We start from the raw sequence: 57671 nt of genomic DNA, 5'->3' as shown, positions 1-57671 counted from the left end.
AATGACCGAAACAGTCGCTTCTCAGCTTAATTTAGCTCGTCAGCTGATTCGCCATCATACCATCCAACCCTATTATCAACCTAAAGTAGACCTAAATACCCATCGTGTAGTGGGATTTGAAGCTTTATTAAGATGGCATACAACCTCAGCTCAAAGAGGCTACCCTGCACAAATTGCGGAAGCTTTTAAAGATTATAATTTAGCGAGTAAGATCGGTGAAACGATGCAACATCAAGTTTTACGTGATATCGCCAAATGGATAACTCTTGGTATTACCCCTCTTCCTGTTTCACTAAATGCTGCACCAGTTGAGTTCTTAAGAGATAATTATGCTGAGAGACTTTTGAAAAAGATTAATCAATTTCAAATTCCGACGCACTATATTGAAGTGGAAGTCACCGAACACATGCTAGGCGATCGAGGCTCGGAATATGTGATCCGTGCACTTAATAAATTAAAACAGCATGGGGTACGTATTGCACTTGACGACTTTGGAACTGGTTTCTCATCGCTGACCCATATTCGCGATTACCCGATTGACAGTTTAAAAGTAGATTGCAGCTTTATCCAAAAGATGCAACATGACCCATCAATTTATGCGATTGTCCAAGCAATTGGTTTACTCGCTCCAAATTTATCACTCGGGCTTATCGCTGAAGGAATTGAAACTCCAGAACAAGAAGAGCTACTTCGACAATTTGGATATAGTATAGGCCAAGGGTTCTTGTTTGAATCTGCTATAGATGCTACTCAGGTTATTTCCATACTTAAACAAAATCAGCCTTACTTAGAAAGTCATTACAATCTTTGAAAATAAGATGTTTAATAAACCTTTTAGTTTTTATTCATACTAAAAATAAACAATAATTTTAAAAAAACTGTTCATAATATAAGCATAAAGATAATAATTTCGGTGTTCCCGCACCATACATTGTCACAAGACAATAAGGAGCAATATATGAGTTATCACCATATCTTGGTTCCAGTCGATGGTTCTCCTACTTCACTTATTGCCGTCAATCATGCAACAGCAATTGCTAAAGCCTTTGGCAGTAAAGTGACTCTAGTATATGCGCTTACTATAGATCCTTTCATTTCTGTAGAATTCATTGATAGTACAGAATTAGCACAGGATTATTTTAATAAAGCTAGAGCATCGATTCAGAGCATTTTAGACCAAGCTAAAGAACAATTTAGCCAACATGGAATTTCTGTTGAAACAAAAATTGTTGAGGGTCAAACAATCCACACAGAAATTATTAAAGCAGCTAATGAGCTAAAAGCAGATTTATTAGTGATTGGTTCGCATGGGCGAAAAGGGTTTAAAAAGTTCTTCTTAGGAAGTGTGACTCAAGCCCTTTTAGGAGAAATTCATTTACCGGTATTAGTCGTAACTGAATAGTTTTCTAAAGCTAAAAAACCGATCTTTAATAGATCGGTTTTTTAATGGCCTTGATTACTTAGCCTTATATGTAAACTTAATGAGAGATCCTGGATTTTCTAATGTATTTGTTACTGAGCCATCATCTTTTTGGACATTCCCGGCAGTATCAGTTAATACATATAAAACGTTCCCATCTGGACTTGCAATCACATCACGATAACGGTTGTTGCTCTTAAACATCGGTACAGCGTCATCATAAGTAGTGCTATAAGTTGGATCTAACTTAATACGGAAAATGACACCGCGTTTTAAAGATGGAACCAATAATGTATTTTCCCAACCAGTAATTGCTTTTTTTCCGCCCTTATAGACATAGGCAGATGACGGCGCAACTGTTGGCCAACAAATATAGGTCATCTCTCCACAAGTTGGATCGTTATAGTTGTAGGTATCTTGAACGGTATATAAAGTTTTTAATGGTGGGACAAAGTTTTTACCAGTCCATTCAGATTCTTTCGTCACAGGAACCCCTGCGGCTACTTTTACTCCATTCTGAGCTAAATCCTTAATTGACTTATTGGCTGCTGCTGAATAGTTTGCATAAGCATAGCCACTATCATCTTTATAACCTGCTACATTCGGCCAACCATAGTTGCCACCTTTGACAATGAGATTAATTTCATCGTCAGAGTTTGGGCCTTGTTCAGACTGCAACAATTTACCATTTGGAGTGAATACTAAGCCCTGCGGATTACGATGTCCGAGCGTATAAATATGGCTAACCACCCCATTAAAACTTGGATTATCCTTTGGAATACTTCCATCAAGATTTAAGCGTAGTACTTTACCCATATAGGTGTGATAGTCTTTGCCATTCAGTTCTTGTTGAGTTGGCGTATGTTGTGCTTGGTTTGGCAAGAACAAATAAGCAAGTTGATTACGCCCTTGGTCACCAATCGTATAATAAATCTTTTGATCTGGCCCAATGACAAGACGACCTGACTGATGGTCTTTTGATGAAGGCAATCCTGCTAATAAATCGACTGGCTTCTCGAGCGTATCTATTGACTTGTTATAGGTATATCGACGAATAATCGTTTGATTCGGTAATTCTTTATCTGTAGATTTCGGATTTTTAAATGTACCTGAAATATAAATATAAGAATTATTTTTAAAATCTGGATGAAAAGCAAAGCCTAATAAACCGTTTTGACCATCAGCATCATTGACAATCTCTGGTACCTGAAAAACTGTTTTTACACTCCCCGACTCTGGATTCACTCTTAAAATCTTGCCTGTTGCTCGCTCAGTTAACCAAATTTGATTATCTGGTCCCCACAACAAAGCATGCGGCTTATTTAAATTAGACAGAATAACTTTTTTGTCAAAGTTTTCTGTTTTCGCTTTAGCGAATTGAGATGGAGTAAGAGGAACATCAGCAAATGCTGAATTGAGTGTAACTACCTGAGCGGCGCCTAATAAAGCAATTTTTGCCAGTAAATGTTTATTCATGTGTCCACCTTATAAATTGTCAAAATTTTCCGAGAATTTTTAAACCTTTAGCAACTGGTTTGTACGAGTTCTCTATATGATTTGTATTATGATGAATAACGAATCTATTAAAATCTAAATTTCTGAAAGGCTCTGTTGCATAAAAGTAGCTATTAAAACTGAATAAACTCTCTTTAAGATGAGCAACTTAACTATACGATTTATCTATTCTATTCATTTTATATCTGAAACTTTTTTGAAATGGCCATGAGTTAAATAAATATTTATTAACGAAGTAATTGATAGTTAAAAATTAATACTCAAAGAGACAATTCTAATTATAAAAATATACATCACTAAAGACTAAAAGTTAGAAGCTGTAATTGAGAGCTATTTTTACAACGAAGGTGTCTTATGTGTGCAAACTTTAAACCTATTAAGAAAATACATGCCAATCAGTTAGATTTATTCGAACCAACCTTTGAATATAAGATGGATATTTTCCCAAGTGATGATTGCCCACTCATTTTATCGAATGAAAATGAGCTTGAGTGGAGAAAAGCTAAATTTGGAATGCTTCCTCCTTATGCCAAAGAAATCGCATTCAAATATGCAACTTATAATGCCAGAACAGAGACAGTACAACAAAAGCGCTCTTTTAAACATGCTTGGTTAAATGACCAGTTTGCGCTTATTCCTGTTGAAGCTATTTATGAACCTAAATATATCAATGGGAAAGCACATTGGTATGGTATTTTCCGTCAAGATGGGCAACCTTTTACCCTTGCTGCAATCTATGAGGAAACACTTATTGAAGAACAGAAAGTTAGGTCAATGTCGCTATTAACAATTAATGCTGATCATCACCCTTCTATGAAACAATTTCACAAACCTGATGATGAAAAACGTTCGGTTATTGTGATACCTGATAATCTTAGAAATGATTGGCTCAACTGTACTCATTCTGAAGCCAAAGATTTTTTCTTAGATATGCCTGCGAATGAATTTGCCTCAATGCCAAAAGCTGAAATGAAAAATTATGATTAAATCGGTTTAGTCGACTTAGGTTAGTCAGCCTTAAAAACTTATGCTATTCTTCGGGCACTTTTAAATGCCTCAAATCTCTATACCTATGACACTTACGCCACCTTAAGTTTATTTACCCTTATCTATTGTAAATAACTCATCACTGTTTAGTGATGTGGTGTAGTCGCTTGTGTTGGTATATCACATCACTAGCCTTTTCAAAATTTAGAACTTAGGCTATTTCTCATGTTATCGAATGTCCGAGAACAATGGTTCTCTAATGTCCGCGCAGATATTCTTTCCGGTCTTGTTGTGGGTCTTGCTTTAATTCCAGAAGCAATTGCATTTTCAATTATTGCGGGTGTAGACCCCAAAGTCGGTTTATATGCATCCTTTTGTATTGCCGTTATTATTTCTTTCGTAGGCGGTCGTCCCGCTATGATTTCGGCGGCTACAGGCGCAATGGCTTTGGTTATGACAACGCTTGTAAAGGATCATGGTCTTCAATACTTATTTGCAGCAACAGTATTAACTGGCGTTATACAGATTTTGGCAGGATATTTCAAACTCGCTAAACTCATGCGTTTTGTTTCTAAATCGGTGGTTATTGGATTCGTTAATGCCCTCGCTATTCTCATCTTTATGGCTCAATTACCAGAATTGGTAAATGTGACATGGCATGTCTACTTACTAGTAGCAATTGGTTTAGGAATTATTTACCTTTTCCCCTATATTCCAAAAATTGGAAAGTTCTTTCCCTCACCTCTTATTTGTATTGTAGTGGTCACATTACTCGCTATTTTTTTAGGGTTTGATGTTCGAACGGTTGGTGATATGGGTTCATTACCAGACACTTTGCCGATATTTCTAATTCCGAATATTCCTTTTAATTTAGAAACCCTCCTTATTATTCTTCCATATTCTTTAGCCCTTGCCGCAGTTGGTCTACTTGAATCAATGATGACTGCAACAATCGTTGATGAAATGACAGATACATCTAGTGATAAATTTCAAGAATGTAAAGGTCAAGGCATTGCAAATATAGCTTCAGGTTTTATGGGAGGTATGGCGGGTTGTGCCATGATTGGTCAATCAATGATTAATGTAAAATCGGGTGGTCGCACACGCTTATCCACTTTTTGTGCAGGTATATTCTTACTTATTCTCGTTGTATTTTTAAGTGACTGGTTAAAGGTTATTCCCATGGCCGCTCTGGTTGCCGTCATGATTATGGTATCAATTAGTACTTTTGAGTGGAGTTCACTGACTCAATTTAAAAATAATCCTAAAAGTAGTAATGTCGTTATGATCGCAACCGTTATTGTAGTAGTTGCTACCCATAACTTAGCGTTAGGTGTATTAACTGGGGTATTACTTTCAGCACTTTTCTTAGCAAATAAACTTGAAAATGATATTCGTATAGAAACTTCATTCGAAAATCAAGCTCGTCTATATGAATTAAGAGGCCAAATATTTTTCAGTTCATCTGAAAAATTTATGCAAGGTTTTAACTTTAAAGAAGATGTTAAAGAAATCATTATTGATCTCACCCATTCTCATATTTGGGATGTGACTTCAGTTGCCATGTTAGATTCAGTTGTGAATAAATTTCAAAAGAACGGTGTGAAGGTAACGGTTCGCGGTCTAAATGAAGCCAGCTCAATCATGATTGATAAATACGGTACTCATGCAAAAATCTAAAAAAGGTCCTTCGGGACCTTTTCTAATTTAAATAACTGCTTTTACTGAGGAGATTTATATAGCAACCGATTTGGGCTACCTGAAGGATTTTTTACCACATTATTACTTGCTTGGTTTAAAAGATTAGTTGAGATTGTCTGAGGTGTTGCAGTAGGCGTACTTTGCAACATTTCAGCTACGACACCGACAACATGTGGAGTTGCCATTGAAGTTCCATTCAAAACTTTAGTTGCTGTATTACTCCCAATCCAAGAAGAGTTAATCTGGCTTCCAGGTGCAAAAATGTCAACACAACTTCCATAATTCGAATAACTAGCTCGAGTATCTGTACTATCTGTAGCAGCAACAGTAATTGCCTTACTTACTCTGGCAGGAGAAGAACTACATGCATCTGTATTCGAGTTTCCTGCAGCCACAACCATTACATAACCATTATTAAATAAATTTTCTACTGCACTATCCAAAGATGCGTTTGCTTCACCACCTAAAGACATATTCACTACAGCTGGCTTTTTACCATTTTTTAATATCCAATCTAGCCCCGCAATCACATTACTCGAAGCACCAGAACCATCACATCCTAAAATCCGAATAGGCACTAAGCTTACATTCTTGGCAACCCCATAGGTACTACCACCAACTGTTCCTGCCACATGTGTACCATGACCATGACAGTCACTTGTACCATTTCCATCAGATATCGCGGTATAGCCACTTAATACCCGTCCAGAGAACTGTTGATGTGTAGACAATATTCCTGTATCAACAATATAAGCGGTTGTGCCTGAACCTGTTTGTAAGTACGAATAGGCTGAATCTAGAGGTAAGTTTCTTTGGTCAATACGATCTAGTCCCCAATCTGGGTTACTTTGCGTAGTCGCATCAATTTTCATGACTGTGTCATTTTCAACAGAAACGACTTTCGGATTTTTTTTCATTGCTTCAACAAAAGCAGGACCGGCAACATCGGGTAAATAAATTGCAAATCCTTTAAGTACAGCATCATAGGTCTGTAATACCTTCCCACCATGTTGTTTAGCAATACCTTGTGCAAACTCGTTAGAAGAACCCACATCCTTATTAAGAATAATAATATATTGATTTTTAATAATACCTTTTGCTTCAGACGAGCTTAGTACAGAATTTGTTGTAGCTGGTGCAGCATAGGTTAAATGGCTCAGCGCTATTGCTAAAAGAAAAGTCGAAACTTGGCAAAACTTCATAGAAAATCTCCATATTTTTTACTTTAGACATCATTGTTATGATCAGTACAGTCTTTATATTTAGGGATTAACATCTTTAGAAAGGAATTTTTATTATATTCTCCATATATTATGACCACGTCATGTTTTCATAAAACTTGGACCTATACAATGCTATTATCTTTTTTCATTTAAAATTGAGAACCAATTCAAATAAACCGATAAATCAAATATTTTAGAATAAATAACTACCTTACTTTATTTATAATTTAGTTTAGGTGGGATGTATAATGTAAAAATATATAATCATTAAAAATAATATAAATGTGGAAATAATGAGATATGTTCCAGTTGTATTAAAGCTTTTTAAAAATTTCCAGATATCCATAAATAAAAATATAAAACAGTAAGTTATGAAAATTCTTGCAAATTCTAATATAGCCTACAACTAAAAGAGATTTACAATTTTTTAAACTATATGTGTTCAGTATCAAATATGTAAAGATATATTGCAAAAATATGTGATAATTAAGGAAATGTGCAGGCTTTTAAATGGCCATAATTAATAAATACCAAAATCAATATATTCTATAGTTTTTTTAATTTTAGTTCTGGCAGCTCAATCTTACAACCAGCTAAATGATGCCTACAATTAACGCTATATTCGATAAAGCCATCTTTAATAAAGTAATTACAATATTCATTTATACTTATGATGGGATCAAATGTCGGTTTTTCCAAGTTACCATTAAAAAACCATTGGTTGCCGTTAGAGAAAGGATAATGTACAGGAATATAATGAAGATATCCGCAAGCAGGACACATATGTTTATACATGCCTCCTTCGAAATACTGTACTTTCATTAACACTCCTTTAAAAATAAAAAAGCCAACTCATAAGAGCCGACTAAACCAATTATTTACAGATTCTATATATTATTAAATTATGTACTATAGCCTTCTCTCTTTTATTTTTCTGTTTTTAATTTATCTAACCTATATGGCAAATTCATGAACTTCCGAGTGTAATCTCACACTTTATTAGTTTGGTAAAATATATTTTATATAATCCATTAATTAAATGATAATTCCAATTAAATAATGAAAAGCAAATTCTAATTTGTTTCTTATTTAGCAGAGGGCTATGTGATTAACTCATATTAATCATTAAATAGATATTATCGCCATAACCAAGAATAAAATTCGATTTATCTAATTGTTTTTAAAAATCAAATAAAAAAGTCCGCATCTTGGGAAGCTACGGACTTGAAACTCAACTAAACAACAGCTAAACATTTTGCCGCTTAGTGAGAAAGCACTATCTTTTTAATCTAATTAAGTTCTATAGTCAGGTCAATAAGGATACTTAATTTTTATAAAAATTAGGTTGAGTTGTGATTTATCTCACATTTTATCTTCTAATAAGTTTAATCTGTTTTTCTTTACTCAATTACATTCTATTTCAAACACTTAAATTAAAATATTATTAAAGTAATGATTTAAAATAGAATAATGGTTAATTTTAGGAATAAGCTTGAAAGAAACAAAATCCTGATCTTGCCTTTTCTTCATTTCAAAATAATTTTGGCTTTGCCATTTCAACTCGTCAAGTTCGAGTTCACCACAGAAAATTGAACATGGAGTAGTAATTCGTTTTGACTGATGAACAGGGCTGTATTTTAAGATATCTTCGCTTGAAAGATTGAGAGCATGATTTAAATGTGTACTTTGTATAGGTTCCAGATCATAAATTCCACTTAACAAAACCATCTCAGATATGAGTGGATGGCCTAATGACAAAGCAGCCAGATGCGCCCCTGCCGAATGCCCAACCAAAACTACCTCATTAGTTTTCCAGTCTTGCTCTCGAATAAAATCGAGAGCTTGATTAACTTGAGAAGCAATATCTGAAATTTTGCTTTGTGGGGCCAGATCATATTCTAAAAGAATACACTGTGCACCCTTGGCTAGAACATACGGTACGATGAATGCAAAATCTGATTTATCACACCATTGCCAATATCCACCATGAATAAAAATAACAGTCTTTTTGGCTTGTTCTAATGGGAAAAAATCTAAAGTTGACCGTGAGTGCGTACCATATTGGATATCTGCAATATGGGTAAATTTTTGATAGCTCAACAAGCTTGTTCTTTTAAATTCTGCCAGTATTTCATGTTCATTCGCTACGGTTCTAGAATTATCATATGGTCGCATAGGTCTCTCACTTCAACGATTCTTCATGAGCATTTAAAGCAAGCTTGGCTGATGAACGTTTTAAATAATAGAAAAATGTAAGAACAACAACTAATGGGACTCCAAACTGTAAAGTTGACTTGAATTCATTGGTAAACCACGTTGTGATCGTAATACTTAAAATTGCGATTAATCCTAAAAGGGAGATTAACTGACTCGCTGGAACCTTAAATTTTAACTGTTCTCCTTTTCGTGCCATATTCCTTCTAAAAAACATATGGGTAACAAAAATACTGCCCCAAGTGAACAACGCACCAAACATAGATAAAGCAATCATGATCGGGAAAGCCGAAGCTGGGTTAATCGTATAAACAATACTCGCAATACCAATACCAACAGCTGACAATAACAACGCATTAATTGGTACGCCATTATGACTAATACGGCCAAATAGTTTTGGCGCATCTCCTGCTCGTGACAAGCTAAATAGCATACGTGTTGAGATATACAACATACTATTCATGGCTGATAAGGCCGCGACAATTACAATAAAATTTAAAATACTGTCTGCATATGGAATCCCTACAATTTTCATCACCATCACAAAAGGGCTGGTTGCGTCAGCTCCAATTAAAGTTGTCCAAGGAACAAGGGCCACAATGAGAAATAAAGACAGCAAATAAAATAGGATTAAGCGAATTGCCGTACTTTTAAAAGCTTTCTTAACAGCTCTTTCCGGATCTTTAGCCTCACCTGCTGCAACAGCGATCATTTCAATACTTAAATAACTAAATATTGAAATAATTACCCCAATCCAAACTCCACTAAAACCATGAGGAAAAAAGCCACCATGTTCGGTTAAATTAGAGAGAACCTGTTCTGTTCCTCCATGACTTTGAGTCAAAATACCAATTGCTAAAAGAATAAATACAATAATTGCAAAGACTTTTATGGTCGAAAACCAATATTCAACCAATCCAAAAGCTTTAACACTATATGCATTAACCACAAGTAAGGTTAGCGAAAAAAACGCAATCCAGACCCAAGAACCTACATGAGGAAACCATAATTTCATATAGTCAGCAACTGCTGTAATTTCTGTACCGACCGCTAATACAATACATGCCCAATAACAATAACGGACTAAAAACCCAGCAAGCGGACTTACATAATGCTCAGCATATGCCCCAAATGAGCCTGACGTAGGGTGCTGGACTGTCATCTCAGCCAAACAAGCCATAATAGCAAATGCGATTAAGCCTCCAATGGCATAACTCACAATGACGGCTGGGCCAGCAAAGCTAATTGCGAACTTGCTTCCCATGAACAGCCCTGTACCAATCGCTCCACCAATTGCAATCATTCCCATCTGTTTTGCGGATAATTTTTTATGTAAACCCGCTTCTCGATTTTGTATTTCATCAAAACTGCTCATAGGCCCTCCTAGCCATTTTTCTAATGTTGATCTCTAACGATCAGGTCACTTCACTACGCACCAGATAACGTTCATTTTTCCATTCACTATTCAGCATAATTTGCTTAAGTTGTTGTACGGCATTCCAAATATCTTCAAATCCTAGATATAAAGGTGTAATTCCAAAACGTAATACTTCCGGCTCTCGATAATCCCCAATTACCCCACGAGCAATGAGAGCTTGAATAATTTCATAACCGAACTCATGTCTATAACTGACATGACTACCACGATATTTATGGTTTAAAGGGGTAATCAGTTCAAAACCAAACTGTGCACATTCTTGTTGAACAAGTTGAATAAACAAATCAGTTAATTTGAGTGATTTCTCACGTATTTGTTGCATATCAGCTTGTAAGAAAATATCGATACCACATTCAATTAGACTCATAGAAATGATGGGTTGAGTTCCGCACAAGTAACGGCGAATACTGTTAGCTGGTTCATATTGCTGAGCCATATCAAATGGTTTTTTGTGGCTCCACCAGCCTGAGAGAGGTTGCCAGAACTGATCACGATGCTTTCGATTTACCCATAACAACGCTGGAGAACCTGGGCCACCATTTAAATATTTATAAGTACAACCAATCGCAAAGTCACTATTGCTCTGATTAAGATCCATAGACACCGCACCAACTGAGTGACATAAATCCCAAATAATCAAAGCATCTTTAGCGTGAATTTGTTGATTAATAGATTCCATATCATAGAAATATCCAGTCCGATAATTCACATGAGAAAGAACAACTACCGCTACATCTTTTTCTAAAACACGAGATAAATCATCTGCACCATCAATTAACTCAACTTGATAGCCCTGATGAATCAAATCGATAAAGCCTTCAATAATATAAATATCGGTTGGGAAAGCATCTTTTTCTGCAACAATAATTTTACGTTCCGGAAATTTTTCAGCTTGAATTTTTACCGCTGCTGATAAAACTTTGAATAAATTTAATGTTGTGGAATCTGAAATAACAACTTCCCCTTTTTCAGCACCGATAAGCTGCGCGACTTTATCTCCAAGTCTAGTCGGTAAGCCCCACCAATCTGCTTTATTCCAACTATTAATAAGGTCCTCACCCCACTCTTTAGCAATAATATGCTGAGCAACCTCTAATGATTTTTTTGGTCTTGCACCCAAAGAATTACCATCTAAATAAATGACATTTTCTGGTAGTGTAAATTCATCTTTAAACTTTTTGAGTTCATCTTCCTGATCCCAATAGAGGCATTGTTCGTGAGTAATCATTTGTTATTTCACCTATTTTCAACATTTCCTTTGTAGTTGAATTTTATCATGCCAATTCTTTCGATTTATTCGACAATATTTGATTAAAAGTTGCTATTTTCGTATAAAATTCGAATTAAAATTAAAAAACATGGATGAAATTCGAAAATGAATGTAGATGCAATCGATCTTAAAATTTTGAAGTATTTACAAGATAATGCGAGGTTAAGTAACCAAGAACTGGCCGATCTCGTTAACCTTTCGGCTTCAGCTTGTCATCGGCGAGTTAAAATTTTAGAAAGCAATGGTATAATTGAAAAATATCAAGCGAAAGTTAACTATGAAAAACTAGGTATAAAAATTGAGGCAATTGTCGAAATAAAGCTTGCCCAACTCACAGAAAATGATCACAACTTCTTTTTAAGTCAGATCAAAAATTTTGATGAAGTCATTAATGCATATATTATTACTGGCGAATCTAATTATGTTTTACACGTTGCGACCAAAGATTTGAGTTCTTTTTCTCATTTCGTCATTAATACCTTAAATAAAATAAAAGGTGTAGTGAGCATCAATTCCAAGATCATTTTACAGAAGATTGTGCAAAAGCCACTTTGACCCATCATTTTTAATTATAGAGCCATCTCATGATCGAAACTCAGCGTTTAATTTTAAGACAGTGGAAAGAAAGTGATGTTGAGCCTTTTATAACAATGGGCTTAGATCAACATGTTATGCAATTTTTCCCAAATCTATTAACACCCCAAGAAAGCCATAATTTAATCCAAAAAATTTCATCTCTCATTGATAAAAATGGTTGGGGCTTCTGGGCAGTAGAATTAAAAGAAACTCATCAATTTATCGGGTTTATTGGTTTACATAGCCAACCTGAACAATTTGACTTTTCCCCATGTGTGGAAATTGGGTGGCGACTTGCAAAAGACTTCTGGAAACAAGGTTATGCAACTGAAGGAGCAAAAGCGGCTTTAGACTATGGTTTTAATGTACTGAATTTAGATAAGATCGTTTCATTTACCGCTAACATAAATACACCCTCTCAAGCCGTCATGGAAAGACTTGGAATGCACAAAGTTAAAAACTTTGATCATCCCAAGGTTCCTCTCCATCACCAACTAAAAGCACATGTGTTATATGAAATTACAAGCTCTTCATTTATTTTTTGATTAAAGTCAAAATTTTAAATTATTAATAAAAATTTTCTTAATCATCGAAATCATAGCCAACAGATGTAGAGCACTCCCAATACTCATGGATTTTACTTGCGATATCATCTTTTCCCATGGTAGTGAGTACATAAAAGAGTTTAGCCTCTTTATTTTTTCTTAGTATTAAGAGGTTGTAGTAATCATACTCAGGCCCATTAAGACCTAATGTTGGCTGTGATTCACAGTGCTTTTCTGCTTTGTAATGCCATTCAAGCTTATAAGTATCAAGGCCATCAGCAGCATTGATTACAATACCGTCATTGGCTCCGCCAATAAATCCAATTTTCATTGCTTTCTCTAAATTCTTATTAGGGTTAATTTTAAATATATCTTTAAACAAGTATCCTTCAATTTATAAAATGTATGTCAATACGTATCCTATGTAAGCAAAATTAACCATAAATATAGATAGCCTTTTAAGATTTCTTAATTATAAACTTTGCCTGTCTATTTTTACTTCAAACACAGTAAAAGTTATCCACTAAAAAGCACTTATTATTGTTTCCTGTTTTGCAAAATTACACGCTATAATTTTCAAATCATTTATCCTCCCTACCCATCACATTAATCAAAACACCTTTTGAAACAATTAATGGGTGGAGTTTTAAATTAATTTTATATCTCGAAGTTTCTTTAATTAATGATTTTAAAAAGGATATATGGTAGATGTGTCTTAAAAAATTTTCTTTAAATGATTTTGGAGATATTTAGATATGTCTAAAATCGTAATGTTTGACATGGATGGTACGCTATTAGATCTCGCTTTTGATGATTTCATCTGGAATGAATGTCTTCCTAAGCGACATGCAGAGATACATCAACTTCCAATCGACCAGAGCCAAAAAACACTATATCAGTTTTATCAATTACATAGACATACGCTTGTTTGGTATTCATCAGCTTATTGGACCAAAACTGTAGGCGTTGATGTACTCAAATTACAGCAAGAATTTCAGACAAAAATTCAAGCTCGGTCTGGTTGTATTGAGCTTCTACAGGAACTGAAAAAGCAAGGATATAGTTGTTGGTTAGTTACAAATGCCGATCGTGCAAGCTTACAGTTAAAGCTCGATAATGTTGCAATTAAACACTTCTTTGACGTAATCGTATCGAGTGAACAAATTGGTTATGCAAAAGAAGATATTCATTTTTGGCAAGAGCTCCAAAAATTACACCCTTTTGACCCAGACGTAACCATTTTTATTGATGATACAGCTCCTGTACTAAAAACAGCTGAAAAATTTGGTATCAAGCACTTGTTTACTATCTTGCAGCCCTCAACTCTAAAGGATGTAAGAAAGCATGAAGATTTAGAATATAAAGCGCTAGATCGACTTACAGAATTGCTGTCTATATTGAATCAAATTGATAGAAAGGATAATGATGTCAAAATCGCTTGAAAACGATGCTGTAGAGACCATGCGTATCGACAAATGGTTATGGGCTGCTCGTTTTTTTAAAACTCGTTCAATTGCTAAAGCAGCAATCGAAGGAGGGAAAGTACATCACAATAATGAGCGTGTAAAAGTTTCCAAAGAAATTCGTGTTGGAATGGAACTTATTATTCAACAAGGTTTTGATAAAAAAACCGTTGTCGTAAAAGCGCTTGCGAACACACGTGGTCCAGCACCAGTTGCCCAGCAACTTTATGAAGAAACAGAAGTAAGTATCGCTAGACGGGAGTTGATTGCATCCCAACGAAAATTGCATAATCTTGCTCGACCTGATCATAGACCGAGTAAAAAGGATCGTAGACAGATTAATCGGTTTAAACAGGACAATGATCAGCACTGGTCGTATGGTGATGAATAAAAACGTCGAGTTGTGTCGCACACACACAGACAACACATAGAAGCTATAGAAAAAATCTGTCACTATTAGCCCTGTGAAACAAGTTGAGATTCAATGCATCCACTTGGGTTAAACGTGATGAACTTAGAGTATTGAGGTTTTTGAGATGGATGAGAATAAAAGCAAAGCATTACAAGCCGCGCTAAGTCAAATTGAGAAGCAATTTGGCAAAAATACGGTGATGCGTCTCGGTGACAACACTGTTCAAGCAGTTGAAGCTGTATCTACAGGTTCTTTGACTTTAGATATTGCATTGGGGATTGGCGGTTTACCGAAAGGTCGTATCGTTGAGATTTATGGTCCAGAATCTTCTGGTAAAACCACAATGACTCTCCAAGCGATTGCACAATGTCAAAAAGCTGGTGGTACTTGTGCATTTATCGATGCAGAACACGCATTAGATCCACAATATGCACGTAAGCTGGGCGTGGACATTGATAATCTACTTGTATCGCAACCAGATAACGGTGAACAAGCACTCGAGATTGCAGACATGCTAGTTCGCTCTGGTGCAATTGATTTAATCGTTGTCGACTCAGTTGCTGCTCTTACTCCTAAAGCAGAAATTGAAGGCGAAATGGGTGACTCCCACATGGGCTTACAAGCTCGCTTAATGAGTCAGGCATTACGTAAAATTACGGGTAACGCTAAACGCTCGAACTGTATGGTTATTTTCATTAACCAGATCCGTATGAAAATTGGTGTAATGTTTGGTAGCCCTGAGACTACGACTGGTGGTAACGCATTGAAGTTCTATGCTTCTGTACGTTTAGATATCCGCCGTATTGGTCAAGTCAAAGAAGGTGATGAAATCATCGGTTCTGAAACTCGAGTTAAAGTTGTTAAAAACAAAATGGCTCCTCCATTTAAAGAAGCTATTTTCCAAATCTTGTACGGTAAAGGTACAAACCAGCTTGGCGAACTTGTAGATTTAGCTGTACAACAAGATATCGTGCAAAAAGCAGGCGCTTGGTATTCATATCAAGGCAATAAAATTGGCCAAGGTAAAAACAATGTTATCCGCCACTTTGAAGAGAACCCTCAAATGGCTGGAGAAATTGAAAAGATTATCCGTGAACAACTGCTAACTACGGGTACTAATGGTGCTGTACAAGTGGAAGATGAAGAAGAAGATCTTTTATTAGAGTCTTAATTACCGCTTATAAGTCTTAAAACGCCCTTCGGGGCGTTTTTTACAAGGAAATATTAAATATGTTCAAAAGAACAGAAGAACAGCCCCAACAACGCGCTTTGCTTACAGGGCAACGTTTGCGCTCATATGCTTTTGCATTATTGACTCGTCGAGATTATTCGAAAGCAGAACTGATCGAGAAATTGAATCGTTACGCACAAAACCCTGAAGAGGTTAAGCAACTTGTTGAAGAGTTATCTGAGCAAAATTATCAAAGTGACCAACGTGTTGCAGAACTAACATTAGCTAGCCAAATTCGTAAAGGTAAAGGGCCAAAACGCATTAAACAAGCTTTAAAAACTAAACAAATCGAAAATGATTTAATTGCAGATGAAATTCATAATATTGATTGGGTGGAACAGGCTTATCAACTTAAAGTGAAAAAGTTTGGTGAAGAAGTAGAAAAAGATCCTAAACTTAAAGCAAAACAGATGAGGTTTTTACAATATAGAGGATTTGATTTAGATGTAATTATGAAGGCAATCCAACGGAGATCGGATTAGAGGATGGTGGCAACCCCACTAGCAAAACTTCGGCACATCATAGATCTGCTACCGTTGCTACCTTCCGGTCCTGGCGGGGTTCACAGAGTACAATTGCGAAGCCACCAGCGGGGCTACCATTGCAAAACAGAGTATAGAGATTTTTAAAAGAGTTGCAAGCCTTCTTCTCAATTTTAAGCAAGTTTATGTTTCAATTGATTAATTCATCGTCAAAAACATATAAATTCCTAGAATCTCTTATCTTATATTCTTTCTTGATACTTATTTTGAATAAAATATGCTTGAAGATTGTAAACTATTCTTGCATTTATATTGTTAGCTGTTTTAATTGCAATGATCAATTAAAACCTTAGATAGCTAATGTGAATAGTTTACATATTCCCTTCTCAAGTTAGCTTTTACATAAAATTATGGACCTATACTCATGCGATTGATGAAGCATTCTTTATTATTTATTGCCTTAATGAGCACTACTTCTCTCTATGCCAATATTCCAATTGAATCGCGCGGTTTAAGTCAAAGTGGTGGTAGTTCAACTAACACTTCATCGAATAACGCTTCAGTCCCTAGTAATTTAAATTGGGAATTGATGCAAAAAAACCAACAATTAGAAAATGATATACGCACCTTACGCGGACAGTTAGAAGAACAATCGAATGATATTGAACAACTGAAAAAAGATTTATCTAATCGCTATACTGATTTAGATCAGCGTTTGGAATTACTAAATCAAAAAGTAGATCCAGAAAGTGTAGCACCAGACAATACAGCAAATAGTGATGCTACAGCTACCGGAAGCTCAGAAGCTCCTCCTACCGACAATAAAGCAGCTAGTACTACAACTGCTGCAAGTCAAGTTACTTCCCCCTCACAAACGCAAGTAACACAACCAGCTTCATCGCCTGCTATGCAAAATCAATCGAACCCTGTAGAACTTGAAAAAGCAGCTTATACTGTCGCTTTAGATGCCTACAAACAAGGTGGAGCGAAAAAAGCGATTGCTCCAATGCAAAACTTTATCAAAAATCATCCTAATAGCGTTTATACAGGGAATGCCTATTTTTGGTTAGCCGAGTTTAATTTAGCAACTGATCCGGTAAATTATAATGAGGCTAAAAAGAACTATAATGTAGTCGCTACGCAATACCCAAATTCTAGTAAAGCTCCTCGCGCGCTTTATCAACTCTACAGTATTGCCAAAGATGTTGATAAAAATACTGTATCAGCAAACCAATATAAAGCTAAAATTTTAAGTCAGTATCCAAAATCTGAAGAAGCCAAATTTTTTAACAAATAAAAGTTTTTAAGAAAAAAAGACACCGCAGATTGCGGTGTCTTTTTTTGAATATCTCGGCTTAACGCACAATACCACGTTCTGATTGCTCAACAGAGTCAATTAATAATTGAGCTTCTGGAACATTCGGAAGAATATCATTTTTAATCTGCTCAACAGCTTGAACAGAAGTCAGGCCTGATTTAAAAATCAATTTATAAGCTTCTCTAAGGCCTTGAATTGTATCCTTAGACCAACCCTTTCGACGCATACCTTCTATATTAATACCAAACGCATGTGCTGGATTACCAGATGCCATAACATAAGCTGGCACATCTTTTAAAATTAAAGATGCTCCACCAACCATACTGTAAGAATCGATTTTACAGAATTGATGAATTCCCGAATTACCACCAATAATGACATGATCACCAATATGGACGTGTCCAGCAACACCAACATTATTTGCGAAAATATTATGATTACCAACAATACAGTCATGTGCAATATGCGTATTAACCATCAATAAGTTATGACTACCTATTTTAGTTAAAGCATTATCTTGTACAGTTCCTCTATGTAAACTGCAATGCTCACGAATTAAATTATGATCTCCAATCTCTAACCAAGTTTCTTCACCTTGATATTTCAAGTCTTGGCAAACTTCACCAACACTTGCAAACTGGAAAATCTCATTATTTTGACCAATTTTGGTAAAACCACCAACTACAACATGTGAATGTAATTTAGTACCAGCGCCAATCGTCACATTTGGACCAATAATACAATAAGGTCCTATCTGGACATCCGGGGCAATCACTGCAGATGGATCAATAATGGCCGTAGAATGAATTAAATCGTGATTGCTCATGCCTGCTCTGTTTTTTGGTGTGAAATCATAATTTCAGCGGTTGTTGCTACAATACCGTCAACGGTAGCCGTACAGTTATATTTGTAGATACCGCGTTTTTGCATTACTAATTCAGATTTTAATACAAGTTGGTCGCCAGCAACTACTTGTTTTTTAAATCTAACCTTTTCTGCACCAGCAAAGAGGAATAAAGAACCCGGTTTTGGCGTCTCATTGTTCATGATAAAACCCAGAACGCCCGAAACTTGAGCTAATGCTTCTACAATTAGAACACCAGGCATAATCGGATATTCTGGGAAATGTCCTTGGAGGAATTCTTCATTGATAGAAACATTTTTATAACCAACAATACTATTGTCAGTAACTTCAGTCACACGATCAACCAATAAGAATGGGTAACGATGCGGCAAATATTGACGAATCGTTTGAATCTGCATTGGTAATTCAGGGATGGCAAATTTAGGTGTAGTTGACTCGGTCATAATATTCTATTTACGCAAATTAAAAGTTGATTCAAGAGACTCTATTTGAGCTTGTATATGATCAAGTCGTTTAGTGATTTGGGTCAATGGCACATCTGCTAATTGTCGCAAGCGTACAATTGTCTTTTTCCAATGACTATTTTCAAATAATCCAATTCCTGAAGAATAGGTACCAGCTTCAGAAATATTTTTTGTGACCATTGACATTCCAGTTAAAGTCACATTATCAGTGATTGAAAGGTGACCAGACACACCACAGGCTCCTGCAAGAATACAGTTTTTGCCAATTTTAGTGCTTCCAGCAATTCCACATTTAGCAGCAATCGCTGTATTGGAACCAATATGAACGTTATGTGCGATTTGCACAAGATTATCAATAATTACCCCATCTTCCAAAATCGTATTATCTAGTGCCCCTCGATCAATACTACAATTTGATCCAATACGGACATCATTACCAATAATAACTGAACCTAATTGTGCAATACGATGCCATTTACCTTGATATGGTGCAAAGCCAAAGCCTTCACTACCAATTACAGTACTTGCATGAACTCGAACACGATCAAGTAATTTAGAACCGCCAGTAATGGTGACATGAGAATCAATAAAACAATCCTTTCCAATTTCCACATTATCATCCAGACGAGTATGAGACTGAATAATCGTGTTCTCACCTACTACACAATTTTCACCAATTACAACGTAATGGCCAATATATGCTTTTTTAGAAATAATTGCGGAAGGATGAATTTGAGCAGTACTTTCAATACCTATTGATGTGATCTTTTTATCAAAAGCATGGGTAAGGATGGCAAAAGCCAAATATGGATTATCAACAATAATAAAATTTTGTTTATCAGTAAGCTGTTCTTTAATAGAGCTTGTAACAATGTACGCACCCGCACGGCTAGCCTTTGCTTGATCGATATACTTTTCGCCATTTACGAAAGTAATATGAGAAGGTTCAGCATTTTCTAAACTTGCCAGGTTTATGAATTGAAGACTACCCGCACCGACTAACTCACCATTCACTAGGTGAGCTAGTTCATCTAAACGATAATGTTGCACTTTCATTAATTTATTTCATTGAATTAACCTTTTGTATCATTTTATCAGTTAAATCATATTTAGCGTCATAGGCAACGGTCGAATTTTTATTCAAAATGAAGTCAAGATTATTTTCTTTTCGTAATTGTTCAGCTGCTTGCTTCACACGGCTCTCAAAAGTTGAGTTCATTCCTTGCAAACTAGTTTGAACTTTAGATTGCAAACCTTGTTGAGTTGAGTTGAATTCATTTAATTTTGACTGATATTGAGTCTGAAGCTTCTTAATATCATCTTCTTTCATTTTTTGCCCTTGGGTTTGGGCTTGACGTTGAAGACCTTCTAACTCTTTACCCAACTGCTCAAGACGAGTTGTTGTTGGTTTAACAGATTGATTTAAACTTGCATTTTGTTGTTTTAAATAAGTACTACTTTCAACAACTTTAGCAAGATCAATAACACCATAACCAGCTGCATTAGTCATAGCAGAAACTGTAAGGCCTAATCCTAACATTAATATATTTAATTTTTTCATCTTAATTTGTGTCCTTATTGCATGTTTAGTCAAGTCGTACTTAGAAAGTACGACCGATTTCAAACTGGATCTCTTTAGTTTCATCACCAGGCTTATCATTTAGAGGGAATGCATAGCTAAGAGATAATGGTCCGATCATGGTGATCCATGTGAAGCCAACACCTACGCTATAACGCATATTACCTAAGTCAAAACCGTAGTTGTCTTCACAGTATTTTTTAGCATCTGCGATTTGCTGACCATTCATAATCATAGAATAAGAACCAACGTCACATTTAGTATCAAATACTTGACCACCTTCAGCAAATAACACTGGACGTACTTGGCGAGTCCAATCTCCTTTAAAAGGTAATGGTAAAGCTAATTCAGTACCAAATTGTACAAGAGCGTTACCACCTACTTCTTCTGGAGAACCGTCATTTTGCTTGGTTTCTTGTAAATTTACACTTGCATACTTAGGACCCAAGGTACTGTTATCATAACCGCGTACAGAACCATAACCACCTGCATAGAAGTTTTTATAGAATGGTAAATCATTACCATAACCAAGTTTACCGTAACCACGCAGCACGAAACCTGTGTCTTTAATTGGCCAGAATGCCTGTGCATCATAAGTTGCTTTTTGATAATCAACATCACTACCTGGCAAACCAATTTCCAGACCTACACGATGTGACATACCTGAAGTAGGGAAAATTGGTCTATTTAAGGTGTTATATGACCAACCTAAATTTAAGTTATATGTAAAGAACTCACCTTCAAATGCATTATTATATGGAATTGGTGTAACAAGGCATTTACCAGTATATGTAACCGCTCCTGTAACTGGATCTGTAGTTGTTTCCAACTGATCTGATGGGCAGTAAGTATCTTGACCTGTCGCCTTACCCCCATTCGCTAATAAATAATCACGAACATAGGTAGACACGTAAGGACCCGTCGTTACTTTAGTATTATCAACACCTAATGACGCACTTAAACTCTGATTTTCATCAATTGGGTAACCAAAACTTAAACTTCCACCAAAACTATCGGTTACGTAGTTATTAACGTTATAGTCATCATTTAACTTTGTTTTACGATAGTAAACATTATAACCTCGGCTCACCCCATCAATTGTAAAGTAAGGGTCGGTAACACTTAAGTTATAGTAATCTTGAGTTTCAGAACGAGATAAATCGATCGAAACACGGTTACCCGTTCCCATAAAGTTAGTTTGGCTCAAACCTGCTTGGAATGTGATACCACCACTTTGCGAGTAACCTACGGCTAATGTTGTAGTTCCCGAGTGTTGTTCTTCAACATTTACATTTAAATCCACCTGATCTGGTGAATTTGGGATACGAGCTGGTTTAATATCAACTGTTTTGAAGAATCCTGTACGCTCTAAACGAACCTTAGACAAATCAATTTTTTCATTACTCGCTAAAGCGCCTTCCATTTGACGCATTTCACGACGTAATACCTCATCAGCAGTTTTACTATTACCTGTAAAGTTAATACGACGTACGGTTACTTGCTGACCTGGGTTTACATAATAGTTTAAGTCAACAACACCCGTTTCGTTATTAATTTGCGGAACAACATTTACATCTGCAAAGTAATAACCAGCATTACCATATTTACGTAATAACAATTGCTTAACAGCATTTACCTTTTCTTGAGAATAGGTATCGCCATCTTTATAGATTTTTAAAGCTTGCAGTTCTTCAGGTTTATAAAGTGCGTCACCTAAAAATTTGGTTTGACCAAATTTGAACTGACTACCTTCCTCTACTGCAACTTCAATAAAGATATTCTTTTTATCTTCACTAATATTGAGCTGTGAATTATTGATATGAAAATTGATATAACCTTTATTCAGATACATCGCACGCAAAGCTTCAAGGCTCGCTGCCATTTTTTCTCTAGCATAACGGTCATTACGGGTTACAACTGAAGCCCAACCACTTTCTTTAACTGCGAAAGCTTGTTTAATTTCACTGTCTTTAAAAACAGTATTACCAATAATATTGATATTAAAAACTTTAGCAGCCGTACCTTCATTAAAATTTAATTTAAGTTCAACACGGTTATTTGGACGAGCTATCGTATCAACAGTTACATCAGCATCATAACGGCCTTGCTGAGTATATTGCTGCTCTAATTCAGTTTCAATTGTTTGTAAAGCTGACTTCTTAAAAACTTCGCCTTCAGCAATGCCCATTTTTTTAAGGCCTTGCTCTAAAGCCTCTTTAGGAATAAGTTTATTACCCTTAAATTCAAGCTTTGAAATAATTGGGCGCTCTACGACATTAAACACTAAAGTATCGTTATCTCTTGATGCTTTAATATCGTCAAAAAGTCCAGTGGCATACAATGTTCGAATTGCTTCTGCGATCATCGGTTCATTAACGCGATCGCCACTGTTGATTGGCAACATGGTAGAAACATTTGCAGGAGTTAGACGGACCAATCCATCTATACGAATATCTCGAACAACGAAATCATCAGCTGCATATGCTTGTTGTACCGCTGCCATAGCGCTAACAAGTGCCAAAGGCATTAAAAAATGTGTGTGCCGCATGCCAGTTTTTCCAGTAAGTTATAAATCTATATACGTTTACAAACGCATAAAATCGTTAAATAAAGCTAAAAGCATCATACTACCGAGCAGTACCATACCAATTTTTAGACCAAACATTTGTATTTGTTCAGAAACAGGCTTACCACGAATAGCCTCAATAATGTAATAAACGAGATGTCCACCATCTAGCATTGGAATTGGCAATAAATTTAAAATTCCAAGACTTACACTCATTAAAGCCATAAATGAGATAAAAGTCTGCCATCCCATTTCTGCACTTTGTCCCGCTACTTTCGCGATTGTAATTGGTCCAGAAAGATTCTCTAAGCCAATTAAACCCTTAACCATTTTTACTATCGAACTCAATATCATGCTAGAGATTTGGCCAGTCTTATCTAGCGACATCTGGAAAGCTTGTATTGGAGTATATTGAATTGTTTGCTTATATTCGTCAGGAATTGTAATTTTTCCTGCATCACTTTTTACGCCTAAGACACCGCTCACTTGCCCCATATTGTCACGCTTTCCTTGAGGCATGACTTGCAAATGAACGAGTTGACCATTACGCAACACATCAATACTTAGTAATTTTTCTGGTGAATGTTGCACAACTTCCACAACATCAAACCAGTCTTTCATTACTTGACCATTAATTGAAACAATACGATCACCGACTTTCATTCCTTGACGAATTGCTGCTCCATCTGCAGTCAACTCAGTTACAACAGCGGGAATAACAGGACGATAAGGTAAAAAGCCTAATACATCTAAAGCTGATTCATTTTGGTTTTTTAAAAAATCTTTAATTGGTAAAACAATATTTTTCTCAGTACCTGCACGATCTACATCGATATTCAAGCTACCAGTTTCACCTACACGATCAATCAAAGCAAAGTTAAGTTTTTCCCAAGTTTGCGTTTCCTTTCCGTCAACAGCAATAATCTTGTCACCTACTTGTAGTTGAGCTGTAGCAGCTGGCGAGTTGGGTACAACCTTACCCACTCTTGTATTTAATTGTTCCTGTGCTGGTAAAAATAAAATCCAAAAAAGTAAAACAGCAAAAATCAAGTTAATTAAAGGTCCAGCCGCAACAATTGCTATACGCTTCCATGGTTTTTGACGGTTAAATGCATAAGGTAAATCTTGCTCTGCAATATTACCTTCGCGCTCATCGAGCATTTTTACATAACCGCCTAGAGGCAAAGCTGAAAGTTGGTACTTAATTCCAGATTTTTTTGATGTCCACTTAAGTAATGTCGGACCAAAACCAATAGAATAAACTAGAACCTTAACACCAAGTTTTCGTGCCACCCAATAATGACCGAACTCATGAATTGCAATTAATGGACCGAGCAAGAGAGCTGCTGCTGCAATCATAAATAATGCGCTCATTTCAGCCTCCTATACTTGATATATACTGCTGTGCTACATGTCGTGCTACTTCATCTTTATTCAAAATAGACTCGATATTATCAGCAACTGAGTTTTCCAATTTTTGCAAAGTATGCTCTACCACTTGTGGGATATTTGTAAATCCAATCTGTTCCTTTAAAAATGCAGCAACGGCAACCTCATTTGCAGCATTTAAAATAGTAGGTGCCAGCCCTCCCGCACGCATTGCCTGACGGGCTAAATCAAGTGCTGGAAATTTCTGAATATCCGGTGCTTGAAAATTAAGCTGAGAATATTCAAATAAATCTAAAGCAGGAACATTAGTCTGTAAACGCTCTGGCCATGCTAATGCATGGGCAATCGGTGTACACATGTCTGGATTACCCATTTGAGCCAATGTTGAACCGTCAACATATTGCACCATAGAATGAATAATACTTTGTGGATGAACAACAACTGTAACAAAATGTTCAGATATTGAAAACAAATGACATGCCTCAATCAACTCTAACCCTTTATTCATAAGAGTAGCTGAGTCAACTGAGATTTTCTGTCCCATAGACCAATTGGGATGCTTACAAGCCTGTGCAGGAGTAACTTTTTCTAATTGTTCTAACGAATGGTTTAAAAATGGTCCACCTGAAGCGGTCAATAAGATTCTTGATACACCCTGTTGCGGTTGTCCATTTCTTTCAGCCTCTAAATAATTATGAGGTAATGATTGAAAAATAGCGTTGTGTTCTGAATCTACCGGTAATAATAATGCCTGATGATCACGTGCTGCTTGCATCATGATTTCACCAGACATGACCAAAGCTTCTTTATTAGCAAGCAATACGCGTTTACCAGCTTTTACAGCCGCTAATGTTGGTAATAAACCAGCTGCTCCAACAATTGCAGCCATAACTACATCAACATCTGGATGAGATGCGATACTTACTAGCCCTTCCTGATCAGTCAAAATTTCAATATCTTGTAATTCATTCTTTACAAATAAAACTGCTAATTCGTCAACTTTTTGCTTTGGAACAACTACAATTTTTGGTTGAAATTCTTTACATATATCAACCAATTCAGAAATTCGACTATGAGCTGAAATTGCAAATACTGAATACTTATCAGGATGTTGATTTAAAATTTTTAAGGTACTTTGCCCAATGGAACCGGTTACACCCAATATGCAAACAGATTGTGTCATTTATAAATCTACACCAATAAGTTTTAATATATACATTCCCGTTGCAAAGATCGGGGCTGCAGCAAGTAAAGAATCAATACGATCTAAAACACCACCATGACCAGGTAGTACACGTCCAGAATCTTTAATACCAGCACGACGTTTAATCATCGACTCAAATAAATCACCTAAAACTGAACCGAATACTGTAATCAGTGACAAGATAAGAAACAGGATTTGCTGAATTAAAGTTAAATTTAGATACTGATATTGCACAACCAACATTACCAGTATGGTCGTGATAATACCACCATACAAGCCCTCTACCGATTTGTTCGGACTTACTGTTGGTGCTAGTTTTCTTTTACCAAATTTACGACCAACAAAGTAAGCACCACTATCTGCACCCCACACGAGTAAGAACAGATACATTAACCACCATGGTGAACTTTGCCAAACAACAAAAATTGAAGTTACCGCAGCACAAACTAAAATAATGCCAATTACATATAGAGTAGCGTTATACCACCCATCAAATTCAGGAAAAGATTTGACCCAATAAACGCTTACAAGCCAAGTCAAAATTGAAGCTGACCACAACAATAATGCAATATCATGGAAAAATAGAGCAACGCCTGAAACGAATGCAACAAGCAGACCATAGCACCAAGCTTTTGGCTTTACAGCATTTACAGTTTCATGGGGCATTAATTTATACCATTCATACCCCGCTACCCCTGCTGCTACAATCATAAGAACCAACATTGGATAATGTGATTGCGTAGCAAACATACAGCCTAAAACAACTGCGACAAGTACCAATGCGGTAACAATCCGCTCTAACATTATAAGTTCTCTATTTTCTCTTGCTGAATTTGTTCAGATGTTTTGCCAAAACGACGTTCACGCCCTGAAAAAACATTCAATGCATGATCGAATTCTTGTACTGTAAATTCTGGCCATAAAGTATCAGTAAAATACAGCTCCGCATATGCTGCTTGCCATAACAAGAAATTAGATATGCGATAATCCCCACCTGTACGGATCAATAAGTCCACAGCTGGCAGATCGTTTAGACTGACATATTTTTCGAACAAATCAACATTTATTTGATCAGCACCAAATTCACCACGGGAAACCGCTTCAGCAACTTGTTTTGCTGCATTTGCAATATCCCACATCCCACCATAGCTCACAGCAATAGTTAAGGTCATAGTGTTATGATGTGCTGTCTGTTGCTCTGCATCTTCCATTAAGGCAACTAGGTGTGACGGTAATCTGGAACGATCACCAATGAAACGCAAAGCAATATTAAATTTCTTCATGCGAGGTATTTGCTCATGAATAGTTTCTTCAAGAAGTTTCATAAGCAGATCGACTTCAAATTGTGGTCGATTCCAGTTTTCGCTTGAAAATGCAAAAACCGTTAAAGCACGAATACCTGTTTTTTTACAATGTTCAACGATAGGATCAAGAACATTTTTACCCTCTCGATGTCCATCACCTTTTTGCATTTGATTTTTTTTTGCAAAGCGGTTGTTGCCATCCATGATGATGGCAACATGCTTAGGAAGATGATACTCTTCTGAATCGGTCATAAAATTTAGACCTTCATCAATTCTGCTTCTTTCGCTGCAAGACGCTTGTCTACTTCTGCAACATATTTGTCAGTGATTTTCTGGATATCATCACCTGCACGGCGCTCATCATCTTCTGAGATTTCTTTCTCTTTTAATAATGCTTTGATATCACCTAATACATCACGACGAATATTACGAATTGCAACTTTTGCATTTTCAGCTTCGCTACGCGCAATTTTTTGCATATCACGACGTGTTTCTTCAGTTAATGCAGGTAAAGGTACACGAATTGCATCCGCTGTAATTGGGTTTAAACCAAGATCACTCTCACGAATTGCCTTATCAATAGCTGAAACCATTGTACGTTCAAATGGCTGAACAAGAAGTGTACGAGAATCTTCAACACCAACGTTTGCCACTTGATTTAAAGGCACATCAGAACCATAGTAAGGAACCATTACCCCATTTAAGATTGATGGGTGTGCACGGCCGGTACGAACTTTAGCAAACCCTAGTTCCAAAGACTCAAGAGTTTTCAACATACGCTGTTCGCTGTCTTTTTTCAGATCGTTAATCATATGATCTACCTTACTTATTTATTCAAGGATGTTTTAACAAATTTAATTTAGCGCTAGTATAAAGAGCTTTCGTCAACACGTACATTATTTAGTAACGCGTGTACCTTCTTTTTCGCCCATGACTACTGACAATAGCGCGCCTGATTTATTCATATCAAAAACTTGTAATGGCACATTATGGTCACGACATAAACAAATAGCTGTCAAATCCATAACACCAAGTTTTTCGTCCAATACCTGATCAAAGGTTAAATGATCATATTTAACCGCATCTTCGTATTTACTTGGATCTTTATTATATACGCCATCTACTTTGGTCGCTTTTAGAATTAAATTTGCTTCAATTTCAATTCCGCGTAAGCAAGCTGCCGTATCAGTCGTAAAGAATGGATTTCCTGTACCAGCAACAAAAACACAAACTTCACCCTGACTCAAGTGACGGATAGCATCACGACTTGAATAAGACTCTACTACTGTACCAATTGGTAATGCAGACATAAGGCGAGTTCTGATATTACGGCGAACCAATGCATCACGCATAGCCAAACCATTCATTACAGTTGCAAGCATACCCATTTGATCGCCTGTTACACGACCAACCAAGCCATCCTTTTGCAACTGACTACCACGATACAAGTTACCGCCACCAACAACGATACCCACTTGCACGCCTAAGCCAACTAAGTGAGCAATTGAAAGGGACATTTGATCAAGAACTTGGGCATCAATACCCATGTCTTTGTTACCTGATAATGCTTCACCAGATAGTTTTAATAAAATGCGTGAATAACGGGGGCTAATTGTTTCCGCCATGAGTTTGCTCCAAAACCTCTTAAACTGAATGCTTTTTTGAATCGTTATCGATTAAACCGACTTAATTTTAATTAACTTTGCAAATAAGTCGTATTCATCCGCATCGGTGATTTCGACTTCCAACATATCGCCTGGTTGAATAGTGCTCTTATCGATATCTTCTACAAAGACATTACCGTCAATTTCCGGAGCATCGGCATAAGAACGTGCAACAGCAACAGGATATTCATCTTCCAAACTATCGACTAATACAGTCATCGTTTGACCAATACGTTTTTGCAACTTAGCAGCAGAAATTTGTTGCTGCACTTGCATAAAGCGCTCGTAACGCTCTTGCTTAATTTCTTCAGGCACATGATCGGGTAAATCATTTGCCGTAGCGCCTTCTACTGGTGAGTAGGTAAAGCAGCCAACACGATCAAGTTCAGCTTCAACTAACCAATCGAGCAATATTTGAAAATCTTCTTCAGTTTCGCCTGGGAAACCCACTACAAATGTAGAGCGAATCACAAGATCCGGGCATTTTTCACGCCACAATTTAATTTTTTCGAGTGTATTTTCACTGTGAGCCGGACGCTTCATTAACTTAAGAATACGCGGGCTTGCATGTTGGAATGGAATATCAAGATATGGCAGAATTTTACCTTGTGCCATTAAGTCAATAACCGCATCAACATGTGGGTATGGATAAACATAATGTAAGCGCACCCAGATACCAAGTTGGCCTAGTGCTTCACACATATCAAAGAATTTTGTTTTAACAGGCTGGCCATTCCAGAAATCAAGTTTGTACTTGGTATCTACACCATAAGCTGATGTATCTTGGGAAATAACCAAGATTTCTTTAACACCTGCTCTTTTAAGCGCAGCGGCTTCTTCCAGTACACTTCCAACTGGACGCGATACTAGATCGCCACGCATACTTGGGATAATACAGAAGGTACAACGGTGGTTACATCCTTCAGATATTTTTAAATAGGCATAATGTTTTGGTGTTAAGCGAATTCCTTGTTCAGGAACCAAATCAACAAACGGGTTGTGTTTAGGTGGTGCTGGGACATATTCATGTACAGCTTCCATTACATCTTGATAAGCTGCTGCACCAGTAACCTTTAAAACGTTTGGATGCATTTGACGAATTTTGTCTTCGTCTTTACCTAAGCATCCAGTAACGATTACTCGACCATTTTCACTCATGGCCTCGCCAATTGCATCTAGCGACTCTTGTACCGCAGATTCGATAAAACCACAGGTATTAACAACAACTAAATCAGCACCATCATAATCTGATGCAACTTGATAACCTTCAGTCTTTAACTGAGTTAAAATTCGTTCAGAATCTACCAATGCCTTAGGACAACCTAAAGAAACAAAACCGACTTTGGGGGTCTTCATGAATCTGCGCTCCACTTGAATGCGCGTATTGTATGTCTTTTCTTGTCTCAAGCATAGGTGGAAAGCCTACTCTTTGTGTAATGCACCAAAATACGACCAACATTTGCACCAAAACTCACCTTTGCACCAAGTTGGATCATGTTATTATCTATATTCAAGCCATCAGTTTTGATCAACCGATATAAAGACCGATTTCAGCGCGTTTTTAAATACTTTAAAACTTTAAAATAACCCATAAACAAAGTTGGCGTATATTTTGCATCGTTCATGTTCTATAACGGTGAAAATCCGATAACCAATGAAGATGCCATTGCGCTATTTTAAGACAGGAACGATTCTCTAATGGATCAACACAACCCTATCGACTATCGCCTATTGGTAGACAACTTAACTACTGCGATTTTATTGATCGATAGTAACTTGAATATTTTTTACTTAAATTCTGCCTGCGAAGCACTATTTGACATTAGTTTGCTTCGAGCTTCAGGACAGCCGGTTTTGAACTTACTTCATGCCCCAGATGATACTTTTAATACACATGAAGCGTTATTAAACACTATTAAAACGGGTCAACCTTATACTCGTCGAGAAGCGGTTATTAATGTCAACTTTAAAGACCTTCATGTTGATTACACAGTGTCTCAATTAAATGCAGGTAAAAGTTATCACCCATTACTCTTGATTGAGCTCAACCCGATTGATCGTATGTTAAAGATTTCTAAAGAAGAAAATCTGGTACAACAACATCAGGTGGCCAGACAGCTTGTACGTGGCGTTGCTCACGAAATTAAGAACCCACTGGCAGGTATTCGTGGTGCAACTCAATTACTCGCTCGCAGTTTAAACGATAAGAGTTATGCTGAATTTACAGATGTCATTATTAATGAAGTAGATCGTTTAACTAACTTGGCAGATACTATGTTGGGTTCTAGACAACTCCCAAGTTATGAAAATGTTAACGTACACGAGCCTTTGGAGCGAGTGCGTTCACTTATCGCCAACCAGACAAAGAAGAAAATTAAAATTATACGGGATTATGATTTGTCTTTACCCGATGTTAATGCCGATCGTGATCAGTTAATACAAGTCATGCTCAACATTAGTGTAAATGCAATTCAAGCCATAACAGAAAACAAAGCATTTTTTATAGATCACGAACCGGAGTTAATTCTACGTACACGTATACAACGTCTTGTCACAATTAACGGTGTACTAAATCGATCTACAGTGCGAGTCGATATCGAGGACAATGGACCAGGCATTCCTGAAAGTATTTTGGAGTCAGTATTCTATCCATTGGTTACTGGACGAGCAAAAGGTACTGGGCTTGGCCTGAGTATTGCACAGAATATTATGCATCAACATAACGGAATGATTGAATGCCAATCTGTTCCTGGAAAAACAATTTTTAGCTTATATTTACCTTGGGAGTCAGACCGTGTCGCGAAATAAAATATGGGTTATTGATGATGATCGCGCCATGCGATGGGTATTGGAAAAGACCTTTAAAGAGGAAGGTTTTGATGTTACCAATTTTGAAGAAGCTCAAACTGCGCTGGAACGTTTGCACCATGATGCCCCCGATGTCATCTTAACTGACATCCGCATGCCTGGAATTGATGGTTTAACTTTTTTATCTAAAGTCAAAAACACTCATCCAGATTTACCTGTCATTATTATGACAGCACATTCTGACTTAGAGTCTGCCGTATCAAGCTATCAAACAGGCGCGTTTGAATATTTACCAAAGCCTTTTGATATTGATGAAGCTTTAGCTTTAGTCAATCGCGCAATCCTGCATATTAATAAACTACAACAGCAAGAAGCTACAAAAACAGCCTCACCTCTTCAATCAACAGAAATTATTGGTGAATCTCCGGCAATGCAGGAGGTTTTCCGTGCTATCGGCCGTTTATCGCAATCTCATATTACTGTTTTAATTAATGGTGAATCGGGTACGGGTAAAGAATTAGTTGCTCATGCTTTACACAAGCACTCCCCACGCCGTGCCAAGCCTTTTATTGCTTTAAATATGGCTGCGATACCAAAAGACTTGATTGAAACCGAGTTATTTGGTCATGAAAAAGGCGCTTTCACAGGGGCAAATACTCAGCATCAAGGCCGCTTTGAACAGGCAAATGGTGGAACACTGTTCCTTGATGAAATTGGTGATATGCCATTTGAAACTCAGACTCGATTGCTTCGCGTACTCGCTGACGGTGAGTTCTATCGTGTAGGCGGACACATTCCCGTTAAAGTAGATGTTCGAATTGTTGCGGCAACGCATCAGGATCTAGAGAAACTGGTAAATGAAGGTCGCTTCCGTGAAGACTTATATCACCGCTTAAATGTGATTCGTATTCACATTCCTAAGCTTGCCCACCGTAGTGAAGATATCCCAATGCTTGCGCAGCATTTCCTTGCGCGTGCAGGCAAAGAGCTTGGCGTAAGTCCAAAAATCTTACGTACCGAGACGACAGACTATATGCAACAGTTACCATGGCCAGGTAACGTACGACAACTTGAGAATACTTGCCGCTGGCTAACTGTAATGATTACGGGCCGCGAAGTTTATCCGGAAGATTTACCTTCTGAGCTCAAACAAGTTCCATTGCAAAAGAATAGTGATTCTAGTCAACCAGCACCTTCATTTGAACGTATTTCTCTACATCATTGGGATGAACTACTAAATCAATGGGCTATTCAAAAGCTTAAAAATGGTGAAATGAAAATTTTGGATATTGCCACACCAATGTTTGAACGCACATTGATTAACGCAGCCTTGCAACAAACACGTGGACGCAAACGTCACGCAGCGGAATTATTAGGTTGGGGTCGCAACACCTTAACACGCAAGTTAAAGGAACTTGGAATGGATTCTGCAGATGATGATGAAGAAGATGAGCACAAGGTTACTCAAACTGAAGCCTAGAAATCTCGTTATTTAACTTCAGAGCGGTTAAGTCATTCTTAGCCGCTTTATTTTTAAATCAGATTTTTCATTAAAATATAATGTAAACATAAGGTTACATCATAAAACCCCTCTACAACCAACTCTAAGCTTATATTTTCTATTAGTTTATTTTTTGAATTAGCCACTTACTGTTCAGCATATGATCTAAAAAAATGGTTATGACCATCACTAAAGATAGTTTTGCTATACTAGATAAGCAAAGTCAGTTGTTGTTATTAAATTTTATGCATGATTCAGTCCTGGATTCACATCACCTTGCATGTGAGAAACCTCAAACACGCCGCGGTATTGAACGTCGTTTAGCTCTATTGTTAAGCGCGACCGAGCTGTTCCTAGAGAAAGGATATGATGCTGTATCTCTCGATGATATTGTTAATCATGCAGGTGGCTCTAAGGCTTCTATTTATAAATATTTTGGCAATAAAGAAGGACTTTTTACGGCTATATGTGATCATAAACGTGAAATGTTTTTTAAAGATATTTGCATTCCATTCCAACCAGAGAAAAGCACTTTAAGAGAATATCTGATTCAAACACTTAATCGTGTATATATTCATATTATTCAGCCCGAACATGTTGCATTTTTAAGACTTATTATTGAACAGACCGAATGTAACACTGTCCTCATACAATACTTATATGACAAATGGGTACATAATTTACAAAATACACTTACTCAAGCATTAGAGTTTGCGGATAAATCAGGCGAAATTACCTGTAATTCTCCGTATTATTCTTCACTCATGTATTTCGGGATTTTACGAGATATTGAATGGCGTATGATTATGGGTATGCCAGCTCTTCCAGATGAGAAAGAAGCTTTTGATTATATTGAATATTGTGTAGATATTTTCTTAAAAGGCCATCATAAAGTCTAATTCTTTTGCATTTTAAAATGCTTATAGTATAGTAGACTTCTTTTTTCCCACATCCACCCAGCCAACAACAGATAATTGTTATATTTCAAAACAATTATTATGGAGTAGCTACATGGCTCTAAGACATTTCCTGACTTTACGTGATCTATCCACTCTAGAACTTAATCGCATTTTAGAACGCGCAAGCGAGCTTAAAAAAATGCAACATGACAATAAGGTCTACCAGCCTTTTGTTGGTAAAGTATTGGGAATGATTTTTGAGAAATCAAGTACGCGTACACGTATCTCTTTTGAAGCAGGTATTAACCAATTTGGCGGTAGTGCGATTTTTTTATCGCCTCGTGACACACAATTAGGCCGTGGTGAACCAATCGAAGATTCAGCACGTGTAATTTCAAGTATGCTTGATATTGTGATGATTCGTACTTTCGGTCATGACATTGTTGAACGTTTTGCATCTTATTCAAAAGTTCCTGTAATTAACGGCTTAACTGATGATCATCATCCATGCCAGTTACTTGCTGACTTACAAACTTATATTGAACACCGCGGCAGCATTGAAGGCAAAACCGTTGCTTGGGTTGGTGATGGTAATAATATGTGTAATTCATATATTGAAGCTGCGCACATGATGGGTTTCAAACTCAAAATTGCATCGCCAAAAGGATATGAACCTAAATCTGAATTTTTAGCGGAGTTTGGTCATTGCGTTGAGCTTTATGATAATGCGGAAGATGCAGCAGTAAATGCTGACCTTATTGTGACTGATGTATGGGCAAGTATGGGCCAAGAAGAAGAGCAAAAACTTCGTGAAAAAGCCTTTGCTGATTTTCAAGTTAACGAAAAATTAATGAGCCTTGCTCACCCAGACTGTTTATTCATGCACTGCTTACCTGCTCATCGCGGCGAAGAAATTTCTGAAACCATGCTCGATTATAAAAATGCAGTCGTATGGGACGAAGCAGAAAACCGTCTCCATGCTCAAAAAGCTTTAGTCGAATTTTTATTGAATGAAAATCTAAAAAAAGCTTAAATTTTGAGTTAAAAAAACAGCATCTTAATGATGCTGTTTTTTATTTTATAAGACTTGTACTCTTCCAGTTAATTATTTTTAAAAATTTGATAACGTTGCCGAATATATAAGCAGGCTGTATTTCAACTATTCTCTAGAATCGTGTATAACATTCTACACAATAAGCTAAGCCTACTCTTGTAGAGTGCGATCATGACAACCCTTGAACAATCATTATCTCAAATTCCCGCATTTTCGATTATTCATGAACATTTATTTAGCTCGGCCCAGCCTTCTGCTGAACAACTAAAATTGATTAAAGAGTTTGGTTGTAGCACAGTCATTAACCTTGCTTTAACTAATGCTTCAAATCATCTTGAAAATGAAGATCGTATTTGTTTAGACCTTGGTTTAAATTATATTCATATTCCAATTGATTGGGAGATGCCTTCTGCTGAACAGTGCTTATTAGTTTTAGATTTGATTGATCATTTAGTGCAAAACGAAATTGTTTGGATACATTGCGCCAAAAATAAACGCGTAAGTTGCCTTATGTATGTCTATAGACAGTTTTATATGAATATAGATATGCCGACTTCTCAGGATTTATTACACGAAATTTGGGAACCTAATGAGACTTGGACTGGACTCATCCATAGTATTACCTTACAGCTACAAGGCCGTAAGGCAACTTTAGAACTTCAACAGTCTTTGCAGCAGGCCGATCACTTGGTGTGATGAGAGACTAAAACAGTCGCTGTAGCCAAAATTCCTTCTTGACGACCGGTAAACCCAAGTTTTTCGGTTGTCGTTGCTTTAATACTAATTTGATTAATATCTACATTTAGAACGTCAGCAATGCTTTGACGCATTTCAAGATTATGCTTAGCTAATTTTGGACGCTCGCAAGCCACCGTAATATCGGCATTATTTAACTGATAACCACGGTCTAAGATCAATTGATAAACATGCTTTAACAATACTCGGCTATCTGCGCCTTTGTATTCTGGGTCAGTATCAGGAAAATGTTGTCCAATATCACCAAGCGCTAAAGCACCTAATAAAGCATCACATAGCGCATGAAGTACAACATCACCGTCAGAGTGCGCTTTCAAACCATGTGTATGTGGAATTTGAATACCCGCCAATGTAACGAAGTTCCCCTCTTCAAAGGCATGTACATCTATTCCTTGTCCAATACGAATCTGAGCAACCATATAAATTATTACCTTCCATAAAAACTTAAGAAATCTTGTATTCAGCCTTTCTGTTTCGCTATAGTACACCTAGCAAAGTAGACTGAAAGTATAAGCGATCATGCTGTCTAATACTGATATGAATCAATTGAAAAGATTAAGTTTTGTCATGACACTGAGTTGTTTATGTTCACCTCTTGTCTTTGCAGAATCAATAGACTGTTCCAATACTGGAACTGAGCTTAAAATCTGCTCAAAAACATTTAGTGAATCAAGAAAGCAACTCAATAATAAATATCTTTCTGCATATTTAGTTACTGATGCCCCCTTACAGCTTTTACAGGATACACAAAAGTTATGGTCTAAACACACTCAGCAATGCAAGAGCAATACATGCATTCAACAACAGTTTGATTTACGTACTGATGACTTAAATTTTTATGCGTCGCTTAAGCAAACGCTTACCCAACATTATCTTAAGTTTGAGAATGGACATATAGCCGCTCAGCCTGTACACATTCAAGTCCATCAACTCGCGAAAGACAAAATCAAGATTGAAGGGATAGCATACCGCAACCCAAATAATCGCAAAGAAACTCAAACGATTTCATTGATGGCGTATAGTTCGCCTGAACAAAAAAGTGAAATTTTAGACAATGAGCACAACTGTAAATATCAGTTTAATTTTCAAAAAGCTTTACTGAAGGTAAAAACTCAGCAAAAAGGCTGTGAACGTTTTAGCGGAATCTACCGCTTATATGACTAACGCTTAAAATAAAAGCCAGTGTTTGAACACTGGCTTTTTACTTTCTACGCTGGATATTTTTGAGCAATATCCTGACCGACTAAAACTGCGGTTGCCGCAGACAAAGTCCAACCTAAATGCCCATGCCCTGTATTATAAAAAACACGAGGTTGTTTAGATTGCTTAACAACAGGCAGCATATTCGGCATCATTGGTCTTAACCCTGCCCAAGGCACCACATGCTCAGTTGAAATATCAAAGTTACGATTAACCCAATTCACTAATGGTTGAATACGATCAGCCCGTATGTCGCGGTTATAGCCATTAAACTCAGCAGTCCCTGCCACACGCAGTCGATCTTTACCTAAACGAGAAGTCACAATTTTTGCACTTTCATCTAGTAAACTCACCCAAGGAGCATTGTTTACACTGTGCTCATCTTTTAATTGCACGGTAATTGAATAACCTTTTACTGGATACACATTTACTCTCTCACCAATCATATCGGCAAGTTGATAGCTCCCTACACCACCACAAACAACAAGTACATCACCTTCAAGCTGAATGTTATCGGACTCAACCAGATAAGGATGCTCAGTACTTGGCTGACAAGTTACGACTACTTTGTCTGCGCTGCACTTAATATCCATAACTTCTAGGCCGAACTTATATTGAACGCCATATTCCTTAGTCTTCTCAGCCAAAGAGGTTGAATATTTATGAATATCACCCGTCGCATCACTTGGTGTGTAATAGCCACCGAAATAGTCACCCGTCAAAGATGGTTCTATTGTTTTCATTTCATCAGGTGAAACCGAATAGCGCTCCAATGTACCTTTGTTCAATACATTATTAACTTGTTTAGCAATTTCGTAGTCAGCCTTACTGTGATACATATGGAGAATTCCACGTTTCTCCAAATCAAACTCAAGCTGCTCTTTTTCAGCTACTTCAAATAAACGCTTACGAGCGAGCAATGCCAAACGGACCGTCTCAATCGTATTCGCCTCATAGTTTTTAATATGTGATAGAAATTCAACTAGCCAACTATACTTATGCAAACTAAATGAAGGATTCAACAATAGCGGAGCATCTTTTTGTCTCATCCATTTAAAGCCTTTAATCACGGTAGCTTTTTGGTTCCATACTTCGGCGTTACAAGCCGATAATTGCCCTCCATTGGCAAATGATGTTTCCATTGCAGGATATAAATGTCGATCAATCACTGTGACTTGATAACCCAGTTGCGATAACTCATAAGCAGAGGTAACCCCTGTGATTCCCGCACCTATCACAATAACATGTGGCATAACAGACTCCTCAGAAATGCAAAACATTTCATCAGTACAGCCCATCTGTCATTGGTACCTGAGAGTTTCGACCCCAACGTTACCTTTTAACGTTTAGATCTTCCCCTTCGGTGAGTTTATAATTTATAAGTTATTGTTTTCCATTCTTATAAATCTAAGCTTCTCTCCAGATTTTTTAATTATTACAGTCCTTTTGCCTGAGAGTTTCCGGGCTTGTTGCTCCTTCGGCGGGTTCTTAATGAACCTCTCTCCCGCAATAATTTTGTATTTATATAAGCAATGTATCTGCCACATTAGAAAAAACGCATTCTTTTCTTGTAAACTTTTGTATAAGCAATCTTAAAAATATAAGCTATTGATTTAATTAACAATAAAAAAGGTGAATTTTTATAAATTCACCTTTTGCACTAAAATTAGAGTTTCCCGTTGAGCACTTGGTCTGAAACCGTACCCTTCCATTGCTCACGCAAGGTTGGTAAGTAGAATTTTTCACCAATAGTGACCAGCTCAGCATCAATCAATGCATGAACTTCGTGCATAAAAATATAATCCAAAGCAACTAAAGAAAGCTGATGATTTTTTTGCGCTGTTTTCTTACGTTTTACCTGTGCTTGTTTCACTAGCTCATTTGCAAAGTTTTTATCTTTATAAGCAGTGATTGCATTTAAACGAAGCTCAATCACACCCCATCCCGCTAATAGCTTTTTAAAGACTTCAAAATCTTTTGAGGTTGATTCCCACGTTACGTTTTCTAAATCATTATCTTCAGGTAAAACTGGTAATAATAAATCCGCTGTACTTGGGAAAATCTTTTTAAGATTTAACAGAAACTTAACCGGCTGATCACTAGGATAATCATTAAATTGCACGTGTTGTTGGGTATCTGTCAAATAAATAGAGAGCATTCAAAAATCCTTAACTAAGCAGCTGTTTTTAATAATTTTATCTCTAACTTTGCGAAATAAATGCAAAACAAAAAACAATATAAAAACAGGACAAGGTGGGCATTTTAACAATTATGACGGCTTATTCAACGCCAATTCGCCATTAATTAGTGAAAGTTTCAACCTTCGTGATAAAAAGCTCTCCGAAGAGAGCTTAATTTTACATAGGATAATTAAAAATCTACTGCAATTCCTGATTTTGATTAACCTTGATATTGATCAACTTTATGGTTTGGTTGATCTACAAGCAATTCAATAAAAGATGGAATAGATGTAGTGTTAAGCAGATAAGGATTAAACTCATCAACATGATGATGATGAAAGAATTCTTTTATTTTCGTGTTAATGGGAGCAAATTTCATACTCCAATGTTTAAATAGACGTTGTTCGGATGGTTCTGAAAAGATGATTTCACAGTTCTGGTGTCTCGAATCTTTCAAAATTAATTTATAAAATAGCGATTCGACTTGTTCTTTCTCACCTTCTAAATATTGTAAGAAGTATCCATTACCATAGTAAAGTACTCCTGTAATATCATTATGAGAGTTGAATTTGACTGCTTCAGTGAGAATATCAATTAAATCTTGTTTTATTTGACTATGTTCACTATTGGTTTTACTTGCATACATAAAGCCTATTAAACTCATAGCGATACTCGAAGATAGATTTCACTGTACATTCTGACATTTGCACATATTTCTTACAATGTAACCTAATTAAAACCTTGTATTTCAAAAGTAAAGATTATTTTCTTTTTGAAAATGACAAACTTTAACAACCCGAAATCTTTTGTAAATTAATGCCAACTTAACAAGTTAATCAGACACTATTAATTTTAGTACAATTGAAAATTGTTTTTAATGCGTGGATGTCTAATGGAGAATCATGAAGTTATTCTTCAAGATGAACATCGTAAACAGTTTAAAATTGTCAAAGTTCAAGATGTTCGTTTTGATAAGAATACCCTTAACAATAGCTATCAATGGTTATGGATATTTGATCATAGTTCGGAGTTTTTCCCATTTGAGTTATGGGATGAGCTTGATCATGCAACTGTTCATCAAAAAATCAAACTTGGTAATCAAGTTTTCAAGATTATCAAGATTCTGACGAAGAAAACGAAAGTTAGGCCCTCATGAAAGATAACTACTTAACCAAGTTAAAATCACTGAAACCAATGCTTTCGGCTGTTCAATCGGAATCATATGGCCCGTATTTTTAATTATCTCAAGCTTTGCATGTGGTAATTGATCTAATAATTCTATGGCTTCTTCCTTGGAGCGGAGCTGGTCCTCAGCACCAGAAATAATTAAAGTTGGACATGCGATCTTACTCATATCATAAGAGCTTCTATCTAACATCGATTGTTTAACAAACTCTTCATAACCCAAAGTTTTTCCCATTTCTTGGATTCTTTTTACAAGAGCACGATTCTGCACATTTGATGGATGAAGTATTTTTTCAATTGATATTGAGCTTAGCCCATGGAAAGTTTTCTCAGAATTAAGTTTAATTGCGGTTAACTTTTGATTTTTCTGCTCTTCTGTATCTGAACGTAATGAAGAGGCTATTAAAACAAGCGCCTTAACTTTTTCAGGAAATTGCTCCACTATAGATCTAGCGATATATCCTCCAAGTGAGAATCCTATCAATACAAAGCTCTCAGGCGCATTTTTAGCAATATTCTGAGCAATCTCTTTTATTGTTTGCCCTTCTTTTAAAGTAGCTCGAGATATATTCCACTCTTTAGGCACCTCATTTATGACTTCATTCCACAGTGATTCATCAAGCATATAACCAGGAACTAAAACAACTGAAAGTGTCTTTTGATTCATAAGTTTTTAAAACCTTAACAGTAGAACATAGCTAACATCTGTATATGCTAATAAAAAATCGATAAGTTGAATATTGAACTATAAAAATAAAATCACTATATAAATTAAACAGAAGTAACTGTGGAAGCACGCCAGACTAAAACATTCCCTTTTTACGCTTGAAGGAGGTACACATGAAAGTTAGAGCATCACGTACGTATTCCGCTTCAGCAAATAATTATTTTATTTCCAAGGAATATGATTGTACTGTTATTCCTGTAAAAGGAATGTGTTTTATAGATTCTGGTTTAACTGAGAGTGGAGTGATTGAACCAGTAGAGATTATTGAAGTGACTATAGAACCAGAATCCAACTCGTATCATGTTCTTTTAGCACGCGATACACATGACTACGAAAAAGAAGAGCTAAAAAAGAAGTTTGAAGCTATGAAATCTCATGGCTGGGAATACATAGACGGCTTACTTTGAGATATTCCTATCTCAAGGTATACGATAAATTCGGAAATATAAAAGCCCTCATTTGAGGGCTTTTATATAAATATTAACACTTACATTATTTTAGTGATTATTTACTATTTGGAGAAACCATTTTTTCAGGTTTAACGACTTCGTCAAATTGCTCTGCTGTAACTAAACCAAGCTCAACAGCTACCTGCTTCAAAGTTTTATTTTCTTTATAAGCAGTCTTTGCAACTTTTGCAGAATTTTCATAGCCGATTACCGGATTTAGAGCTGTAACCAGCATCAGAGAATTATGCAAGAAGTGATCAATCTTGTCGCGATTAGGCTCAATTCCTACTGCACAATGGTCATTAAAGCTATTACACGCATCACCAAGCAATTGAATAGACTGCAATAAGTTATAAGCAATCACTGGCATAAAGACGTTTAATTCGAAGTTACCTGAAGCACCTGCTACGTTAATGGTCGTATCATTTCCAAGCACTTGCGCAACAACCATGGTCATTGCTTCACTTTGTGTTGGGTTTACTTTCCCAGGCATAATGCTTGAACCAGGCTCATTTTCTGGAATCCGGATTTCACCAAAACCACAACGAGGTCCACTTGCCAGCCAACGAATATCATTCGCGATTTTGTTTAAGCTTACAGCCAAAGTTTTTAATGCACCTGATGCAAAAACAGCGGCGTCCCGTCCTGCTAGAGCTTCAAATTTATTGGGTGCAGTTACAAAAGGTAAACCTGTAAGTAGTGCAAGCTGAGTTGCTGCTTTTACTGCATAGTCGGGATGTGCATTTAATCCTGTACCTACCGCTGTACCACCTAATGGCAACTCATATAAACCACTTAAAGCTTGTTGTAGTCGAACCAATCCATGCTCAAGCTGTGATACATAGCCACTAAATTCTTGACCTAAGGTTAATGGAGTAGCATCTTGCAAATGGGTACGGCCAATTTTGACAATATCCTGAAACTCATCTGACTTTTTTTGCAAAGTCGCTTTGAGCTGCTCTACAGCAGGGATGAGTAATTCATTAATTTGCAAACTTGCTGCCACGTGAATGGCCGTTGGAAAGGAGTCGTTTGTTGATTGAGCACGATTAACGTGATCATTTGGATGTACTGGTTTTTGAGCACCTAAGGCTTGCCCTAATTTCTGGTTTGCAATATTGGCAATCACTTCATTGCAGTTCATGTTACTTTGCGTACCAGAACCTGTTTGCCAGACAACTAAAGGAAATTGGGAGTCCCACTTGCCATCAATGACCTCTTCAGCAGCACCCACAATATATTGACTCAAATCTTGTGGTAGTTGTTCAAGTTCAGCATTGGTTATTGCAGCAGCCTTTTTTACCAAACCCATCGCTCGAATCATGGCACGGGGTAATCGTTCCTGCCCGATTTTAAAGTTCTGTAAGCTGCGTTGAGTCTGTGCCCCCCACAATGCTTCATTTGGAACTTCAATCTCACCCATAGTGTCATGTTCAATTCGTGTTTGCATAGAAACCTCGGTTATCTCAATAAAGAACTCACGGGCTGAAGCAAGTGTTTGCTCTGGCTAGTTAATTTTGAATATCGTACTCAAGCATACCAGTATTGTAAATAAGAATCATTATCTTATCTTCCATTTAAAGTATTTTGATAGAAGCGCCATTCATCTTCGATCATTTGTTTTAATGGGCGCTTCGGTGTCCATTGCAATAAGGTTTTTGCTTTCTCAATATTAGCGCCAACTTGATCTAACTCGACATGTTTATAAATTGCTGATTGTGTAGGAACTTCAGCTTTAGTAACTTGTGAAATTTCATCGAGTAATTGACGAATTGAATGAACTTGGTCATGTGCAATATTAAATGCTTCACAACAATGCGTTTGTTCACGCAGCCAATGTAAGCTCGCAATGACAGCTTCACATAAATCTAAAACATGTAAAAAACTACGTTCAGTCGTATGATCTGACGTTTCAGCTTGATCTTGTAATTCAATTAAATCACGTTGCATTGCTGCGACTTGCATCGCAAGCGGAACAATATTTTTAGGGAGCTGAGCGACATACTCTCCGAGTACCCCATGTTCAAATGCACCTACGATATTAGACAATCGTAAGATCGTAATTTTCCACTCATGGTCAATTTTATAAGTATCACGGATAATTTCTTCAATCATCTGTTGAGACTTAATGTAGGGATTAGGATAAGCATAATTAAATTCTTCTGTCTCACTCAATTGCAAGCCAGATTTCCCATAAGCTGCAAGGCTAGACAGATGAATGAAGTGACGAACACCCGTACGTTGCATGGCACGAAGCAAGCTCATGATACAACTAACATTATCATTATAATATTCAAGAGGTTTAAGGTTAGATTCTTCAATTGATTTGAATCCGGCAGTATGAATAACTGCATCAATTGAATATTGCTCAAACACCTTATTTAGCGCTGGTGTATTACGTACATCAAGTTTGACAAATGGAACATACATACCAGAAATAAACTCTAGTCGCTCCAAAGTTTGCAAGGTTGAATTAGCCAAATTATCGACGATTACCACCTCTTGCCCTTGAGCCATTAGACTCAACGCAATGTGTGAACCGATAAAGCCTAAACCACCTGTCACTAAAATCATTGTATACTTACCTTTCTCTTAATGTATCTACGCCCATTTAGACGTATGACCATAGTGAATTCTCAATGAGTACATTACTACTAATTACCTCTGCTCCTACTTCCATTCATGCTTGGCATGCGTTAGGACTTGCTCAGGCACTCAAAAGTAAAAATGAAGACTTCCGTGTATTCTTTTACCAAGATGGCGTGCAGGTTGCTAATGATTTTCAATGGGTTCCTGACGACCAGCGTAATTTAACGCATGAATGGCAAAAGCTTGCAATTCGTCTTCCTGTTTGTGTGAGTGCTGCCCTCGCTCGTGGTATTACAGATGCAGAAAATGCCAGTCGTCATCACCTTACTCATCACAACCTTGCCAAAGACTTTGAACTTGTCGGGTTAGGTGAACTTGCTGATGCAGTACAGTCAGCATCTCGTCTTATTCAATTTTAAGTTACTTTGTTTGCTTAGATTGTTGCTTTTAAAAGGTATATTGTGTGAAATCTGTACTCGTCATTTTAAGCCAAGCCAATTTAACCAGTCTTCAAATCAATGAAAGCCTTTCTGCTACTATGGTTTTAGCAACCTTTGGCTCACCAGTCAAAGTATTATTGAAAGATGCAGCTCTTAGTCTTTTGCAAAATGATTTAAGCTTTGATCAGTTTCGTCAGGCTTTCAAAGTGGCCTCAAATATGGTCGAAAGTTTTGAGTTCTACGACTTGAGCCCAATTCTGATTGAAAGTAAAAATCAGCAGCATCCTCTTGTACAAAAAACCGAACAAGAGATTGAATTCGTTCAGTTGAATGCTGAGTTCATTCAATCTTTTGATCATGTTCTATATTGGTAGATAAAGGTGTAAGTTTAATGAATCCGTCAACACTTTATCTTGTGCAATCTTCTTACCATGCTACACCTAAGATTATTGATGAATTAAGTCATCTTTTTCAGATAGGTGATCAAGTTGTTTTTATGGGTGATTCAGTTGCACACATTTCTACTGAAATGATTCAACCATTTGAATCTGTTTCGTGCTTAAGCATCGAGAAAGACTTACTTGATACAGATACTTTATCTCAGGTGAAGGTATTAGATTATGATCAATTTGCTGATCTGGTTTTAACGTTTAATCGCTGTATTTCTCTTAAATAATATATTTAGGCTGGTTTCATGAATTTAGAATTAGACCAAGATGGTCATTTGGTTGATTACACAATCTGGAATCCTGAAGTTGCGCAAGAGCTTGCCAAGTCACTTGATCTTGAACTCACCGATTGGCATTTCGAAGTTTTAGGTGCTGTGCGTCAGTTTTATCAACAGTTTGGGCACTCTCCAGCAACTCGCCCGCTCATTAAATTTTTAATGAAAACGGTAAGTCCAGAGATTAATAATGCTGTTTTACAGCAACAATTTAATACTGGTTTAGTTGCTCGTCATTTAAGTCGTTTAGCTGGAATCCCTAAACCAGCAAATTGTTTATAAAATTAAGTAAATTTCTTGGCAGCAGCGACGCATAAAATTGTTGCTGCTGTAACCACCAACATTGACCAACTTACTTGTTCGTGTAACAAGACCGCAGCAATACCTAATCCCATTAAAGGTTGCAAGAGTTGTAGTTGGCTAATCGCAGCAATTCCTCCTTGCGCAAGCCCTTTGTACCAAAAGAAGAAACCAATCAGCATACTAAATAAAGACACATAAATAAGACCTACTAAAGCTGATGTAGATATGTTCTGAAATGAAGCTGGCATATAGAAAATAGTCAAAAATAGCATAAAAGGTAGTGACAAAATAAGCGCCCAACAAATGACCTGCCATCCACCAATTTTTTTTGAAAGTACACCGCCTTCTGCATAGCCAAAGCCACAAAAAATGATCGCCATCAACATATAAAAGTCTCCTATCCCAAGTGAGGTATCACCAGAAATCAAAAACATATAAGTGAAGACAACCGCACTCCCTAAGACTGCAAATATCCAGAAAAATTGATTCGGTTTTTCACCGCCTCTCAACACAGCAAATATTGCAGTTGCGAGAGGTAAAAGGCTAACAAAAACGATTGAATGAGCCGCATTCATGTATTGCAGAGCAAGCGCTGTAAATAGAGGAAAACCTATCACCACGCCTAAAGAAACGATGGCAAGAGGCCACCAATCTTGCTTGGCTGGTTTTTTTTGTTTTAAAACCAAAATAAGAATAAGGCCTAAAATACCTGCAATTGCCGCACGTGCCGCAGTTAGAAAACCCGGTTCGAACCCCATTACGGCTACGCGTGTTGCTGGTAGTGATCCCGCAAAAATAGCCACGCCAATAAAACCATTCACCCAGCCATTCATAAACCTATTCATAATTTTCTCCGTCACTATACGAAGAATTTAAGCTGTGCTAAGGTGAATAAACCAGATACAAAGCAGTACAATTTAAAAGAACTGTAATGTATTAATAACCAGTACAGTTCGGATTATAAGTCAATGAACCAGAACAAAACCAAAATTGAAATTGTCATTTCAGAGATTGAACAGCAAATAAAAAATCGGTCTTTAATGCCTGGAGCACGCTTACCCTCCGTTCGCAAATTAGCGAATGATCTTGGCTTTTCGGTTTCAACCATCGTAGAAGCCTATGAAAGATTAATTGCTCTAGGCAAAATCGAATCAAGAACTGGATCTGGTTTTTATATTGTTGGTCCGCTTGCCCCTCTTTCTTTAAGCGAATTAGGTCCTAAATTAGATCGCTCAGTCGATCCATTATGGATTTCACGCCAATCTTTGGAGGCGAAAGCAGATGTTTTTAAGCCCGGTTGCGGTTGGTTACCCGATGACTGGATGCCATTAGATAGTATTCGTAAAGCATTAAGGTCGGCTGCAAGAAGCCCAGATGATTGTTTGATGGGTTATTCAACGCCATTAGGATTACCCGCTCTACGTGACTTACTGGCAAGACGCGCTCAAGCAAAAGGTATCAATGCAAATCTTAATCAAGTACTTTTAACAGACTCTGGAACTCAAGCAATTGATTTAGTATGCCGATTTTTACTAAAGCCTGATGATGTCGTTCTCATTGATGATCCTTGTTATTTTAACTTTCATGCATTACTTAAAGTTCATCAAGTCAAAGTTATTGGTATTCCCTACACACCAACAGGTCCTGACTTAGAGGCATTTAAAGAAGCAATTGAGACTTATAATCCACGGCTTTATATCACCAACTCAGGAATTCATAATCCAACTGGTGCAGTACTTTCTCTTTCTACGGCGCATCAATTATTAAAACTTATTGAACAATCAAATTTGATTGTTGTTGAGGATGATATTTTCTCAGATTTTGAATATAGCCCTGCTCCTCGGCTTGCTGCTTTGGATAATCTTTCACGTGTAATCTTTATTGGAAGTTTTTCTAAGACTTTATCGGCATCTATTCGTTGTGGTTATATCATTGCTAAACCAGAATGGATTGATCAGCTCACCGACCTGAAAATTGCCACAAGCTTTTCTCACAATGGCGTATCAGCTGAAGTTTTATTAAGTGCTTTAACAGATGGTTCTTATCGTAAACATATAGAATTATTAAAGGTTCGATTAGCAAAAGCGATGCACGATACCATTACTCAGTTAGAACCTTTGGGTATAAAACCATGGATTAAGCCTCAAGCTGGAATTTTTGTTTGGTGTCATTTGCCAAAGGAAGTTGAAGCTTCAGAAATTGCAAAATATTGTATTAATCATCAGGTTATTCTTGCGCCAGGAAACGCGTTTAGCCAAGCTTCCAATGCTGGCCAATTCATCCGCTTTAATGTAACCCAGTCAAATCATGACCACATCTATAAGACTCTAGCTGATGCGATTCAACAAGAGTCTTTATAATTGGTAGTAAAAGAAATTAAGCTTGTTTCTGTTGTTGCTGTATATATGCAAAATAACCCGGCCCAGCTGAAACCTGAACTTGTTTTGCGTGTAAAGGTTCACGGCAAACCGAACATACCATCACTGGTTCAAATTTATGGCCACATGTTTTATGACGATATTCTAAAGGTTTGCCTAAGCCTTGATCCATCCATTTGTCTGCCCAATTCGCCATAGACAAAATAATTGGATAAAGTTCAAAACCTTTATCAGTCAATTTATATTCAAAGCGTTCCTGACGATCAAAATAAGGAGATTTGACTAAAATTTCATATTCAACCAACCGCTTTAAACGATCCGAAAGGACATGACGAGTGACACCTAATGACTTTTGAAAATCGTCAAAACGGCGTATTCCCATAAAAGCATTACGTAATATTAGCATCGTCCATCGATCGCCAATCACTGATAGCATACGAGCAACCGAACAAGGTTGATCACCGATGTCGTCCCATTTCATCTTTATGCGTTCCTCGATATTTCCTAGCCTAATGGCCCTATTGTTTATACCCTAAACCACTTAGCACGATTTATGCAAGATTCATTATAAAAATAACTTCTTATCAAGCTTATGAAAGAATTTTCATTATAAAAAATTAAAAGTTATTATTTAAAATTGCTTAATAAATATAACTCACTCAATTATATAATGAGTTATATTTATCATTACTGGTTATTAATTTGAAATAAATACGCCCTTCAAAATATGACCTGCTTCTAGTTTCACACTTGCCGGAATTCGCACCAGACAATTGGCCTGCATTAAATTACTGAGCATGTGTGATTGCTGTTTTGCCAAACTTTTAACTTTGAGTTGTCCATTGTCAAAACAGGCATGCATTCTTAGAAAACGCTCGCGTGCATCTTCTTTTAAATCGTGATCTAAAATTGCACTAAACCACACTAGGCCAGCTTGGTTTCCCTGCAAAGTGTCAAGCAATGCTTTACCGTAAACCTGCATAGACACATAGACCGCAGCAGGATTACCAGGCAACCCCAGTAAATAACAGTGGTGATCTGATTCAGGCTGAGAATATTCAGCAAAAAAGAGTGGCTTACCCGGCTTTTGTTTTACTTTCCAAAAGATCTGTTCAAAACCAACTTCAAAAGCGCATGGCCGAACAAAATCATAGTCGCCTACAGAGACTCCACCTGTGGTTATGATGACATCATGTGTATCTTTTAATTGGTCGAAATATTGTGTGACCTGTGCTGCCTCATCTGCCACATGAATGAGTTCAACATCTAAACCATAATCTTCAAACCAAGCTTTTAGTAATGGTCCATTTACATCAAAGATTTTACCTTCAGCTAGATCTTCTGCTTTTTGGGCAACTTCATCACCCGTGACTAAAACAGCGACTTTCGGCGCACGGTAAACGTCAACCGTTTGTACACCCGCCATACTTAAGGCAGCCAAGCTTCCAATATTTAAAAACTGTCCAACTTGGGCAAGCAACTGCCCGTTCTGGATTTCTTCGCCAGTAAAACGGATATCAGCTTGAGGGCGTATATGCTCCATTAACGAAATTTCTTGAGGCGAAACAACCGATACGATTTCTTGCCGAGCTACGTGCGTTGTGCCTTCAGGAATTTTACCGCCCGTAAATATACGAATTGCTTGACCTTCACTCAAAATGTCATGACTTTCGCTTCCAGCACGAATCTCGCCAGTAACCTGAAACTTTTGATTATTTAAATCTTCGGCATGACAACAAAGTGCGTAACCATCTACAGCACTTTGAGAGAAACTTGGTAAATTAATTTCTGAATAAATTTCCTTAGCAAGATATCTACTTAGGCTATTTTGAAGAGGTTGCTGAATCGAACCTAATTTTTTAGGTCGGTTACTAATCAGTTCAATTGCTTCATCTACGCTAATCAATCCACGTTCTGCACCACAACCAGTCATTACTCATAGCCTCCCGGATGTGGTAGATCACGGCAAACATCAAAAATATGGACTAAGGCAGGTAAAATAGCAGCCATTGATTCGCTTGCTCCACCACGGCTTCCCGGTAAAGTCACCACTAAAGAGCGATCAATAAATCCAGCTACTCCACGCGACATTGCAGCGTATGGCGTGCGTTTTTGTCCAAATGAACGAGCAGCTTCCATTAAGCCATCTAGCTTTCGTTCTAAAAGTGGTTCTAGCGTATCAACCGTAATGTCACGCTTACCAATTCCTGTTCCACCAACCGTCATAATGCAAGCATATGATTTGCTCAACTCAAGCACTAAGTTTTTTAAAGTATCCGCTTCATCTGGCAAAATTTGGTAATGAATTGGATCGAATCCTGCCTCTGTTAAAGTTTCAACCACAGATTTTCCGGCAGTATCGGGCTTTCTACCCGCTGCTACGGTGTCTGACAACACAATAACCGCAGCCGAAACAGGCTGACGAAGAACTCGCTTAAAGTGTGATTTACCGCCTTTTTTCTTAAGCAATTTACATTGGTCCATCCAGAGTTCTTCTGGTTCACAATGTGGTTTTAACATATCGTAAATGGTTAAACCTGCGAGACTGGCAGCCGTTAAGGCCTCCATCTCTACGCCAGTTGGACCAATGGTTTCAACTACGGCAACGATCTTTACAAAATCATGTTCTAGTTCATATTCAACATCTGCCCGATAAATCGGCAGTGGATGACACAAAGGAATCAGCTCATCAGTACGTTTTGCTGCCAAAATTCCTGCAACACGTGCGGTTTTTAATGCATCACCTTTTTCCGTATTCCCTTGTCTTAATAATTCAATACAGTGCGGTGGCGCATATAAAATAGCTTGTGCTTCAGCAACACGATAACTTTCCGGCTTCATTCCTACATTTTTCATTATTTATCCTAGTCTTACTTATTTCAGTGTGAGTGTTCATGGCCGGCATGATGGTGATGCTTGTGTTCGTGCGGTACATCCTTACGAATACAGCAGCCCTCTACATAATGACTCGTGCCATCTGTAAAGAACTCTTCTTTAAAAACAGGCACTTCATGTTTTACCCGCTCAACTGCTTCTTCGCATGCTTGAAAAGCTTCACGGCGGTGGGCTGCATAAGCAATTGCAATAATGGCTGTTTCACCGACATCTAGATGCCCAATCCGATGAACCACTCGCACATAAGATACCTGATACTTTTTCTCAATTTCCAGTTCAATTTCACGTATCATTTTTTCAGAAAGCGGTTTATACGAGGTATATTTTAGTGCTTTAACAGCTTTACCTTCATGATGGTTACGAACCGTACCCATAAAAATATCGATACCACCACATTCTGGAAAAGATTGAATCGGATCAAAGATATCTAGGCTTAAAGCCTGCTCTTGAATACGTGCAAAATCTCGCATGACTTACCCTCCTGCAACTGGTGATAATAAAACCAAAGTACACGGCTCACTTAAGGCAGATTGTCTGGTTATAACGTTATCCTCTATCGCACATGCACATTTTTCCATGGCCTGTGTGCATTCCGGATGTAAAGTCACAATTTGATCTAAGACATCTTTCACTAGAATATTGGCAGGACAAACGATCGAAAGATTTTGGGGAAGCAATTTTTCAATTGCACCGAATGATTCGATTTTAATTTGGATAGATTGCTGCATTTATCCCCCAAGCATATGCATACTGATTTTACGGGTTTGTTGATGTTGTAAGGCATGAAAGCCTTTTGCTTTGTGCCAAATATACGGCATAACTTGATCTTTTAATTGCTGACTATGCAGAACATGATCGGTTGGGTTATGTGCGCGTAATAATGCTTGAAGCTGCGGCTTAATATTTAAACCCTGCTGCGCAAATAGACAGTTATATAGCTCACCTTGTGCCGTTAGTCGTATGCGGTCACATTGGTGGCAAAATGAATGAGTAATGGTCGAAATGATGCCTAGAGTGTAGCTATTATTAAGTAGATATTGACGCGCTGGCTCATGTTGTTGCTCGATGACTTGTACCGAATAATGCGGTTGTAATGTCTGTAAAATTTCTGCTTCACTCACCACATCTTTATTTGACCAGAGTGCATCACCATCAAGCGGCATAAACTCAATAAAGCGTAACGGAATCTGATTAGCGATTGACCATCTCACCATAGGTAGGATTTGATCGTCATTTTTATTTTTCATTAACACACAGTTAATTTTAAAGGGTAGCCCTACATCTTTGGCAGCTTGAATACCCTCAAGAACTGGTTCTAACTTTTTCTTGGTGAGTTCTTTAAATTGAACTGGATCTAGGCTATCTAGACTAATATTTAAGTCGTCTAAACCAGCATCTTTTAATTGCTTAGCGTACTTTGCAAGGTAATGTCCATTAGTGGTCATTGAAATACGTTTTAAACCTAATGCTTTTAAGGCTTGTAAATCACGAACGAAATGGACAATTCCTTGACGCATTAATGGTTCCCCACCCGTAATACGGATGCTTTCAATACCTTGTTGCACCATAAAACTGCAAAACTGAAAGAGCGCCTCAAAACTAAGCAAATCTTGTTTATTTAGCCATTCAGGATGTTCAGGCATGCAATACACACACTTAAAATTACAGCGATCAGTTACTGAAATACGTAACTTTCGCTTGATACGCCCATATTGATCTTGCAAAAGCATTGGCGCAGTTTCAGAGTGATATTTTTTCATTATTTGCACTCATATCGAGAACAGTTCAAATATTGCAAGCACTCATTAAGAGCAATTAAACTTTTAAAATTGCGCCTTAGTAGTGCTTTGATCTTTATTGCAAAATTTGTTCCAATTCTATTTATCATCCATAACTTTTTGGGTTGTATTTGAAATTTCGGCCGTATCGTTTTAGTTTAAACTTTAAAGCTTTACAAAATCAGTGCGGCGTCAACCTTTTATATGCCCTACTTTATTTCTAGCACTTTTCTAAACGGATGGGTACATATTTATGGTACGGTGTTTTAGATAAAGGGTCACAATGCTCACCAGAAATGAGCATGTTTAATTGTGGTCCAATAGGTTCCCCACCTTGAAAGCGCATGCCATAACCATGTGGAAGCGAAACAACTCCTTTTCGCATTCCCTCATCAAAATCTACAGTAACCTGAATTTCTCCATGTTGTGAGATACATTTGATTTGATCACCTACAGCTACACTTAAGGCTTCTGCATCTTCAGGATGAATTCTTAAAGCTCCTTCAGCATCTACTTTTCGCCATGCTGGGTCACGGTAAATTTGGTTGGCGTTATAACTACGTCGCTCACCTGATAAGAGGATAAAAGGAAATTCTTCAACGTTAACCTGATGATTTTTTAAATTTGTGAGCTCAGTTAACATCTCTGGAATAGCTAGACGTATTTTCTTATCTTTATAAGCTACCAGTTTCCAGACTTCATCATATTCATGTTGCGATAACACCATACCTGAACGTTGCTTTAATATCTGTTCAAATAGTTTGACACCTTGTGTTAACGGATTACCTTTATAACCTGCACGACTTACCGCTTTGGTGTATAACACAGCATATTGAATAGAGAGCGGCAATAAAAAAGCAACTGAACCAGCTGAGTTTTCTAACTGCTTACCTAAAGTACGATAGATAATTGAAGCTGCAAAAGGAATATATTTTTTGTGTCGTGCAAAAGTGAGTCCTAATGCCGACAAATACGGTAAATAGGCTGTTTTTTTCGAGTCGACTGAAGCTATTTTTTCTAAAATTGGAAAGCGTTTTGGAATCACCTGCATAGCTTCAAGTAATCGTGTATAAATTTCTGCCTCTGGCAAAGTATTCGTTTGAGCGGCCAATACAGGATGCCTGAGGTGAAAACCATTTTTAGGAAACTCAAGATTAAAGCCAGTAAATTCCCATTTTTCAAACTGGGTATGCGCTGGCAAAATGTAGTCCGCAAGCCTAGCGGTTTCCGTCATGGCAACATCCACCACAACCAACAAATCTAATGCTTTAAATGCTTCCTCATAAGCTGGTGTATCAGGATAAGTTAATAACGGGTTACAACTATCTACAAACACAGCACGAATTCGCTTTTCCCCTGCTTTTAAAATTTCATCGGGTAAAATATTAGGCGGGAAGAACCCAGAAATGGGGAACATTTTATGGTAAACACTACGTCGATATTTAGGCTTTCTTTCATCTGTATCGCTTAAGATTGGAATAAACATAGTATGCAGATTATTGGTACCTTGCTTTCCAAAGTTTCCAGTCAGTAAGTACAGTAGTTTTTCTAAATATCCGTTTAATGTAGTATTTAAAGTATGTTGAATGCCTAAATCAATACGTATACAGCCTTTTTTCGCCTTGGCAAAATCTCGAACGACTTGGTAAATCAAATCGACTGGAACATCAGCTTTAGCAATATAGTCTTCAATTGGAACTCGACTAAATGCTGTTTTTACGTCTTCAAAACCGTGCGTATGCTGCTCAATAAATGCTTCGTCATAAAGCTTTTCTTTAATAATGATCGCAATCATGGCTGACATTAAAAAAGCATCTGTCCCTGGTTTTAATTGCACATGGATATCTGCTTGTTTGGCTGTTTCGGTAACACGCGGGTCAAACACCACCATAGTTCGGTTCGGATCTTTCTTAATATGTTTTAGCGTGTCTCGGGCGTTGGGAATGCCATGGGCCTGAAAAGGATTTGTTCCAATGAAAAGTACATAGTCGGCATGTTCAACATCTTCTGTGGTATGGCAAGCCTGACTACCGAACAAACGACCATTCAGCCAGAAATCACCCGTTTTTTCTTGGGCAAGTGAGTTGTATGCATAATAACTTTTCATGGCCAGCAAAAGTTGTCGACCATACGCTGCACCTAAATGATTGCCTTGGCCACCGCCCCCAACCGAAGCAAAAGCAGTCCCACCAAAATCATCTCTAATCTGCACTAATCGATCAGCAATTTCTTGTATGGCAACATCCCAACTCACTTCTTGAAATGAACCATCTGGCTGAAGTTTTAAAGGTGTGGTCAAACGGTCTGCGTGTTGCTGGTAATGCTGTAATCTGGCAGCTTTTTGACAAATGTAACCTTGAGAAAAAGGATGTTCGGGATCACCTTTAATTTTGACAAACTGGTTATCTTTAATTTCGACACTCAAACCGCAGTTTCTAGAACATAAGATACATGCGGTCACATCTGTTTTACTTTGCTGAGCTGCGTCCATCATTTTTCTGGCTCCGTTTATTTTTATACATCTAGCTAGAATTAAAACAACAAGTTCCAAAATAGAACTTATATATTAGATAGTCAAGAACGCATCATTTTAAATTTGTTTATAACATCACTTTAGTTTGTAAATTGATAGAATCTAATGTTTAACTCGCGGTAAATATCTCTTTAAAAGCATTGATTTGTTTATATTGTTGAAGCTCATCCAAAGAGTTAATGCTATGAAAAAATAAGTTTTGTTTTTGAAATACGGCGACTTGTGCATGTAAAAGCTTAAAGCACTCTTTTAAACTTAATCGTTGTTTGTCAATTTGCGCTGTTATCGTAAGCAGGCTTTCACGCTTTAATAAGCAAAATGGGTATAAAGCATCCCCATTAATTGAAACATAGGCTGCCTGAGCTTGTTTATTTTTGCGTAGTGCGCTGTGTAATTTCGCAACGACTTGCGTAGGTATATACGTCACATCACAGGGAATACACAAAACATAATCTGCTTTTACATGTGACCATGCGCTTTTCATGCCCATAAGTGGGCCGAAAAAACCGGAAGCATCATCTTGAAAACACTTAATATCAGGCACAATACTTTGATAAATCGAATAATCACGATGACTATTTACCCAAATTTCAGATACAGATGACTTTAGTTTTTGATGAATTTTGAGTAGTTGCGTATCGCCATCAAATTGCTGCAATAGCTTATTTAAACCATTCATACGGCGGGCTTGTCCACCCGCCAAAATGACCAGATCAGTTACGGGATATCCCTTATTCACACTTCCACCTCTTGTTGGCAAGCTTTAATCAAGCCACGAATCTCAGGTAAACATGAACCACAGTTCCCACCTGCTTTTAAACATGCAGTAACCTGTTTTTCATGGGTAATGTTTTGTGTTTTTATCACGTCGATAATTTTATTTTTACCTACTTTAAAACAACTACACACTAAAGGCCCATCATTATTAGTAGCCGACATTGGCATACCCGCTAGTAAAGCTTTTCGGTGCAAGGCGCTCAAACGTTCTCGTTTAAACAGACTCGCTACCCAATCACGGTCTGGCAATAAATCTGGGGGTGCAATATATAGACTTGCAATTACAATGCCATCTTTCAAAATAACGCTATGGCTCAGTTGTGAAGAGATATCTTCTATGCTTAACCATTCAAAGGTTTCATCGGCAAATGGTAAAAAGCTTTTCAGATTCTTTTGAGTATCGTGAAAAGTTTGGCGGTCTGCAAGTTCATAACGGTTGGTTTTCACCATTTTGACCTTGGTCCACCATGCACAGTGATGTAGCGATTCTTGAATATGCGAATCGTATCCTTCACGAATATAGAGCACACCTTGCCAAGTGGTATAGAACGGCTGAATAGTTACAGGCGTATGTTTGAACTCAGGTTCACCTGAAATTGCATCAACTTCTGGATTAACGACTTTACCAATGCGGGCGTCGGATGCAACCTGTTCAGTCCAGTGAATCGGTGCAAAAATTTGCCCACGACGTACCCCCGATGAGAAGGTCACACGTAGTACACAACTGCCCCATTTCGAACGAACTTCTACTAAGCCTTGATCACGTACACCAAATTTCAAGGCATCACTTGGATGAATCTCACAGAATGGTTCAGCGCGGTGACTGGTCAAATTTGGTGACAAACCAGTACGCGTCATGGTGTGCCATTGATCACGAATACGTCCCGTGTTCAAAATGAGCGGATAATGTTCTGAAACTGCATGTACGGGATCAATTGCAACCGTCGGAATCAATTTTGCCTTGGCATTTTTATGACTAAACTGGCCCTTGCCAAACAGTTGTTGAACGGCTTTAGCGTCTTGGTTTTTATCCCATACTGGCCATTGCACTGGTTGTAGAGCATCGTACTCAGCATTACTTAGGTTCATTAAACCTTTCAGATTGAAATAACGAAAATTATTACTCTCTTCTCGCAGATCCATGTCTGTATTGTCTTGTGCAGATAACGCTGCATGCTCATTAAAGATGTCATTTGCACTCGCAAAGTCAAAACCATTAAAGCCTAATTTTTTCGCGACTTGGCTAACAGACCACCAATCTGCTTTTGCTTCGCCCGGCGCAGGTAAAAAAGCACGTTGACGTGAAATACGACGCTCAGAGTTAGTAACGGTTCCATCTTTTTCGCCCCAACCTAAAGCTGGAAGCAAAATATCGGCGTAAGCTGTAGTATCCGTATCGGCACAGATATCTGACACAACGACTAATTCGCATTTTTCTAAAGCACGTTTCACCTGATCGGCATCTGGCAGACTCACGACTGGATTTGTCGCCATAATCCAGATGGCTTTAATTTTTCCAGCTTCAACGGCACGGAATAAATCAACTGCTTTTAAGCCAGCTTGAGTCGCAATAAATGGGCTATCCCAAAAGGTTTGCACTACTTTTTGATGTAATGGGTTATCTAAGTCCATGTGTGCCGCTAGCATATTGGCTAAGCCACCCAC

The 57671-nt window shown here is 37.4% G+C and carries 60 protein-coding genes, 1 other RNA gene and 1 riboswitch (2 of these 62 only partly in view); of the genes, 24 read left to right on the top strand and 37 right to left on the bottom strand.

Annotated features, from left to right (window positions below):
• Positions 1 to 811, top strand: partial view of a putative bifunctional diguanylate cyclase/phosphodiesterase gene (locus ACYU0V_RS07675; protein ID WP_461849639.1) — the 3' portion only. 1280 nt of this gene lie to the left of the window's left edge; only the last 811 of its 2091 coding nucleotides appear in the window; its start codon lies off the left edge, out of view; the stop codon is at positions 809 to 811.
• A 147-nt stretch (positions 812 to 958) separates the two neighbouring features.
• Positions 959 to 1402, top strand: a complete 444-nt coding sequence (locus tag ACYU0V_RS07670; RefSeq protein WP_002120966.1) for a universal stress protein — start codon at positions 959 to 961, stop codon at positions 1400 to 1402.
• 54 nt (positions 1403 to 1456) lie between these two features.
• On the opposite strand, the gene ACYU0V_RS07665 is transcribed toward ACYU0V_RS07670, so the two are convergent.
• Positions 1457 to 2896, bottom strand: coding sequence for a glucose/sorbosone family PQQ-dependent dehydrogenase (locus ACYU0V_RS07665; RefSeq protein WP_461849638.1), 1440 nt, complete (start codon positions 2894 to 2896; stop codon positions 1457 to 1459).
• 393 nt (positions 2897 to 3289) lie between these two features.
• On the opposite strand from ACYU0V_RS07665, the gene ACYU0V_RS07660 reads away from it, so the two are divergent.
• Both ACYU0V_RS07660 and ACYU0V_RS07655 read left to right on the top strand, forming a co-directional pair.
• Positions 3290 to 3922: an SOS response-associated peptidase family protein gene (locus ACYU0V_RS07660; protein WP_068563078.1), complete on the top strand. Its 633-nt coding sequence runs from the start codon at positions 3290 to 3292 to the stop codon at positions 3920 to 3922.
• 225 nt (positions 3923 to 4147) lie between these two features.
• The gene (locus tag ACYU0V_RS07655) at positions 4148 to 5602 is read left to right on the top strand and encodes a SulP family inorganic anion transporter (protein WP_461849636.1); all 1455 of its coding nucleotides are present in this window, start codon (positions 4148 to 4150) and stop codon (positions 5600 to 5602) included.
• A 41-nt stretch (positions 5603 to 5643) separates the two neighbouring features.
• Here the strand turns inward: ACYU0V_RS07655 and ACYU0V_RS07650 are convergent, their stop codons facing one another.
• The 5 genes from ACYU0V_RS07650 to kynU all read right to left on the bottom strand — a co-directional run bounded on the left by ACYU0V_RS07650 (position 5644) and on the right by kynU (position 11726).
• On the bottom strand, positions 5644 to 6825 hold the full coding sequence (locus tag ACYU0V_RS07650) for a S8 family peptidase (RefSeq protein WP_461849635.1): 1182 nt from the start codon (positions 6823 to 6825) through the stop codon (positions 5644 to 5646).
• A gap of 567 nt (positions 6826 to 7392) precedes the next feature.
• Complete coding sequence (locus tag ACYU0V_RS07645; protein WP_119685297.1) at positions 7393 to 7668, bottom strand: DUF6527 family protein; 276 nt, start codon at positions 7666 to 7668, stop codon at positions 7393 to 7395.
• A 606-nt stretch (positions 7669 to 8274) separates the two neighbouring features.
• Positions 8275 to 9021 (bottom strand): alpha/beta hydrolase, encoded by a 747-nt coding sequence (locus ACYU0V_RS07640; RefSeq protein WP_017480970.1) that lies wholly within the window; start codon positions 9019 to 9021, stop codon positions 8275 to 8277.
• A gap of 7 nt (positions 9022 to 9028) precedes the next feature.
• Positions 9029 to 10435 (bottom strand): amino acid permease, encoded by a 1407-nt coding sequence (locus ACYU0V_RS07635; RefSeq protein WP_086393706.1) that lies wholly within the window; start codon positions 10433 to 10435, stop codon positions 9029 to 9031.
• Positions 10436 to 10475: 40 nt separating this feature from the next.
• Positions 10476 to 11726, bottom strand: coding sequence for a kynureninase (gene kynU / locus ACYU0V_RS07630; protein ID WP_461849633.1), 1251 nt, complete (start codon positions 11724 to 11726; stop codon positions 10476 to 10478).
• Between the two features lie 147 nt (positions 11727 to 11873).
• On the opposite strand from kynU, the gene gigD reads away from it, so the two are divergent.
• Positions 11874 to 12323: an Lrp/AsnC family transcriptional regulator GigD gene (gene gigD / locus ACYU0V_RS07625; RefSeq protein WP_130172490.1), complete on the top strand. Its 450-nt coding sequence runs from the start codon at positions 11874 to 11876 to the stop codon at positions 12321 to 12323.
• 29 nt (positions 12324 to 12352) lie between these two features.
• Positions 12353 to 12889 carry a GNAT family N-acetyltransferase gene (locus ACYU0V_RS07620; RefSeq protein WP_039762096.1) on the top strand — a complete coding sequence of 179 codons (537 nt, stop codon included), beginning with the start codon at positions 12353 to 12355 and terminating at the stop codon, positions 12887 to 12889.
• 37 nt (positions 12890 to 12926) lie between these two features.
• Here the strand turns inward: ACYU0V_RS07620 and ACYU0V_RS07615 are convergent, their stop codons facing one another.
• Positions 12927 to 13220 (bottom strand): hypothetical protein, encoded by a 294-nt coding sequence (locus ACYU0V_RS07615; protein ID WP_025465974.1) that lies wholly within the window; start codon positions 13218 to 13220, stop codon positions 12927 to 12929.
• 424 nt (positions 13221 to 13644) lie between these two features.
• Here ACYU0V_RS07615 and ACYU0V_RS07610 point away from each other — a divergent pair, with 424 nt between their 5' ends.
• The 4 genes from ACYU0V_RS07610 to ACYU0V_RS07595 all read left to right on the top strand — a co-directional run bounded on the left by ACYU0V_RS07610 (position 13645) and on the right by ACYU0V_RS07595 (position 16477).
• Positions 13645 to 14331 carry an HAD-IA family hydrolase gene (locus ACYU0V_RS07610; protein ID WP_213689638.1) on the top strand — a complete coding sequence of 229 codons (687 nt, stop codon included), beginning with the start codon at positions 13645 to 13647 and terminating at the stop codon, positions 14329 to 14331.
• Entirely contained in the window at positions 14315 to 14743 is a 429-nt protein-coding gene (locus tag ACYU0V_RS07605) for an RNA-binding S4 domain-containing protein (protein ID WP_068563087.1), read from the top strand. The genes ACYU0V_RS07610 and ACYU0V_RS07605 overlap by 17 nt, the downstream gene beginning before the upstream one ends.
• A gap of 145 nt (positions 14744 to 14888) precedes the next feature.
• Positions 14889 to 15935, top strand: coding sequence for a recombinase RecA (recA, locus tag ACYU0V_RS07600; RefSeq protein ID WP_002115680.1), 1047 nt, complete (start codon positions 14889 to 14891; stop codon positions 15933 to 15935).
• 59 nt (positions 15936 to 15994) lie between these two features.
• Positions 15995 to 16477 (top strand): regulatory protein RecX, encoded by a 483-nt coding sequence (locus ACYU0V_RS07595; protein WP_005068912.1) that lies wholly within the window; start codon positions 15995 to 15997, stop codon positions 16475 to 16477.
• Positions 16478 to 16490: 13 nt separating this feature from the next.
• Here ACYU0V_RS07595 and ffs read toward each other — a convergent pair.
• Positions 16491 to 16587, bottom strand: an RNA gene (ffs, locus tag ACYU0V_RS07590) — signal recognition particle sRNA small type.
• A 314-nt stretch (positions 16588 to 16901) separates the two neighbouring features.
• Here ffs and ACYU0V_RS07585 point away from each other — a divergent pair.
• Entirely contained in the window at positions 16902 to 17774 is an 873-nt protein-coding gene (locus tag ACYU0V_RS07585; protein WP_068563088.1) for a YbgF trimerization domain-containing protein, read from the top strand.
• Positions 17775 to 17832: 58 nt separating this feature from the next.
• On the opposite strand, the gene lpxA is transcribed toward ACYU0V_RS07585, so the two are convergent.
• The 12 genes from lpxA to rimO form a co-directional block, all read right to left on the bottom strand.
• Entirely contained in the window at positions 17833 to 18621 is a 789-nt protein-coding gene (gene lpxA / locus ACYU0V_RS07580) for an acyl-ACP--UDP-N-acetylglucosamine O-acyltransferase (protein WP_068563089.1), read from the bottom strand.
• Positions 18618 to 19103 (bottom strand): 3-hydroxyacyl-ACP dehydratase FabZ, encoded by a 486-nt coding sequence (gene fabZ, locus ACYU0V_RS07575; RefSeq protein WP_002115603.1) that lies wholly within the window; start codon positions 19101 to 19103, stop codon positions 18618 to 18620. The genes lpxA and fabZ overlap by 4 nt, the downstream gene beginning before the upstream one ends.
• 6 nt (positions 19104 to 19109) lie before the next feature.
• Positions 19110 to 20180, bottom strand: a complete 1071-nt coding sequence (lpxD, locus tag ACYU0V_RS07570; RefSeq protein WP_199112750.1) for a UDP-3-O-(3-hydroxymyristoyl)glucosamine N-acyltransferase — start codon at positions 20178 to 20180, stop codon at positions 19110 to 19112.
• A 4-nt stretch (positions 20181 to 20184) separates the two neighbouring features.
• Positions 20185 to 20685 carry an OmpH/Skp family outer membrane protein gene (locus tag ACYU0V_RS07565; RefSeq protein ID WP_014206985.1) on the bottom strand — a complete coding sequence of 167 codons (501 nt, stop codon included), beginning with the start codon at positions 20683 to 20685 and terminating at the stop codon, positions 20185 to 20187.
• Positions 20686 to 20725: 40 nt separating this feature from the next.
• Positions 20726 to 23251: an outer membrane protein assembly factor BamA gene (bamA, locus tag ACYU0V_RS07560; protein ID WP_063098996.1), complete on the bottom strand. Its 2526-nt coding sequence runs from the start codon at positions 23249 to 23251 to the stop codon at positions 20726 to 20728.
• A 36-nt stretch (positions 23252 to 23287) separates the two neighbouring features.
• Entirely contained in the window at positions 23288 to 24643 is a 1356-nt protein-coding gene (rseP, locus tag ACYU0V_RS07555) for an RIP metalloprotease RseP (protein ID WP_461849628.1), read from the bottom strand.
• 1 nt (position 24644) lies between these two features.
• Positions 24645 to 25841, bottom strand: coding sequence for a 1-deoxy-D-xylulose-5-phosphate reductoisomerase (gene ispC / locus ACYU0V_RS07550; protein ID WP_461849627.1), 1197 nt, complete (start codon positions 25839 to 25841; stop codon positions 24645 to 24647).
• Positions 25842 to 26666, bottom strand: a complete 825-nt coding sequence (locus ACYU0V_RS07545) for a phosphatidate cytidylyltransferase (RefSeq protein WP_017385994.1) — start codon at positions 26664 to 26666, stop codon at positions 25842 to 25844.
• Positions 26666 to 27418: a polyprenyl diphosphate synthase gene (uppS, locus tag ACYU0V_RS07540; RefSeq protein WP_002115643.1), complete on the bottom strand. Its 753-nt coding sequence runs from the start codon at positions 27416 to 27418 to the stop codon at positions 26666 to 26668. The genes ACYU0V_RS07545 and uppS overlap by 1 nt, the downstream gene beginning before the upstream one ends.
• A gap of 5 nt (positions 27419 to 27423) precedes the next feature.
• Positions 27424 to 27978 (bottom strand): ribosome recycling factor, encoded by a 555-nt coding sequence (gene frr / locus ACYU0V_RS07535; protein WP_002115638.1) that lies wholly within the window; start codon positions 27976 to 27978, stop codon positions 27424 to 27426.
• Between the two features lie 84 nt (positions 27979 to 28062).
• Positions 28063 to 28791: a UMP kinase gene (gene pyrH / locus ACYU0V_RS07530; RefSeq protein WP_000852257.1), complete on the bottom strand. Its 729-nt coding sequence runs from the start codon at positions 28789 to 28791 to the stop codon at positions 28063 to 28065.
• A 51-nt stretch (positions 28792 to 28842) separates the two neighbouring features.
• Entirely contained in the window at positions 28843 to 30186 is a 1344-nt protein-coding gene (gene rimO, locus ACYU0V_RS07525; RefSeq protein ID WP_002115588.1) for a 30S ribosomal protein S12 methylthiotransferase RimO, read from the bottom strand.
• A gap of 342 nt (positions 30187 to 30528) precedes the next feature.
• On the opposite strand from rimO, the gene glnL reads away from it, so the two are divergent.
• The 5 genes from glnL to ACYU0V_RS07500 all read left to right on the top strand — a co-directional run bounded on the left by glnL (position 30529) and on the right by ACYU0V_RS07500 (position 35788).
• Positions 30529 to 31638: a nitrogen regulation protein NR(II) gene (gene glnL, locus ACYU0V_RS07520; protein ID WP_002115631.1), complete on the top strand. Its 1110-nt coding sequence runs from the start codon at positions 30529 to 30531 to the stop codon at positions 31636 to 31638.
• Positions 31625 to 33118 (top strand): nitrogen regulation protein NR(I), encoded by a 1494-nt coding sequence (gene glnG, locus ACYU0V_RS07515; RefSeq protein ID WP_002115702.1) that lies wholly within the window; start codon positions 31625 to 31627, stop codon positions 33116 to 33118. The genes glnL and glnG overlap by 14 nt, the downstream gene beginning before the upstream one ends.
• Before the next feature lie 266 nt (positions 33119 to 33384).
• Positions 33385 to 34038 (top strand): TetR/AcrR family transcriptional regulator, encoded by a 654-nt coding sequence (locus ACYU0V_RS07510; protein WP_005803466.1) that lies wholly within the window; start codon positions 33385 to 33387, stop codon positions 34036 to 34038.
• A gap of 112 nt (positions 34039 to 34150) precedes the next feature.
• On the top strand, positions 34151 to 35071 hold the full coding sequence (argF, locus tag ACYU0V_RS07505; RefSeq protein WP_032003821.1) for an ornithine carbamoyltransferase: 921 nt from the start codon (positions 34151 to 34153) through the stop codon (positions 35069 to 35071).
• A gap of 192 nt (positions 35072 to 35263) precedes the next feature.
• Positions 35264 to 35788 carry a protein tyrosine phosphatase family protein gene (locus ACYU0V_RS07500; protein ID WP_009390169.1) on the top strand — a complete coding sequence of 175 codons (525 nt, stop codon included), beginning with the start codon at positions 35264 to 35266 and terminating at the stop codon, positions 35786 to 35788.
• Here the strand turns inward: ACYU0V_RS07500 and ispF are convergent.
• Positions 35776 to 36267, bottom strand: a complete 492-nt coding sequence (gene ispF / locus ACYU0V_RS07495; protein WP_068530955.1) for a 2-C-methyl-D-erythritol 2,4-cyclodiphosphate synthase — start codon at positions 36265 to 36267, stop codon at positions 35776 to 35778. The two genes, ACYU0V_RS07500 and ispF, sit on opposite strands and share 13 nt — an antisense overlap.
• Before the next feature lie 100 nt (positions 36268 to 36367).
• On the opposite strand from ispF, the gene ACYU0V_RS07490 reads away from it, so the two are divergent.
• Positions 36368 to 37012 carry an A1S_1983 family putative colistin resistance protein gene (locus ACYU0V_RS07490; protein WP_202744382.1) on the top strand — a complete coding sequence of 215 codons (645 nt, stop codon included), beginning with the start codon at positions 36368 to 36370 and terminating at the stop codon, positions 37010 to 37012.
• A 44-nt stretch (positions 37013 to 37056) separates the two neighbouring features.
• On the opposite strand, the gene ACYU0V_RS07485 is transcribed toward ACYU0V_RS07490, so the two are convergent.
• From ACYU0V_RS07485 to ACYU0V_RS07475, 3 genes are all read right to left on the bottom strand, one after another.
• Positions 37057 to 38301: a D-amino acid dehydrogenase gene (locus tag ACYU0V_RS07485; RefSeq protein WP_032006893.1), complete on the bottom strand. Its 1245-nt coding sequence runs from the start codon at positions 38299 to 38301 to the stop codon at positions 37057 to 37059.
• 175 nt (positions 38302 to 38476) lie between these two features.
• Positions 38477 to 38565: riboswitch (glycine riboswitch) on the bottom strand.
• Positions 38566 to 38714: 149 nt separating this feature from the next.
• Positions 38715 to 39206: a hypothetical protein gene (locus tag ACYU0V_RS07480; RefSeq protein WP_002115670.1), complete on the bottom strand. Its 492-nt coding sequence runs from the start codon at positions 39204 to 39206 to the stop codon at positions 38715 to 38717.
• Positions 39207 to 39448: 242 nt separating this feature from the next.
• The gene (locus tag ACYU0V_RS07475; RefSeq protein WP_005073889.1) at positions 39449 to 39892 is read right to left on the bottom strand and encodes a BLUF domain-containing protein; all 444 of its coding nucleotides are present in this window, start codon (positions 39890 to 39892) and stop codon (positions 39449 to 39451) included.
• A 228-nt stretch (positions 39893 to 40120) separates the two neighbouring features.
• On the opposite strand from ACYU0V_RS07475, the gene ACYU0V_RS07470 reads away from it, so the two are divergent.
• Complete coding sequence (locus ACYU0V_RS07470; RefSeq protein WP_068530949.1) at positions 40121 to 40384, top strand: hypothetical protein; 264 nt, start codon at positions 40121 to 40123, stop codon at positions 40382 to 40384.
• On the opposite strand, the gene ACYU0V_RS07465 is transcribed toward ACYU0V_RS07470, so the two are convergent.
• Positions 40379 to 41080 (bottom strand): alpha/beta fold hydrolase, encoded by a 702-nt coding sequence (locus tag ACYU0V_RS07465; protein WP_461849618.1) that lies wholly within the window; start codon positions 41078 to 41080, stop codon positions 40379 to 40381. The two genes, ACYU0V_RS07470 and ACYU0V_RS07465, sit on opposite strands and share 6 nt — an antisense overlap.
• A 173-nt stretch (positions 41081 to 41253) precedes the next feature.
• Here ACYU0V_RS07465 and ACYU0V_RS07460 point away from each other — a divergent pair, with 173 nt between their 5' ends.
• Positions 41254 to 41547 carry a hypothetical protein gene (locus tag ACYU0V_RS07460; RefSeq protein ID WP_068563099.1) on the top strand — a complete coding sequence of 98 codons (294 nt, stop codon included), beginning with the start codon at positions 41254 to 41256 and terminating at the stop codon, positions 41545 to 41547.
• 97 nt (positions 41548 to 41644) lie between these two features.
• Here ACYU0V_RS07460 and fumC read toward each other — a convergent pair whose 3' ends face one another.
• Together fumC and galE are read right to left on the bottom strand one after the other, a co-directional pair.
• Positions 41645 to 43039, bottom strand: coding sequence for a class II fumarate hydratase (gene fumC, locus ACYU0V_RS07455; RefSeq protein ID WP_057090033.1), 1395 nt, complete (start codon positions 43037 to 43039; stop codon positions 41645 to 41647).
• Between the two features lie 116 nt (positions 43040 to 43155).
• Positions 43156 to 44163, bottom strand: a complete 1008-nt coding sequence (gene galE / locus ACYU0V_RS07450) for a UDP-glucose 4-epimerase GalE (protein ID WP_087400766.1) — start codon at positions 44161 to 44163, stop codon at positions 43156 to 43158.
• Positions 44164 to 44228: 65 nt separating this feature from the next.
• On the opposite strand from galE, the gene tusD reads away from it, so the two are divergent.
• From tusD to ACYU0V_RS07430, 4 genes are read left to right on the top strand one after another with little or no spacing between them, the layout of a single operon-like run.
• The gene (gene tusD, locus ACYU0V_RS07445; RefSeq protein WP_002115623.1) at positions 44229 to 44597 is read left to right on the top strand and encodes a sulfurtransferase complex subunit TusD; all 369 of its coding nucleotides are present in this window, start codon (positions 44229 to 44231) and stop codon (positions 44595 to 44597) included.
• Between the two features lie 44 nt (positions 44598 to 44641).
• A complete protein-coding gene (locus ACYU0V_RS07440; protein WP_017385985.1) occupies positions 44642 to 44992 on the top strand; it encodes a hypothetical protein in 351 nt (116 codons plus the stop codon).
• A gap of 17 nt (positions 44993 to 45009) precedes the next feature.
• On the top strand, positions 45010 to 45294 hold the full coding sequence (locus ACYU0V_RS07435) for a DsrH like protein (protein WP_069036923.1): 285 nt from the start codon (positions 45010 to 45012) through the stop codon (positions 45292 to 45294).
• Positions 45295 to 45312: 18 nt separating this feature from the next.
• Positions 45313 to 45624: a TusE/DsrC/DsvC family sulfur relay protein gene (locus ACYU0V_RS07430; protein ID WP_199977726.1), complete on the top strand. Its 312-nt coding sequence runs from the start codon at positions 45313 to 45315 to the stop codon at positions 45622 to 45624.
• Between the two features lie 2 nt (positions 45625 to 45626).
• Here ACYU0V_RS07430 and ACYU0V_RS07425 read toward each other — a convergent pair whose 3' ends face one another.
• Positions 45627 to 46490, bottom strand: coding sequence for a DMT family transporter (locus ACYU0V_RS07425; RefSeq protein ID WP_461849614.1), 864 nt, complete (start codon positions 46488 to 46490; stop codon positions 45627 to 45629).
• A 123-nt stretch (positions 46491 to 46613) separates the two neighbouring features.
• Here ACYU0V_RS07425 and ACYU0V_RS07420 point away from each other — a divergent pair, with 123 nt between their 5' ends.
• Positions 46614 to 48005 (top strand): aminotransferase-like domain-containing protein, encoded by a 1392-nt coding sequence (locus ACYU0V_RS07420; protein WP_461849613.1) that lies wholly within the window; start codon positions 46614 to 46616, stop codon positions 48003 to 48005.
• Positions 48006 to 48021: 16 nt separating this feature from the next.
• Here ACYU0V_RS07420 and ACYU0V_RS07415 read toward each other — a convergent pair whose 3' ends face one another.
• The 9 genes from ACYU0V_RS07415 to ACYU0V_RS07375 form a co-directional block, all read right to left on the bottom strand.
• Positions 48022 to 48504, bottom strand: coding sequence for a winged helix-turn-helix transcriptional regulator (locus ACYU0V_RS07415; protein WP_032036550.1), 483 nt, complete (start codon positions 48502 to 48504; stop codon positions 48022 to 48024).
• A 216-nt stretch (positions 48505 to 48720) separates the two neighbouring features.
• Positions 48721 to 49956 (bottom strand): molybdopterin molybdotransferase MoeA, encoded by a 1236-nt coding sequence (locus ACYU0V_RS07410; RefSeq protein WP_461849610.1) that lies wholly within the window; start codon positions 49954 to 49956, stop codon positions 48721 to 48723.
• The gene (moaCB, locus tag ACYU0V_RS07405; protein WP_000799987.1) at positions 49956 to 50879 is read right to left on the bottom strand and encodes a bifunctional molybdenum cofactor biosynthesis protein MoaC/MoaB; all 924 of its coding nucleotides are present in this window, start codon (positions 50877 to 50879) and stop codon (positions 49956 to 49958) included. The genes ACYU0V_RS07410 and moaCB overlap by 1 nt, the downstream gene beginning before the upstream one ends.
• A 23-nt stretch (positions 50880 to 50902) precedes the next feature.
• Positions 50903 to 51388, bottom strand: coding sequence for a molybdenum cofactor biosynthesis protein MoaE (locus tag ACYU0V_RS07400; protein WP_304594389.1), 486 nt, complete (start codon positions 51386 to 51388; stop codon positions 50903 to 50905).
• Positions 51389 to 51391: 3 nt separating this feature from the next.
• Complete coding sequence (locus tag ACYU0V_RS07395) at positions 51392 to 51646, bottom strand: MoaD/ThiS family protein (RefSeq protein ID WP_304594390.1); 255 nt, start codon at positions 51644 to 51646, stop codon at positions 51392 to 51394.
• Complete coding sequence (gene moaA, locus ACYU0V_RS07390) at positions 51647 to 52687, bottom strand: GTP 3',8-cyclase MoaA (protein WP_461849607.1); 1041 nt, start codon at positions 52685 to 52687, stop codon at positions 51647 to 51649.
• A gap of 229 nt (positions 52688 to 52916) precedes the next feature.
• Positions 52917 to 55190 carry a molybdopterin-dependent oxidoreductase gene (locus tag ACYU0V_RS07385; protein WP_461849605.1) on the bottom strand — a complete coding sequence of 758 codons (2274 nt, stop codon included), beginning with the start codon at positions 55188 to 55190 and terminating at the stop codon, positions 52917 to 52919.
• Between the two features lie 148 nt (positions 55191 to 55338).
• A complete protein-coding gene (gene mobA, locus ACYU0V_RS07380) occupies positions 55339 to 55968 on the bottom strand; it encodes a molybdenum cofactor guanylyltransferase (RefSeq protein WP_017385978.1) in 630 nt (209 codons plus the stop codon).
• Positions 55965 to 57671 carry the 3' portion of a molybdopterin-dependent oxidoreductase gene (locus ACYU0V_RS07375; protein WP_461849603.1) on the bottom strand. The gene runs 1074 nt beyond the window's last position, so 1707 of the gene's 2781 nt are visible here — the last part of the coding sequence; its start codon lies beyond the right edge, outside the window; it ends in the stop codon at positions 55965 to 55967. The genes mobA and ACYU0V_RS07375 overlap by 4 nt, the downstream gene beginning before the upstream one ends.

The organism is Acinetobacter sp. X9, from assembly GCF_054889255.1.
This window is presented reverse-complemented; position numbering and strand designations above follow the sequence as displayed.

Excerpts from the sequence above, each read along its gene's own strand:
- gigD (WP_130172490.1), top strand. The coding sequence starts at position 11,874 with ATGAATGTAGATGCAATCGATCTTAAAATTTTGAAGTATTTACAAGAT.
- ACYU0V_RS07480 (WP_002115670.1), bottom strand. The coding sequence starts at position 39,206 with ATGCTCTCTATTTATTTGACAGATACCCAACAACACGTGCAATTTAAT.
- ACYU0V_RS07615 (WP_025465974.1), bottom strand. The coding sequence starts at position 13,220 with ATGAAAATTGGATTTATTGGCGGAGCCAATGACGGTATTGTAATCAAT.
- fabZ (WP_002115603.1), bottom strand. The coding sequence starts at position 19,103 with ATGACCGAGTCAACTACACCTAAATTTGCCATCCCTGAATTACCAATG.
- kynU (WP_461849633.1), bottom strand. The coding sequence starts at position 11,726 with ATGATTACTCACGAACAATGCCTCTATTGGGATCAGGAAGATGAACTC.
- ACYU0V_RS07620 (WP_039762096.1), top strand. The coding sequence starts at position 12,353 with ATGATCGAAACTCAGCGTTTAATTTTAAGACAGTGGAAAGAAAGTGAT.
- rimO (WP_002115588.1), bottom strand. The coding sequence starts at position 30,186 with ATGAAGACCCCCAAAGTCGGTTTTGTTTCTTTAGGTTGTCCTAAGGCA.
- ACYU0V_RS07385 (WP_461849605.1), bottom strand. The coding sequence starts at position 55,190 with ATGATGGACGCAGCTCAGCAAAGTAAAACAGATGTGACCGCATGTATC.
- ACYU0V_RS07610 (WP_213689638.1), top strand. The coding sequence starts at position 13,645 with ATGTCTAAAATCGTAATGTTTGACATGGATGGTACGCTATTAGATCTC.
- pyrH (WP_000852257.1), bottom strand. The coding sequence starts at position 28,791 with ATGGCGGAAACAATTAGCCCCCGTTATTCACGCATTTTATTAAAACTA.
- ACYU0V_RS07660 (WP_068563078.1), top strand. The coding sequence starts at position 3,290 with ATGTGTGCAAACTTTAAACCTATTAAGAAAATACATGCCAATCAGTTA.
- ACYU0V_RS07430 (WP_199977726.1), top strand. The coding sequence starts at position 45,313 with ATGAATTTAGAATTAGACCAAGATGGTCATTTGGTTGATTACACAATC.
- moaCB (WP_000799987.1), bottom strand. The coding sequence starts at position 50,879 with ATGAAAAATGTAGGAATGAAGCCGGAAAGTTATCGTGTTGCTGAAGCA.
- ACYU0V_RS07400 (WP_304594389.1), bottom strand. The coding sequence starts at position 51,388 with ATGCGAGATTTTGCACGTATTCAAGAGCAGGCTTTAAGCCTAGATATC.
- ACYU0V_RS07510 (WP_005803466.1), top strand. The coding sequence starts at position 33,385 with ATGCATGATTCAGTCCTGGATTCACATCACCTTGCATGTGAGAAACCT.
- ACYU0V_RS07435 (WP_069036923.1), top strand. The coding sequence starts at position 45,010 with ATGAATCCGTCAACACTTTATCTTGTGCAATCTTCTTACCATGCTACA.
- ACYU0V_RS07395 (WP_304594390.1), bottom strand. The coding sequence starts at position 51,646 with ATGCAGCAATCTATCCAAATTAAAATCGAATCATTCGGTGCAATTGAA.
- ACYU0V_RS07595 (WP_005068912.1), top strand. The coding sequence starts at position 15,995 with ATGTTCAAAAGAACAGAAGAACAGCCCCAACAACGCGCTTTGCTTACA.
- tusD (WP_002115623.1), top strand. The coding sequence starts at position 44,229 with ATGAGTACATTACTACTAATTACCTCTGCTCCTACTTCCATTCATGCT.
- ACYU0V_RS07460 (WP_068563099.1), top strand. The coding sequence starts at position 41,254 with ATGAAAGTTAGAGCATCACGTACGTATTCCGCTTCAGCAAATAATTAT.
- ACYU0V_RS07425 (WP_461849614.1), bottom strand. The coding sequence starts at position 46,490 with ATGAATAGGTTTATGAATGGCTGGGTGAATGGTTTTATTGGCGTGGCT.
- fumC (WP_057090033.1), bottom strand. The coding sequence starts at position 43,039 with ATGCAAACACGAATTGAACATGACACTATGGGTGAGATTGAAGTTCCA.
- uppS (WP_002115643.1), bottom strand. The coding sequence starts at position 27,418 with ATGACCGATTCAGAAGAGTATCATCTTCCTAAGCATGTTGCCATCATC.
- glnL (WP_002115631.1), top strand. The coding sequence starts at position 30,529 with ATGGATCAACACAACCCTATCGACTATCGCCTATTGGTAGACAACTTA.
- ACYU0V_RS07545 (WP_017385994.1), bottom strand. The coding sequence starts at position 26,666 with ATGTTAGAGCGGATTGTTACCGCATTGGTACTTGTCGCAGTTGTTTTA.
- ACYU0V_RS07665 (WP_461849638.1), bottom strand. The coding sequence starts at position 2,896 with ATGAATAAACATTTACTGGCAAAAATTGCTTTATTAGGCGCCGCTCAG.
- lpxD (WP_199112750.1), bottom strand. The coding sequence starts at position 20,180 with ATGAAAGTGCAACATTATCGTTTAGATGAACTAGCTCACCTAGTGAAT.
- ACYU0V_RS07415 (WP_032036550.1), bottom strand. The coding sequence starts at position 48,504 with ATGAAATGGGACGACATCGGTGATCAACCTTGTTCGGTTGCTCGTATG.
- argF (WP_032003821.1), top strand. The coding sequence starts at position 34,151 with ATGGCTCTAAGACATTTCCTGACTTTACGTGATCTATCCACTCTAGAA.
- ACYU0V_RS07650 (WP_461849635.1), bottom strand. The coding sequence starts at position 6,825 with ATGAAGTTTTGCCAAGTTTCGACTTTTCTTTTAGCAATAGCGCTGAGC.
- rseP (WP_461849628.1), bottom strand. The coding sequence starts at position 24,643 with ATGAGCGCATTATTTATGATTGCAGCAGCAGCTCTCTTGCTCGGTCCA.
- ACYU0V_RS07420 (WP_461849613.1), top strand. The coding sequence starts at position 46,614 with ATGAACCAGAACAAAACCAAAATTGAAATTGTCATTTCAGAGATTGAA.
- ACYU0V_RS07490 (WP_202744382.1), top strand. The coding sequence starts at position 36,368 with ATGCTGTCTAATACTGATATGAATCAATTGAAAAGATTAAGTTTTGTC.
- frr (WP_002115638.1), bottom strand. The coding sequence starts at position 27,978 with ATGATTAACGATCTGAAAAAAGACAGCGAACAGCGTATGTTGAAAACT.
- ispF (WP_068530955.1), bottom strand. The coding sequence starts at position 36,267 with ATGGTTGCTCAGATTCGTATTGGACAAGGAATAGATGTACATGCCTTT.
- ACYU0V_RS07470 (WP_068530949.1), top strand. The coding sequence starts at position 40,121 with ATGGAGAATCATGAAGTTATTCTTCAAGATGAACATCGTAAACAGTTT.
- ACYU0V_RS07565 (WP_014206985.1), bottom strand. The coding sequence starts at position 20,685 with ATGAAAAAATTAAATATATTAATGTTAGGATTAGGCCTTACAGTTTCT.
- galE (WP_087400766.1), bottom strand. The coding sequence starts at position 44,163 with ATGATTTTAGTGACAGGTGGTTTAGGCTTTATCGGTTCACACATTGCG.
- ispC (WP_461849627.1), bottom strand. The coding sequence starts at position 25,841 with ATGACACAATCTGTTTGCATATTGGGTGTAACCGGTTCCATTGGGCAA.
- ACYU0V_RS07655 (WP_461849636.1), top strand. The coding sequence starts at position 4,148 with ATGTTATCGAATGTCCGAGAACAATGGTTCTCTAATGTCCGCGCAGAT.
- ACYU0V_RS07640 (WP_017480970.1), bottom strand. The coding sequence starts at position 9,021 with ATGCGACCATATGATAATTCTAGAACCGTAGCGAATGAACATGAAATA.
- ACYU0V_RS07605 (WP_068563087.1), top strand. The coding sequence starts at position 14,315 with ATGTCAAAATCGCTTGAAAACGATGCTGTAGAGACCATGCGTATCGAC.
- recA (WP_002115680.1), top strand. The coding sequence starts at position 14,889 with ATGGATGAGAATAAAAGCAAAGCATTACAAGCCGCGCTAAGTCAAATT.
- ACYU0V_RS07645 (WP_119685297.1), bottom strand. The coding sequence starts at position 7,668 with ATGAAAGTACAGTATTTCGAAGGAGGCATGTATAAACATATGTGTCCT.
- ACYU0V_RS07635 (WP_086393706.1), bottom strand. The coding sequence starts at position 10,435 with ATGAGCAGTTTTGATGAAATACAAAATCGAGAAGCGGGTTTACATAAA.
- bamA (WP_063098996.1), bottom strand. The coding sequence starts at position 23,251 with ATGCGGCACACACATTTTTTAATGCCTTTGGCACTTGTTAGCGCTATG.
- ACYU0V_RS07465 (WP_461849618.1), bottom strand. The coding sequence starts at position 41,080 with ATGAATCAAAAGACACTTTCAGTTGTTTTAGTTCCTGGTTATATGCTT.
- ACYU0V_RS07670 (WP_002120966.1), top strand. The coding sequence starts at position 959 with ATGAGTTATCACCATATCTTGGTTCCAGTCGATGGTTCTCCTACTTCA.
- ACYU0V_RS07500 (WP_009390169.1), top strand. The coding sequence starts at position 35,264 with ATGACAACCCTTGAACAATCATTATCTCAAATTCCCGCATTTTCGATT.
- lpxA (WP_068563089.1), bottom strand. The coding sequence starts at position 18,621 with ATGAGCAATCACGATTTAATTCATTCTACGGCCATTATTGATCCATCT.
- ACYU0V_RS07485 (WP_032006893.1), bottom strand. The coding sequence starts at position 38,301 with ATGCCACATGTTATTGTGATAGGTGCGGGAATCACAGGGGTTACCTCT.
- ACYU0V_RS07410 (WP_461849610.1), bottom strand. The coding sequence starts at position 49,956 with ATGACTGGTTGTGGTGCAGAACGTGGATTGATTAGCGTAGATGAAGCA.
- ACYU0V_RS07475 (WP_005073889.1), bottom strand. The coding sequence starts at position 39,892 with ATGAGTTTAATAGGCTTTATGTATGCAAGTAAAACCAATAGTGAACAT.
- ACYU0V_RS07585 (WP_068563088.1), top strand. The coding sequence starts at position 16,902 with ATGCGATTGATGAAGCATTCTTTATTATTTATTGCCTTAATGAGCACT.